General features: G+C 41.2%; 47 protein-coding genes and 1 pseudogene. 29 read left to right on the top strand and 19 right to left on the bottom strand.

Translation table 11 applies throughout. From position 1 onward, the window contains the following. From VB836_RS27055 to VB836_RS27030, 6 genes are all read right to left on the bottom strand, one after another. A partial coding sequence (locus tag VB836_RS27055) for an RNA-guided endonuclease InsQ/TnpB family protein (protein WP_323224203.1) occupies nt 1-579 on the bottom strand: 579 nt, incomplete at its 3' end. Between the two features lie 197 nt (nt 580-776). After that, nucleotides 777-1397, bottom strand: coding sequence for a ParA family protein (locus VB836_RS27050; RefSeq protein WP_323224201.1), 621 nt, complete (start codon nt 1395-1397; stop codon nt 777-779). Between the two features lie 301 nt (nt 1398-1698). Further along, nucleotides 1699-1899: a 30S ribosomal protein S21 gene (gene rpsU, locus VB836_RS27045; protein WP_046282221.1), complete on the bottom strand. Its 201-nt coding sequence runs from the start codon at nt 1897-1899 to the stop codon at nt 1699-1701. Between the two features lie 120 nt (nt 1900-2019). Further along, complete coding sequence (locus VB836_RS27040; protein WP_323224199.1) at nt 2020-2322, bottom strand: RNA recognition motif domain-containing protein; 303 nt, start codon at nt 2320-2322, stop codon at nt 2020-2022. 299 nt (nt 2323-2621) lie between these two features. Continuing rightward, nucleotides 2622-3953: a tetratricopeptide repeat protein gene (locus tag VB836_RS27035; protein ID WP_323224197.1), complete on the bottom strand. Its 1332-nt coding sequence runs from the start codon at nt 3951-3953 to the stop codon at nt 2622-2624. A 631-nt stretch (nt 3954-4584) separates the two neighbouring features. Beyond that, nucleotides 4585-5229 (bottom strand): histidine phosphatase family protein, encoded by a 645-nt coding sequence (locus VB836_RS27030; protein WP_323224195.1) that lies wholly within the window; start codon nt 5227-5229, stop codon nt 4585-4587. A 175-nt stretch (nt 5230-5404) separates the two neighbouring features. On the opposite strand from VB836_RS27030, the gene VB836_RS27025 reads away from it, so the two are divergent. Both VB836_RS27025 and VB836_RS27020 read left to right on the top strand, forming a co-directional pair. Further along, nucleotides 5405-5767 carry a DUF4864 domain-containing protein gene (locus tag VB836_RS27025; protein ID WP_323224193.1) on the top strand — a complete coding sequence of 121 codons (363 nt, stop codon included), beginning with the start codon at nt 5405-5407 and terminating at the stop codon, nt 5765-5767. 66 nt (nt 5768-5833) lie between these two features. Then, on the top strand, nt 5834-7549 hold the full coding sequence (locus VB836_RS27020; protein WP_323224192.1) for a mechanosensitive ion channel family protein: 1716 nt from the start codon (nt 5834-5836) through the stop codon (nt 7547-7549). A 57-nt stretch (nt 7550-7606) separates the two neighbouring features. On the opposite strand, the gene VB836_RS27015 is transcribed toward VB836_RS27020, so the two are convergent. Then, nucleotides 7607-8386: a DUF4079 domain-containing protein gene (locus VB836_RS27015; protein ID WP_323224190.1), complete on the bottom strand. Its 780-nt coding sequence runs from the start codon at nt 8384-8386 to the stop codon at nt 7607-7609. Between the two features lie 185 nt (nt 8387-8571). On the opposite strand from VB836_RS27015, the gene VB836_RS27010 reads away from it, so the two are divergent. Both VB836_RS27010 and VB836_RS27005 read left to right on the top strand, forming a co-directional pair. After that, nucleotides 8572-9906, top strand: a complete 1335-nt coding sequence (locus VB836_RS27010) for an FAD-binding oxidoreductase (protein ID WP_323224188.1) — start codon at nt 8572-8574, stop codon at nt 9904-9906. 67 nt (nt 9907-9973) lie between these two features. Continuing rightward, on the top strand, nt 9974-11380 hold the full coding sequence (locus VB836_RS27005; protein WP_323224186.1) for a (Fe-S)-binding protein: 1407 nt from the start codon (nt 9974-9976) through the stop codon (nt 11378-11380). 128 nt (nt 11381-11508) lie between these two features. Here the strand turns inward: VB836_RS27005 and VB836_RS27000 are convergent, their stop codons facing one another. Next, entirely contained in the window at nt 11509-12117 is a 609-nt protein-coding gene (locus VB836_RS27000) for a PEP-CTERM sorting domain-containing protein (RefSeq protein WP_323224184.1), read from the bottom strand. Nucleotides 12118-12751: 634 nt separating this feature from the next. Between VB836_RS27000 and VB836_RS26995 the strand changes: the two genes are divergently transcribed. From VB836_RS26995 to VB836_RS26975, 5 genes are all read left to right on the top strand, one after another. Next, entirely contained in the window at nt 12752-14095 is a 1344-nt protein-coding gene (locus tag VB836_RS26995) for an NAD(P)/FAD-dependent oxidoreductase (RefSeq protein ID WP_046278285.1), read from the top strand. Nucleotides 14096-14257: 162 nt separating this feature from the next. After that, nucleotides 14258-16687, top strand: a complete 2430-nt coding sequence (locus VB836_RS26990; protein ID WP_323224181.1) for a protein kinase domain-containing protein — start codon at nt 14258-14260, stop codon at nt 16685-16687. Nucleotides 16688-16741: 54 nt separating this feature from the next. Next, nucleotides 16742-17458: a Uma2 family endonuclease gene (locus tag VB836_RS26985; protein WP_323224205.1), complete on the top strand. Its 717-nt coding sequence runs from the start codon at nt 16742-16744 to the stop codon at nt 17456-17458. A gap of 261 nt (nt 17459-17719) precedes the next feature. Continuing rightward, nucleotides 17720-18508, top strand: coding sequence for a DUF928 domain-containing protein (locus VB836_RS26980; RefSeq protein ID WP_323224179.1), 789 nt, complete (start codon nt 17720-17722; stop codon nt 18506-18508). Between the two features lie 15 nt (nt 18509-18523). After that, nucleotides 18524-20758 (top strand): CHASE2 domain-containing protein, encoded by a 2235-nt coding sequence (locus tag VB836_RS26975; RefSeq protein ID WP_046278283.1) that lies wholly within the window; start codon nt 18524-18526, stop codon nt 20756-20758. Nucleotides 20759-20911: 153 nt separating this feature from the next. Here VB836_RS26975 and VB836_RS26970 read toward each other — a convergent pair whose 3' ends face one another. Then, the gene (locus VB836_RS26970) at nt 20912-21442 is read right to left on the bottom strand and encodes a lecithin retinol acyltransferase family protein (RefSeq protein ID WP_323224177.1); all 531 of its coding nucleotides are present in this window, start codon (nt 21440-21442) and stop codon (nt 20912-20914) included. Nucleotides 21443-21742: 300 nt separating this feature from the next. On the opposite strand from VB836_RS26970, the gene VB836_RS26965 reads away from it, so the two are divergent. The 6 genes and pseudogenes from VB836_RS26965 to VB836_RS26940 all read left to right on the top strand — a co-directional run bounded on the left by VB836_RS26965 (nt 21743) and on the right by VB836_RS26940 (nt 24729). Next, complete coding sequence (locus tag VB836_RS26965) at nt 21743-22933, top strand: hypothetical protein (protein ID WP_323224175.1); 1191 nt, start codon at nt 21743-21745, stop codon at nt 22931-22933. Between the two features lie 205 nt (nt 22934-23138). Then, nucleotides 23139-23447 carry a type II toxin-antitoxin system HigB family toxin gene (locus tag VB836_RS26960; RefSeq protein WP_046282418.1) on the top strand — a complete coding sequence of 103 codons (309 nt, stop codon included), beginning with the start codon at nt 23139-23141 and terminating at the stop codon, nt 23445-23447. After that, nucleotides 23422-23637 carry a transcriptional regulator gene (locus tag VB836_RS26955; protein WP_323224173.1) on the top strand — a complete coding sequence of 72 codons (216 nt, stop codon included), beginning with the start codon at nt 23422-23424 and terminating at the stop codon, nt 23635-23637. The genes VB836_RS26960 and VB836_RS26955 overlap by 26 nt, the downstream gene beginning before the upstream one ends. A 124-nt stretch (nt 23638-23761) precedes the next feature. Further along, nucleotides 23762-23983 carry a type II toxin-antitoxin system HicB family antitoxin gene (locus VB836_RS26950; protein WP_046282416.1) on the top strand — a complete coding sequence of 74 codons (222 nt, stop codon included), beginning with the start codon at nt 23762-23764 and terminating at the stop codon, nt 23981-23983. Nucleotides 23984-24042: 59 nt separating this feature from the next. Beyond that, nucleotides 24043-24201 (top strand): annotated as a pseudogene (locus tag VB836_RS26945) (type II toxin-antitoxin system HicA family toxin); the annotation flags it as partial. 78 nt (nt 24202-24279) lie between these two features. Then, the gene (locus VB836_RS26940; RefSeq protein WP_323224171.1) at nt 24280-24729 is read left to right on the top strand and encodes an NUDIX hydrolase; all 450 of its coding nucleotides are present in this window, start codon (nt 24280-24282) and stop codon (nt 24727-24729) included. A 199-nt stretch (nt 24730-24928) separates the two neighbouring features. Here VB836_RS26940 and VB836_RS26935 read toward each other — a convergent pair whose 3' ends face one another. The 3 genes from VB836_RS26935 to VB836_RS26925 form a co-directional block, all read right to left on the bottom strand. Beyond that, nucleotides 24929-26452, bottom strand: coding sequence for a hypothetical protein (locus VB836_RS26935; RefSeq protein ID WP_323224169.1), 1524 nt, complete (start codon nt 26450-26452; stop codon nt 24929-24931). A 104-nt stretch (nt 26453-26556) separates the two neighbouring features. Then, the gene (locus VB836_RS26930; protein WP_046282414.1) at nt 26557-27213 is read right to left on the bottom strand and encodes a nitroreductase family protein; all 657 of its coding nucleotides are present in this window, start codon (nt 27211-27213) and stop codon (nt 26557-26559) included. A gap of 104 nt (nt 27214-27317) precedes the next feature. Further along, complete coding sequence (locus tag VB836_RS26925; RefSeq protein ID WP_323224168.1) at nt 27318-28301, bottom strand: GntR family transcriptional regulator; 984 nt, start codon at nt 28299-28301, stop codon at nt 27318-27320. Nucleotides 28302-28481: 180 nt separating this feature from the next. On the opposite strand from VB836_RS26925, the gene VB836_RS26920 reads away from it, so the two are divergent. The 5 genes from VB836_RS26920 (at nt 28482) to VB836_RS26900 (ending at nt 34446) form a co-directional block, all read left to right on the top strand. Beyond that, entirely contained in the window at nt 28482-29228 is a 747-nt protein-coding gene (locus tag VB836_RS26920) for a dienelactone hydrolase family protein (RefSeq protein WP_046282412.1), read from the top strand. Nucleotides 29229-29413: 185 nt separating this feature from the next. Beyond that, on the top strand, nt 29414-30301 hold the full coding sequence (locus VB836_RS26915; protein ID WP_049560832.1) for a S1 RNA-binding domain-containing protein: 888 nt from the start codon (nt 29414-29416) through the stop codon (nt 30299-30301). A gap of 313 nt (nt 30302-30614) precedes the next feature. Then, nucleotides 30615-31592 carry an N-acetylglucosamine kinase gene (locus VB836_RS26910; protein ID WP_323224165.1) on the top strand — a complete coding sequence of 326 codons (978 nt, stop codon included), beginning with the start codon at nt 30615-30617 and terminating at the stop codon, nt 31590-31592. Nucleotides 31593-31795: 203 nt separating this feature from the next. Further along, entirely contained in the window at nt 31796-33121 is a 1326-nt protein-coding gene (locus VB836_RS26905) for a cytochrome P450 (protein ID WP_323224163.1), read from the top strand. A gap of 497 nt (nt 33122-33618) precedes the next feature. Further along, complete coding sequence (locus VB836_RS26900; RefSeq protein WP_323224161.1) at nt 33619-34446, top strand: nucleotidyltransferase; 828 nt, start codon at nt 33619-33621, stop codon at nt 34444-34446. Nucleotides 34447-34491: 45 nt separating this feature from the next. On the opposite strand, the gene VB836_RS26895 is transcribed toward VB836_RS26900, so the two are convergent. The 6 genes from VB836_RS26895 to VB836_RS26870 all read right to left on the bottom strand — a co-directional run bounded on the left by VB836_RS26895 (nt 34492) and on the right by VB836_RS26870 (nt 39901). After that, complete coding sequence (locus VB836_RS26895; RefSeq protein ID WP_323224158.1) at nt 34492-36312, bottom strand: ABC transporter ATP-binding protein; 1821 nt, start codon at nt 36310-36312, stop codon at nt 34492-34494. A 366-nt stretch (nt 36313-36678) separates the two neighbouring features. Beyond that, nucleotides 36679-37839: a cupin domain-containing protein gene (locus tag VB836_RS26890; RefSeq protein WP_323224157.1), complete on the bottom strand. Its 1161-nt coding sequence runs from the start codon at nt 37837-37839 to the stop codon at nt 36679-36681. Between the two features lie 5 nt (nt 37840-37844). Then, nucleotides 37845-38267, bottom strand: a complete 423-nt coding sequence (locus VB836_RS26885) for a DNA-binding protein (RefSeq protein ID WP_323224155.1) — start codon at nt 38265-38267, stop codon at nt 37845-37847. A 31-nt stretch (nt 38268-38298) separates the two neighbouring features. Continuing rightward, on the bottom strand, nt 38299-38511 hold the full coding sequence (locus VB836_RS26880; protein WP_323224153.1) for a hypothetical protein: 213 nt from the start codon (nt 38509-38511) through the stop codon (nt 38299-38301). 240 nt (nt 38512-38751) lie between these two features. Further along, nucleotides 38752-39084, bottom strand: coding sequence for an RNA recognition motif domain-containing protein (locus VB836_RS26875; protein WP_046282077.1), 333 nt, complete (start codon nt 39082-39084; stop codon nt 38752-38754). Nucleotides 39085-39310: 226 nt separating this feature from the next. After that, nucleotides 39311-39901, bottom strand: coding sequence for a phosphate-starvation-inducible PsiE family protein (locus tag VB836_RS26870; protein WP_323224151.1), 591 nt, complete (start codon nt 39899-39901; stop codon nt 39311-39313). 467 nt (nt 39902-40368) lie between these two features. On the opposite strand from VB836_RS26870, the gene VB836_RS26865 reads away from it, so the two are divergent. The 3 genes from VB836_RS26865 to VB836_RS26855 all read left to right on the top strand — a co-directional run bounded on the left by VB836_RS26865 (nt 40369) and on the right by VB836_RS26855 (nt 42354). After that, entirely contained in the window at nt 40369-40602 is a 234-nt protein-coding gene (locus VB836_RS26865) for a hypothetical protein (RefSeq protein WP_323224149.1), read from the top strand. 138 nt (nt 40603-40740) lie between these two features. Further along, on the top strand, nt 40741-41124 hold the full coding sequence (locus VB836_RS26860) for a DUF2358 domain-containing protein (protein ID WP_046281611.1): 384 nt from the start codon (nt 40741-40743) through the stop codon (nt 41122-41124). A 42-nt stretch (nt 41125-41166) separates the two neighbouring features. Then, a complete protein-coding gene (locus VB836_RS26855) occupies nt 41167-42354 on the top strand; it encodes a TRC40/GET3/ArsA family transport-energizing ATPase (RefSeq protein ID WP_046281610.1) in 1188 nt (395 codons plus the stop codon). 180 nt (nt 42355-42534) lie between these two features. Here VB836_RS26855 and VB836_RS26850 read toward each other — a convergent pair whose 3' ends face one another. Next, nucleotides 42535-43338, bottom strand: coding sequence for an inositol monophosphatase family protein (locus tag VB836_RS26850; protein ID WP_046280890.1), 804 nt, complete (start codon nt 43336-43338; stop codon nt 42535-42537). Between the two features lie 155 nt (nt 43339-43493). On the opposite strand from VB836_RS26850, the gene ndhM reads away from it, so the two are divergent. The 6 genes from ndhM (at nt 43494) to VB836_RS26820 (ending at nt 50191) form a co-directional block, all read left to right on the top strand. Beyond that, nucleotides 43494-43829 (top strand): NAD(P)H-quinone oxidoreductase subunit M, encoded by a 336-nt coding sequence (ndhM, locus tag VB836_RS26845; protein WP_046280889.1) that lies wholly within the window; start codon nt 43494-43496, stop codon nt 43827-43829. A 266-nt stretch (nt 43830-44095) separates the two neighbouring features. After that, nucleotides 44096-45277, top strand: a complete 1182-nt coding sequence (locus VB836_RS26840; protein WP_323224146.1) for an RNA-guided endonuclease InsQ/TnpB family protein — start codon at nt 44096-44098, stop codon at nt 45275-45277. Between the two features lie 219 nt (nt 45278-45496). After that, on the top strand, nt 45497-47776 hold the full coding sequence (locus VB836_RS26835; RefSeq protein ID WP_323224145.1) for a PP2C family protein-serine/threonine phosphatase: 2280 nt from the start codon (nt 45497-45499) through the stop codon (nt 47774-47776). Nucleotides 47777-47885: 109 nt separating this feature from the next. Next, on the top strand, nt 47886-48410 hold the full coding sequence (locus VB836_RS26830; protein WP_323224143.1) for a hypothetical protein: 525 nt from the start codon (nt 47886-47888) through the stop codon (nt 48408-48410). 70 nt (nt 48411-48480) lie between these two features. Next, on the top strand, nt 48481-49365 hold the full coding sequence (locus tag VB836_RS26825; protein WP_323224141.1) for a GUN4 domain-containing protein: 885 nt from the start codon (nt 48481-48483) through the stop codon (nt 49363-49365). A 97-nt stretch (nt 49366-49462) separates the two neighbouring features. Next, the gene (locus tag VB836_RS26820) at nt 49463-50191 is read left to right on the top strand and encodes a glycosyltransferase family protein (protein ID WP_323224139.1); all 729 of its coding nucleotides are present in this window, start codon (nt 49463-49465) and stop codon (nt 50189-50191) included. The last annotated feature ends 56 nt before the right edge of the window (nt 50192-50247 follow it).

Raw genomic sequence — 50247 nt, 5'->3', positions numbered from 1 at the left:
CTCTTTTAATCCTAAATCGATTCCTACTACATTACCTTGATAATTGTGCTGTTCTTGTCTATCCCATTTGATTAGAAACTGACAATAATAACCATCAGCCCTACGAACAACTCTAACTCGTTGAATTGGTTTTTCAGAATAATATACTAAGTCTCGACTAGACCACAACTGAAATGTACCTGCTTTAAATCCATCTTTAAAGAGAATTTCACGTCGGTCAGCCGATAACTTCCATCCTGTCGTTTTATATTCAACAGAGCGATTAAACTTTTTGTATTTGGGATATCCTTTTTTACCTGATTTGTTTGAAGAGCAGTTAGTATAGAAGCGAGATATTGCTTGCCAAGTTCTATCAGCAGCAGACTGACGAGCTTGTGAATTGAGCTTATTAACCCAATGAAACTCTTTGTTATCAGCAAGTACAGCACAATATTTTTGCAAATCGTTACGACTTACATTTTTATTTTCTTCCCAATAACGTAGACATTTATTCCGGACAAACTGTGCTGTACGAATAGCTTCATCTAGTTTTGAGTATTGCGCTTGTGTCCCTTTGAGTTGGGCTTCTATTACTAACACTTGATCACCTCCTTGTCGAAAATTATAGCAAACTTTATAAAGAGATGATAGGGTAAGCAAATCGGTTGACCGCAATTCATCTCATCGTCAAATCAAAGATTATGACGGGAGCCTTCTTGCGGATGATAGGTAAATTTTAGTGGAGCGGCATTCCTCCCCACACCAACGTAAACTTATGGCGGGGGTCTCCTGCCGATTTAAAGATGACTTAAGAGTTCAGAGGCGACACGGCGATAATCAGAAGCGGCTTCTCTGGCGTTTTTGCTTTTGGCGTCGGTAATTGCTACCCCTTCAAGCGGACAACGTTCATGGGCTTTGTAGGAACGAATGAAATTCCTAAATACGGGAATTCCGGTTTCTTGCAGGGATTTTTGGGCTTCGATCGCATCTCCCAAGCTACGCGGATCAACTTTTGTCAGGAGAACCCGATGAGGTACTTGTGCAGGAGCGATAGTCTGTCTGACGGTTTCAATTAAAGCCACTAAATCCATCGGTGCAACTTGACTGGGGAGAACCAGAAAATCAGCAATGGCGATCGCACTGAGTAGAGAAGTTGATTGTAAAGCAGGTGGGGTATCGATCACAACCAAATCAAAGTTTTTGGCTTGTTTGAGTTGTTGTAAGAGTTGGGGACTGGTTTCGCAAGACAAATCAAAAGGCATTTCACCCCGTTCTACCCACCAACCCGCAGAATTTTGCGGATCAGCATCGACGAGAAGCGTTGAGAAGCGTTTGGAGAGGATGGCGGCTAAGTTGACTGCGGTTGTCGTTTTACCCACGCCACCTTTACCGTTAGTAATGACTAGAATTTTTGGCATAGTCTGTCTGTAAGAAGGTGGGGGAATAGAAGACCCTTGATTATGTTCTTCTCAAAATAGTGGAGAAGTGGGTCAACCCCTGAACAGACTTAGTATATATTGAGAAAGACAACCTGACTCAAGACTTCTCGTTGAGTTTCGCTTTTCCCCATCTATTTTTTCAATCAAAAACTAACTCCCAAAGAAATCAACTACTGAATTCTTCGGGAGTGATAAGTTTGAGGAGAGTTATCGTGATTTGCTAGACAATAACCCTTCCCCATTAATAAATTGTGAGCATTCCACATAAAGAAAGATTACTCTAAAACCGTTTGCGAGAGTTGCGGAGCCTTCGGCGTTCCCGATGTCTGGCAATTTCTTTACGCTTGTGTTTTTGGGCGAGTGTTTCAAAGTGACGGTTCTTTTTCATGTCTGCAAAAATACCCGCCCTAGAGACTTTTTGCTTGAAGCGACGTAGGGCTGATTCTAACTGCTCGCTTTCACCGACGATAACTTGAGCCATTCGATCTCCTCTCGTATAAATTTCTGCCGATCTCGCTCAACAGATCGTCTTTCTTCTCATAGGAGTGAGACGGGGTTTACCCCGTCCCTCACTGAGCCAATTTGATCCTGATCTCAGAGCTTAATAGCGGCTAGAGAAACGATCTCTTCTGTTTCCTTTATTGAAGGAGGAACCCCGATCTTCTCGAGGTTTGGCTTTGTTAACCTTGAGGTCACGTCCCATCCATTCGGCGCCATCGAGCTTCTCAATTGCGGCTTCCTCCTGGGCTTCGGCATCCATTTCTACGAATGCAAAGCCCCGAGGACGACCTGTTTCGCGATCAGAGGGGATGCTGATTTGCTTAACAGTGCCATATTCAGCAAACACAGACCTTAATTCTTCCTCCGTTACCTGGTAAGAAAGATTACCCACATAAATAGACATACAATTGACCTCCCAAATCGGATGAATGTAGAGACGGAGATTTCGGAAGGTGAGCAATGCCATGTAAAACAGACAAACTGTCAGCACTGAAAGCAACAACTGCAACCGAATACCTAATTCTCAGCTCTAATTGTAGCACGGCTCGTTCAGGCATCAATCACAGTCCCCGAAAATTTACTACACAGGGGGTAAGAGGCGCTCATGCAAGAGGGTAAATCGTTTTAGAGTTTTTATTCAGCGTTTGGATTGTTTACAAATCATTTGCGATTGCTATAGTTTTTTTTGGGGTTAGGTCAAGGTTATTCTTCTTTCATAATTGATGTTGTATCGACTTGTTCGGCTAAATTACTCGGTCCGTTCTCAATCAGCCATTTGTATTCATCTACTGTTTCTGGACGGGCGTATTTCTGACACAGTTGGAACTGCTCTTGGGCTGCTTGCAGATTATTTTGGGCTTCTAGAGTTTTCCCGAGTAGACAATAAGCCATTCCTCCACCAATTTCTTGTTCGGGAATTTGTTGATCTAACTGAATGGCTGCCTTGAGTTTTTGTTCAGCTTCTTTGTATTTTTCCTGCTGCAAAAATGCCCATCCTAAATTTTTATTGAGTTCATATTCTAAGTCCGGGTTTGACTTAGACAGGTTTTTCACCTGTTGTAAACCAATCTGTAGTAAGGCTTCTGCCCCGACTAAGTTATTTTCATAAATTGCTATTCTTCCCCGATCATTTAATGCTTTGACTGAACCTTTTCTGATTGCTCTTTCATACTGTTCTTTAGCTTCTTCTATATTTCCACTAGATTCATATACTTCTCCAAGGGCTACATTAATTTCTGGATTTTCGGGAGCAATCTTGAGAGCTTGTTGATATTGGGTTTCCGCTTTGATCAAAAGACCTTTTTGATAAGCCTCTTCGCCTTCCTGTAAATACAATTTACCCAATTTAGGCAACAAGTTGTAAATCGATAGAGACGTCAAAAATAGTAAAGCTGAAACTCCAAAAGTAACTTGACTATGAAATTTGCGAGGAATTCCTTTTTTTTGCAGAAAATTTTGAATGATTTCTTTTCCTTTTCCTTTAAAAGCTCCAATTGCAGCTATCAGTAATCCTCCTTGACCCATTAACCCAAAGCTTTCTAATACGGATAATCCCCCAGTCACAAATAGATTCGAGAAGGTAATTAAAAAAGAGGTTGTCCCCGTTAAGCTCACAAGGGTTAGTATATCAAAAATTACATCGATAGAACCGTCAGTTTCTTCTGGTTTTTGGACTTCTAGAAACCACCACCAAGCTTCTTTAGGGGGATGAAAACTGGCTTGCCAATCTTTTAATTTTCCGGTTTCTACAATCAGCTTACTCAGGGATTTTAAGCTCTGATCTAACTGAATTATTTTTAGGAGATCTTGAGGTGAGGTTGTCGTTTGCTCTAATAATACTTTTGACACATAATCCCGATCAATGAGAACAGTTAAAACATCCGATTCTGAGGCTTTCTCTGGGTTAGCAATCAAGTTATTTAATTGTAATTCATAGGCTTGTATTTTTTCTTGTAATTGTTGATAGGTCTCTGATTTTAAGGTTGATTGCGTTTGAGTAATGGATTTATTGTTTTGATAAGTTTCTGGACTCATTTTATTATCCTCTTATAAAGAAAAGTTTGTGCTTAAATACTGTATCTTTTTTGAGTGATTCATCTAGACTGGTTGATCACCTTTCAAGGGAGTGATTGGCACCCCTTCAACATTGAACGAAACTAACAGCCATTAAACTCTTGAGTAGAGTTGATGCGTCGAATTTTATAGAAAGAAGACTCAGAGCTATGAATCGGGCTTGGGCCGTTTATTTAGACAATAGATGTATTTAAACGAAAGCAATCAAATCAACATCAGTTGCAGGTCTGAGTTCAATTCTTTGCATTAAAGGCAATTCGCAGTACCTCTTTAATCAAGATAGAGCTTTTTCAGAAAAGCTACATCCGGGGAAATACGGATCTTTAAAACGGTAGATTGATATGAGCCAAAACCCTGAAACGCTTTATAGGTTTAGTTTGTCGCGATCATCTTCGAGAAAAACGTTTCAGTATAATTACGGAAATATCAATAATTTTTATACAGTAGAAATATTGATGAGGTGAGATCATCTAAACTGGGTCTTTGCTGCAACTGTTATTTGAGCTGAGAAGGCCAACATATTTGTAAAGAAAGATGTCAATTTCTGTTCAAATAATGATGGGTTACGCAAGGTTCACCCATCTAACAATTTCTAATTAAATCTAATCACTGTTTCTGTATTATTGAGATGGGAAATATCGCCATTGAGTTCAACTTTCCATTGATTGTCATCCCGAACTAATTTCACTAAACAACACAGGGAAGCATGAATGTCTGTTTCTGCTAAAGTGGGAACTAAACCCATCGCCGTACCGACAACAGACGCCCCATGTCCGACAAATAACAGATCCTGATCTCGAAACGCTGCAACGATATTTTGAGCCGTTTTTGCAGTACGATCTAGACAATCTTCCCAGGTTTCTGGATAACGAGCTTCACCGATGGGGTAAGAGAGGTCAATTCTCGGAAATTGCTGTGCTAAGATTTGGGGGGTTAGCGTTTCTGGATAGGTGGACATCCATTCAGGATTTAACCATTCACCCAAACCCCAATTGAGTTTTAAGGGTAGATCAAGAGTTTCCGCAATAACATTGGCGGTTTGTACAGTTCGGAGGAAGGGAGAGGAGAAAATATGAGTGATTCCTTCTCCGACTAAGCGGTTCGCCAATTGCTGGGCTTGAACAAAACCATCATCTGACAAATGGGGATCATAGCGTCGAGCGGAGGTGTTGAACCAGGCGGGGTTCACGAAATCAATGCGGTTTCCGTGTCTGGCTATCCAAACAGTTTGAGTCATAGGTGAGCAGTATGATTAAAGTTCCCCTCATTTAAGATAAACGGTTTTTGCTCAAAATGCTCGGGTAATATTTGCGGGGTTCTCTCTATAATTTGATAGGAGGGAAATCTTTTGTCTACTCGGTCATCCCCTTTTTTGTTTCTTTCTTGTTCCTGTATCAATTAACACGTAAGTTATGCAAATTACTGATCGCGATCGCACCGAGATCCGTTCTGTGATTGAACGCCAAATCCAAGCTTTTCAACGAGATGATGCTGTTTCTGTTTTTAGTTTTGCTAGTCCCGAAATTCAGGCTAAATTTGGCACCCCAGAACAGTTTATACAGATGGTGAAAATAGGATATCCTGCTGTTTACCGTCCTCGTTCCGTGATTTTTGAAGATGCTGTTGTTGTTCAAGGTGTTCCCAGTCAACCTGTGCTTTTTCTTTCCCCAAATGGAAAACCAGTGAAAGCCATTTATCTAATGAAACTCGATGAAAAAGGAAGTTGGCGGATTGATGGATGTTATCTGGTTTCGGTGGAGAACAAACTCATGTAGATTGATGATCCGATTTTAAAAAAGCAGAACATTATTTGATGAAATACCTGAACTAAAACCAGAAACATGATGAAAATTTTTGACATGAACTTGAAAATATTTAAGCAAAATTTTCTGCGTCTACCTGCTCATTTCCGGGATTTTAAAGTCGGGGTGTTGATCGGAATAATTTTAGCTTTAAGTAGCTTCCTGTTTTTTCATCCCGTTTCCGCTCAGGAAAAGACGATTGAAGGATTTAAGCAGAATACGGCACCTGTCACCCTAGACGGCAGACGATTATTTAAGGTGAGCTATTCAGAAGATTTTACCGCTCAAGAACGAGCCGAGATCATTAATTCAAAATTACAAAGTGCAACTTCTCCACAAGAGCCTATTAATATAGAGATTAGACCCAGCAATGAATCCCCCACAATTTGGCTTAATAATCGCTATTTGCTGACGGTAACAGGACGGGATTCTCAAGCCGGAAATACTCAGCAAGAACAAGCAGAAATTTGGAGAATAGAGCTTCAAAATTCTTTAGCTCAAGCTCAGAAAGAACGCAGCATGAAATTTTTGCAAGTCGCTTTTATTCGCTCCCTATTTATTTTAGTTTTTGCGCTCTTCTGTCACTGGGTTTTAGGAAGATTTTGGCAATCTACTTTGCGAATATTCTTGTTAAGATTTATCCCGGAAAAGCCCAGTGATGGAGATGAAAACCCCAGGCATCAACGCAGTCTTGATTTGTTTCTCTCTCTGACTCTTGCGAGTGTTAGAGTCGGAATTTGGGCGGCTACAATTCTCTATATTGCCAATCAATTTCCCTTCACAAGACGATTAAGCTATCAAATTACGGGCGCTCTGATTTCAACCTTTACTGCGGGAATTCTAACCCTGGATAAGAAATCTTATTCAATTCCAGATATTTTATTTTTGGTTAGCTTACTTTGGGTTTTGATTGTTTCTGCAAAAGTTTTTACTGATTTATTACAATCGCGGATTTTGAACGTAACTGGAATTAATCGAGGCGCTCAAGAACTTATTGCTGTTATTGTTCGGTATTGTTTAATTTTTATTGGTGGAATTGTTCTCTTGCAAGTGTGGGGGCTTGATCTCAGTTCTCTGACTATTCTTGCTAGTGCATTAGGTGTAGGGATTGGGTTTGGTTTTCAAGATATTGCTAAGAATTTCGGGAGTGGAATTGTACTATTATTTGAGCGCCCCATTCAAGTCGGAGATTTCATTGAAATTGGTGAATATCAAGGGATTGTTGAACGGGTAGGCGCTCGTAGTACCGTGATAAAAACCCTCGATATGATTTCAATTATTGTCCCCAATTCTCGTTTTTTAGAAAGAGAATTGATTAACTGGGATTATGATCATCCTGTTTCCGGCGTGCGTCTTCCTGTCGGTGTTGCTTATGGTTCTAATATTGATGCGGTTAAACAGTCTTTATTAGATGTCGCCAAAGTTAATCCTGATATTTTAGCGATGCCTTCTCCTCAAGTTTTATTTAAAGGCTTTGGGGATAGTTCACTCGATTTTGAACTGCGAGTTTGGATTTCTCAACCCAGTCGCAATTTAATTATTCGCAGTAATTTATATTATCAAATTGAGGCGATATTTCGACAAAGAAATATTGAGATTCCTTTTCCTAAACGAGATTTACACGTTCGTGGTAGTCTTCCTATAGAGTTATCTTCTGAATTAAAAGACTTGCTGATCAGACTCTCTCAATCGCCAAATAATGGGAGTAGTAACCTCGATTCTCAAACCCCAAATTTAGACTCTCAGAAACAATAATTTTCACAAAATTAAGAAGAAAACGACAGGGCGCAAACCGAGTGCGCCCCGGCAAAATTACTGAGGACGAATATCTCTTTCTTCTTGACTTAAGTTGACAAGTTGAGTTGGAAATACTTCTAAAATTTGTGACTGTTGAGAAGGACAGGTTTTATTATTCCAATCACACTGATAGAGATGCTGTTGCTGCCAACTCAGAGGAATTTCTAACAAATCTCGCGCCCCGGTAATTCCTTGACCAAAAAACAACAACAATGCGATACAATTTAACGCTGTGTGTGCAATGCGCCATTTTTTGTTTTTATAAATCTCGGGTACAATAGCGAGAGAAATCACCATCAACAACGCCGCAATCATGCCAAAATAGTAGTGAGAAACATACCATTCATAACCCCGTCTAAACACACCATCTTGGGAACCTAAAATCACTAATCCTATTCCGGTTAAAGTCGCAAAAACTCCTCGCCATAAAGGTTGACTGGGTTTGGCTTTATACAGGAAAACTAAAGAGGCAATTGTTACAGCAAAAATCAAGATAATCAAAATCGCTTGAGGGGTTTTTTCCGGTGTTAATTCCTTAAAAACCCCCTTAAAATAAATAGAATAGGCGATCGCAATTAACGTCACTCCGACAACACTACTGGTTAACCAACGCCCCACTTCTAAATGTTCACGCCCAACCGTCGGTGGAATTTTACTTTTTTGCTTGTTTTCTTGGGTTTCGATGCGTCGTTGACGAGTTTGCCAAGCCCGACTCACGACTATGCCAATTATCGGAAAAACAATGCCCACAGCAAGCGCTGGATGCAGTAATGCCATAATATCTATTGTGTTCATTGAGATCTCCCCAACATGATGTTTACTCAATAGTTTAAATAAAATGAGACCCGATAAAATTATTTTTTGCTGAGAAATTGGACAAGTTAAACTGAGATTAACTAAATTTTGTTTCGATGCGATCGCAGTCGTTCTAAAATAAGAATATCTCAATTTTCGCTTAGTGTGATGGATTACCGCTTTAAATGAACCTAATTTCAACTCCTAATCACAACCCAACCTCACCCTTGAGTCCCAATCATCATCGCGAATTAGAAGCCATTGTCGGCGAGTCTGGAATTTATGCCTGTCGTGATATTGATCCGATTGATCAAAACCGCATTTTCCAAAGTATTACTGCCGAAACTCCAGTCAATTCTATCATTTATCCGAACAATCAAGCTGAACTCGCCGCCGTTATTGCTTACGCCAAACAGCATCAACTCGGTATTCTCCCCTGTGGAAATCGGAGTAAATTGCGTTGGGGAGGGTTAGTCAAAAATGTTAATTTAGTCGTCAGTACCCAACGTTTAAATCAACTGATTGAACACGCTGTTGGTGATTTAACCGTTACCATTGAAGCGGGAATGTCTTTTACTCAACTCCAACAAATATTAGCAGAAACCGGGCAATTTTTAGCCCTCGATCCAGCTTATTCTGAAAACGCTACTATCGGCGGAATCATTGCAACTGGTGATACAGGTTCACTGCGACAACGCTATCGAGGAGTTCGCGATCAACTCTTAGGAGTTTCTTTTGTCCGTTCTGATGGTAAAATTGCCAAAGCAGGCGGACGAGTGGTTAAAAATGTTGCCGGATATGATTTGATGAAATTATTAACCGGATCTTACGGAACTTTAGGAATCATTTCTCAAATTACCTTACGAGTTTATCCGGTTTCTCCCGCTTCACAAACAGTCCTTTTAACCGGAAACAGTACAGAAATTGCCACAGCAACACAAACGCTATTATCCTCTGCTTTAACCCCAGTTGCTGTTGATTTACTCTCGCCTCAACTGATGGAAAAACTCAACCAAAGCAGCGAAATGGGGTTAATCGTTCGTTTTCAAAGTTTACCTGAAAGTGTCGAACAACAAGCCAGTCGTTTATTAGAAGTGGGTGAAAAGTTGGGCTTGAAAGGTGAGCGTTATACTCAAGATGATGATCGCTTATGGCAACAATTAAAACAACTGATTTGGCAACCGGATGAAAGCCCCAAAATCATCTGTAAAATCGGAGTTACCCCGACAGAAGCTGTTGCGACACTCAACGAATGTCAAGCTTTGGGTTTCATTCATGCAGGAGTCGGTTTAGGGGTGTTACGCTGGGAAACCGTTAATCCTGAACACCTGTTAAAACTGCGAAATTGGTGTAATAATAAAGGAGGTTTTCTTTCTATTTTAGACGCGCCTCCTGATTTTAAACAACAGTTAGAGGTTTGGGGATACAACGGAAACGCCCTAGATTTAATGCGTCGAATAAAACAGCAATTTGATCCACAAAATCTATTCAGTCCTCATCGCTTTGTTGGAGATATTTAAAACAGTCTTAGGTTTTACTTCCCATTGATTGAAACTTTTTTGAGTAACAAACCCCTTTTAATTCACCATGCAAACCTCAGAACAACCTTTAGAACAAATCACACGCATTCCGGCAAAAGAAAGTAACTTCCTAGCCCAAAATCCTCATCTAAACTCCCCCGAAGAATTCCCGGGTTTTGATGCTAAAAATCCACCCGATCCTAATTTAATCAATACCTGTGTTCACTGCGGATTTTGTTTAGCAACTTGTCCGAGTTATCGCGTTATTGGGAAAGAAATGGATTCTCCCCGAGGGCGAATTTATCTGATGGATGCGATCAACAATTCAGAAGCCTCCTTAAACACAACAACCGCCCAACATTTTGATAGTTGTTTGGGATGTTTGGCTTGTGTTTCTACTTGTCCGTCAGGCGTTCAATATGATAAACTCATAGCAGCCACACGCCCCCAAGTAGAACGGAATGTTCCTCGAAATTTAGGCGATTCTATATTACGGTTGCTGATTTTTAATCTGTTTCCCTATCCGAAGCGTTTGCGTCTGTTTTTAGTTCCCCTGTTTATTTATCAACAACTCGGTATTCAAAAGTTAGTTCGTTCAACAGGTTTACTCCCCAAAATTCTCCCCCGTTTAGGGGCGATGGAATCGATTTTACCTGAAATTACCGTTAAATCTTTTCAGGACAATTTACCAACGGTTATCCCCGCAAAAGGCGAAAAACGCTATCGAGTCGGTATGATATTAGGTTGTGTACAACGGTTATTTTTCTCCAGTGTTAATGAAGCCACCGTGCGCGTTTTAACCGCCAATGGTTGCGAAGTAATTATCCCAAAAAGTCAAGGCTGTTGTGCGGCGTTACCGGAACATCAAGGACAAACAAACCAAGCCCACACCCTCGCGAAACAAATGATAGATAGCTTTGCAGAAACAGGCGTTGATGCTATTATTATTAATGCCGCAGGTTGTGGTCATACGTTAAAAGAATATGGTCATATGTTGAAAGATGATCCCGAATATGCGGAAACAGCAAAAGCCTTTGCAGCAAAAGTCAAAGATGTGCAGGAATTTTTAGCCGAAGTCGGGTTAACCGCGTCATTATCTCCGTTAACCGATGGAGAATTAACCCTTGTTTATCAAGATGCTTGTCATCTGTTACACGGACAAAAAATTAGCCAACAACCCCGTCAACTGTTACAACAAATTCCCGGTGTGAAATTACGAGAACCCATTGATGCGGCGTTGTGTTGTGGGAGTGCAGGCGTTTATAATATGTTGCAACCCGAAGTCGCCGATGAACTCGGACAACAAAAAGCAGAGAATTTGTTGAATACCGGGGCGCAACTGATCGCGTCTGCAAACCCTGGATGTTCGCTACAAATTCTCAAACATTTAAAATTAAAAGGGGAATCTATTGCGTTAAAGCATCCGATGGAATTGTTAGATTATTCAATTCGCGGCGAAAAGCTTAACGGTTAATTTCACTAGAGACGTTCCCTGAAACGTCTCTCTACAATATAGCAATCAGCAGGGAACGTGTTTACAACTTCTTTGTGGTAAAATTAGGCTTGATCCTTGTCAAGATACCAGAACTTACTGCTATAGCTTTAGGACTTGCGTTTGAGGGCGAGAGAACCTAAACCCCCAACAGCCATTAAAGCGAAAACAGTAGTCGGTTCAGGAACCGTTGCAACAGTAATGCTTTGAAGCGAATAGTCACTTCTTAGGTTAGCAGTAAAACTAAAGGTTTGAGCGCTTATTTGCTTCGAGTCAAAGCTGCTAAAGTCAAAAACATTGCTATCAGGAATATCCATCCCAACCAGTAGGGGATTATTTTCTACAAACAAATTAAAGGTGTCATTGCTGTCAACGAAACCGAAGGTTGCAGAAACCAGACTCACTTTCTCACCAAAATCTAAAAATAGAGTCTCAATTCCGCCTGCGGCATCAATTTCTCGCCCCCGACCTCTACCATCAAAAACGCCTAATCCCCCGGAGGTTCTTCGTACTTGACCAGTACCATCTTCTGCATTAGCAGTAACATTGACAGTGAGATCATCAACGGTAAAGTCAAAAGAGGGTGCTGTTTTGAATAATCCTGAGAAATCGAACTTTCTTAAATTAGCTGCTTCTACAGGACTGACATCAACTGCACCGCAAGCAAATACAGCACTAAGGGCGACAACAGCATAACGTGTGACAACGCGAACGTTCATATTTTGAATTCCTCAATATTATAACGTAGAGTCAAAGGGAATTTCTACGAACCTACTGCCCATGCACCTCTGGCATGATCCGTGTTTTCTCTGAAACGGTTATGTAATATAGACTGCTGATCTCAGTACACCTACTTACTAGCTTGTCTCATCCCCCATCGTTTTGTCCAGGGTTTTACAGAGTCTTTACTTAAGGCTTTACAAATGGGGGGGTTAATTCTACCGCGTTTTTACGGAGACGGACTGTAAAAGGATACCTCTGGGCAAAAGTTGCTGTCTTTTTCTCCATTTTTAGAAAAAAATTTAGGTATTTTCGCTCAAGAAATCGAGTTTTTCAGAGCAAAATGGGCCGGGATAAAATTCTCTATAAGAATAAAAAAACAGGGTTAAATCTGTCAATCAAAAGCAGTTCAATGTTCCTAGCTTTTGGCAAATTTCCTCCTATCAGAGAACCATATTTTGACAATAAAATCTGTATTTTTTATCACCAAAAAAATCAGTATCCTACAATACTAGAAATAAACGAATTAAATTATAAAATAAACGTAAACGCGCACAAAATTGATTGTTAGAATTTCCAACCCAACCCTTTTCTCAAACGATTTACTCTGTCAACTCATAGGAGAGGATTTTCATGTCTTTAGACAGTATTACAACCCAGTCTCCTCATCATGTAGTCATTATCGGTGGTGGCTTTGCTGGACTACACGCCGCCCGTGAACTCGGACGTGCTGCTGCGGTGAAAGTCACACTCATTGACAAGCGGAATTATCACTTATTCCAACCCTTACTCTATCAAGTTGCAACCGGAAATCTATCCCCCGGTGATATCGCCTCTCCCATTCGGAGTGTCATCGGTCAAAACAAAAATACTCAGGTCTTAATGGGGGAAGTCGTCGATCTAGATCCGGCAGAAAATAAGCTGTATCTCAAAGACGGTGAACTCAGCTACGATACCCTCGTTGTCGCCACGGGAGTGACACACCACTACTTTGGAAATGACAATTGGGCACCGGTCGCCCCTGGACTGAAAACCATTGAAGAGGCTTTAGAAATTCGCCGGAGAATCTTTTCAGCTTTTGAAAAAGCCGAGAAAGAACCCGATCTCGAAAAACGCAAAGCGTTGTTAACCTTTATCGTTATCGGAGCCGGCCCAACCGGGGTAGAACTCGCCGGAGCGTTAGCAGAAATGGCGCATCACGGCTTGAAAGATTGTTTCCACAATATTGATCCCTCTGAAGCGACGGTTCTCCTGTTACAAGGGGCTGATCGCATCCTCCCAACCTTCCCAGAGGATCTCTCCAAAAAAGCCACTGAAGAACTTGAGGGCTTAGGTGTTACCGTCAGAACCAACGCCCGCGCCATGAATATCGATCCAAATGGCGTAACGATCAAGTGCAAGGTGGATAATCACGTTGAATACATTGGTGCAACGACTATTCTCTGGGCAGCAGGCGTGAAAGCCTCCCCGATGGCGCAAGTGATCGCCAACCGCACAGGCGCGAACCTCGACAACTCTGGACGAGTCCTGATTGAACCCAACCTCACGGTTCCCAATCATCCGAATATTTTTGTGATTGGAGATGTGGCGAACTTCTCCCATCAAGGCTCGGAACCCTTACCCGGATTAGCTCCTGTCGCCCAACAACAAGGCGTTTATGTTGCTAAACTGATTCAGCAACGTCTAAAAGCTCGGATATTAGCTCCCTTCCACTACGCTGATAATGGCACCTTAGCCATGATTGGGCGAAATCAAGCCGTTGCTAACTTGACCTTTGGTAAATTCTCCGGTTTTACCGCCTGGATGATGTGGGTGTTTGTTCACATCCTCTTCCTGATTGAGTTTGATAACCAACTGTTGGTGATGATTCAGTGGGGATGGAGTTATTTCACTCGCCAAGGTGGAGCGAGATTAATTACAAACCGCACTTCTCCTGAAGAGACTTCTGTTGAACACGAATCTGCCGTTCAAGTCTAAAACATAACGATCATCGGGTGTAATCTAGAGGTGTTGTTGTATTCAACCTCTCTAACAGATAATTACTAATTGTCAATGACGTGCTGTGTACAGAAGTATCATGGCACGTCTGTACCTGTTTAATGGCATAATCAATCAGTACAGGGTCAAGGACTTTTTTCCATGATTGGCCAGCTTCTAGACGGGCGCTATCAAATTCTCAAAGTTATTGAGTCAACCGAGTTAGGAAAAACCTATCTCGCCAAAGATACTCGTCGTCCGGGTGAGTCGTTGTGCTTTGTCAAGCATTTACATTTAGTCGCGGAAGATCCTGACTTTGTGAAAATCGCCCGCCGTCGTTTTCAACAAGAAGCCCAAACCCTAGAAAAGCTTTCTCAACACGATCGCATTCCTCAACTCTTAGCGTATTTTGAGGAAAGCAAAGAATTTTTTCTCGTTGAGTCCTATATTTCCGGTCAATCTCTCGCCCATGAAATTCTACCCGGTCATCCTTTACCGGAAGAATCAGTTATTCAAATTTTAATTGAAGTTTTAGAGATTTTACTCTTTGTTCACGGACATGGTGTGATTCATCGAGATCTCAAACCGACTAATTTAATCCGCCGCGACTCCGACAGAAAAATCGTTTTAATTGATTTTGGTGCCGTTAAAGAAATCAATATTAATCAAAATCATAATCCCCCCACCGCTCGGATTGGTACAATTGAATATATGCCCGTTGAACAGTTTGAAGGGAATCCCCATTTAAACAGTGATATTTATGCTTTGGGGATGATTGGAATTCAAGCATTAACGGGGGTTCCAATTTTTGAACTTCGCAGATTACGAGAAAATAATCTATCTAATAATTATGAATTAGTCTGGAGACATCTAGCAATTGTCAGCCCGGAATTGGGTGATATTCTCGATAGAATGATCCGCCATGATTACCACAAGCGTTTTCAGTCAGCCGGAGAAGTTTTAGCGGCCTTAAGAAGACTAGATGAAGACTCTCAAACTCTAGTGGCTCGGCTCGATCTCTATCGCGAAGAAGTCAAACAACGATCAGATCATCGAGGTGATATTTCGATTGTTGGGCGAAAGATTTTAGATGAACTTCGCCTGAGTTTAGAATTAACAAAAGATGAAGCTGAAAGTGTTGAAGATGAGATTTTAAACCCCTATCGAAAATACCGCGAAAAAGGCGAACGTTACGAACAAGCCTTAATCGAATCAATGCAGCAAGAGTATCCGTTTACCCCTGAAACCCGTGAAGAACTGCAACGGTTACAACAAATTTTAGGAATTAGTGATGAAGATGTTGCTTTCATTGAAAAACACATTCTTCCTCGTTCAACTCGAGAGCAAATTCTGAACCTATTTTCTCGTTTTAACTCTCCCCAGCCAGAAGGAAGAAGTTATAATAATCGTCGCCGAAATCGCCCGAGAGTCAGCCGAAGATTGTCCGGTTTCTGGGTATTGCTGGGGGCAATCATAGCGGCTATAACTGCTATTGCTTTTGCCTTTTTTGAATATCAAAGAGTGCAGCAAAATCGAGCATCTCAAGCACAGCAAAGAGTGTTGGATCAGCAACAAATTACTCGAATTCAGAATATTTTAGAACAGGGAAACTACGAACTCTGTATTAATGAAGCCGCCAAAATTCCTGAACGTTCAACCCAGTATCTCGAAGTTCAAAGAATTCAGCAACAGTGCAACGATGCCTTAAACTGGAGACAGGTTAAAGTTCGAGATTTTGCTCAACATTTAGGGTCAGTCAGTGCAGTGGCTTTTAGTCCTGATGGTCGAACCATTGCCAGTGGTAGCCGTGATCAAACCGTTAAAGTTTGGGATACAAAAACAGGGGCTTTATTACAAAACTTTGCTGGAGATTTATCTCAAATTACTTCCGTTGATTTTAGTCCCGATGGCGGAGAAATAGCCGCAGGAAGTTTTTATTGGCGAGTCCTAGAATGGAGTCTAGAAACGGCTGAACTCTTTCTTCCCCTCGAACATCAAGGCACCGTTTGGTCAGTCGCTTTTAGTCCTGATGAACAAACGATAGCCAGTGCAAGTGGCGATCGCAGCGTGCGAGTTTGGGATAGACAAACCGGGGCTATTTTATATAACTTTATCGATCATGCTGATATTGTTTACTCCGTTGTTTTCAGTCCTGATGGAACAAAATTAATTAGCGGTTCTAAAGATAAAACCGTTAAAATTCTGGACTTAACAACGGGAACTGTTCAGAATAGTTTAGAAGGACATACCGATGAAGTCCGAACAGTTGCGATTACTTCCGATGGTCAAATTATTGTCAGTGGTGGCTATGATGATACTGTCAGAATTTGGGATGCAAACACCGGACAATTATTAAAGACTCTCACAGGTCATACAGGCGATATTTTGGCGGTTGCTATTAGTCCAGATGGTCAAATTATTGCCAGTGCAAGTAAAGATCGTACCCTAAAAATTTGGAATTTAGCAACAGGAGAATTACTCAACACCTTAAGCGGACACACCGACGAAGTTTATACCGTTACCTTTAGTCCAGACAGTAAAATGATTGTCAGTGGGAGTAAAGATCGCACTATTAAACTTTGGCAAAAATAGAAATTTAAATATGTTAAAGTAAATTGATATAGTCCTATGAGCGAGGTTTTATCGATGGTTGCACCCGTTCAATCCTCAACTAAATCTAAAATTTATTACCCAGAAGATGACGGTTTACCGATGTCTGATAATACTCTACAATTTCGCTGGATTACGGTTATTCAATATAACCTAGATTGGTTATTTGCGGATAACCCTCAAGTGTTTGTCGCAGGGAATTTATTATGGTATCCCGTTGAAGGTTATCCGCAAATTTGTCAAGCACCCGATATTATGGTTGCATTTGGAGTGGAAAAAGGAGAACGAGGATCTTACAAACAATGGGAAGAACATAATACTGCACCACAAGTTGCTTTTGAAATTCTCTCTCCCAGTAACACGTTAAAAGAAATGAACAAAAAACTGTTATTTTATGCGCGTTATGGAGTGGAAGAATATTACATTTATGATCCGCAAAAAAATGACTTAAGCGGTTGGATACGTTCAGATAATGACAATGAAAACTTTTCCCTTTCAGTCATCGAAGAAATGGAAAACTGGGTGAGTCCCCGCTTGCAAATTCGCTTTGTTCCGGCTGAGGAAGAATTACAAATTTATCTCCCCAACGGAGAAGCCTTTGCAACCTATTCAGAAGTGAGAAATCAACTCGAACAAGCCCAAGTTCGTGCTGAACAAGCCCAAATTCGTGCTGAACAAGCTGAACAACGATTGAAAGAAATGGAAGAACTCTTAAACCGATATCGAAATGAATTTGGAGACTTATCAGAATAAAAAGATCCGCGTCACCCATCTGACTCATCGTTGGATGGGTCAGTGTAGGAACCTAACACCCCAAAAATAACGCCTCAGATGAAAAAAGATTAATCAAAGTCTTATAATCAATGCTATTAGGGCTTTTCAGGGAAACCTGGACCAATCTCAGATAGCCGATATGCAACTTTCGTCCGCCAATATTAATCATACACAACAAAAGAATCCGTAATCTTGATTGAAGAGATTGAAATTAATACAAGGTGATACAGAGGAGAAAAGATGGTTATGACGATGAAAGCACTTCCCCTATTCGGTCTTGTAGTAGGACTATTATCCCCAACTGCGGTTAGTCTGGCAAAAGTTCCTTTAGCATCTTCTCCCAACTTACAACCCCAGATGCAAATTAGCTTAGAATTTCCTCCCGCACCGACTCGCAGTGGGGCGCAAAGTTCAGCAGGAGGCGGTACCCGGGGAAACGATGAGGAGGGCAAAATCTGCACAAAAGGAGAAATACCCCTAACGGCTTTAAGACCCCTAGAAAGTGAAACAGAAGTCACGATTTCAGCTCATCCAGATTTGTTTATATTCGTCCCGGAAAACACGGCTAAACAAGGACAATTTATCATGGTCAGCGAAGCCGGAGACGATGTATATAGCGAGACTTTTGACTTACCAAATCAAGCAGAAATTGTACAAGTCAGTTTACCCGAAACCGTTTCATTAGAAGTCGGCAAAACCTACCAGTGGCAATTTATTGTCTTGTGTAGTGCGACTGACCCCAAAAAAGTTGAATTTGTTGAAGGGAAAATCACCCGAACTGAACTCAGCGAAGACCTGAAAACCAAAATAGAAGCAGCCTCTGAACCCCTCGAACAAGCGCAACTCTACGCTAAGGAACGAATTTGGCAAGATACACTAATGATATTAGCCAAGTTGCGCCAATCAAACCAAGCTGAATGGGAACAACTCCTAAAATCCGTTGGACTCGATGCGATCATTGCTTCAGCCCCCCTCACCCCTTGTTGTGTCGAAGACTCAGAAGCAACCCCCAGCCCAGCCGAACAATAATTGAGGGATGGCAGAATGTGGGCTACCTATAAGCGTCTTTTGTGGGACTGGCGGGGAGTTTGGATCACAACCCCATCAATGGCAGTGGTCGTCATTCTCCTGCGTTTGACAGGGATATTAGAACCTTTAGAATGGTCTGTTTATGACCAATATATGCGACTTCGCCCCCCTGAACCCCCAGATGAACGCATTGTGATTGTGGGTTTAGATGAAGCTGATATGAAATATATCGGTCAGGGATACGTTCCCGATGGCGTTTATGCGGACTTATTACAGAAATTAATCGCCATGCAACCAAGGGCGATTGGATTAGATATTTATCGGGATTTACCCTATGAACCGGGTCACAAAGAATTAGTCGAAATTTTTAAATCTACCCCGAATTTAGTGGGTGTAGAAAAAGTGATTGGGGATGAATTACGCCAACGAGTTGCACCGCCCCCCACACTCAAAGAAAAAGGACAAGCAGGTGCGAATGATCTGATTCTGGATAAAGATAATACCGTTCGACGGGCGTTATTAGTTCAAAACAATCAAGATGGAAACACTTATTACAGTTTTTCGTTGTATGTGGCGATGCTGTATTTACAAGCCGATGGTATTTCTCCTCAAGTCGTAGACGGGACAGATAATTGGTGGAAATTTGGCAATATTATATTTACGCCTTTTGAAGCGAATGATGGTGGTTATGTGAGGGCGGATGCGGGAGGATATCAGGTTTTTATTAACTATCGGGGGCCAATACGAACCTTTGAAACGGTTCCCTATCGTGATATTTTAGAAGGGAAAGTTGCGCCGGATTGGGGACGGGATCGGATTATTTTAATCGGATCAGTCGGTGAAAGTTTTCAGGATTTATTCGCCGCGCCCTACACACAAGCCGCAGATCAACGCATTCCCGGTGTGGAAATTCATGCCAATATTACTAGCCAAATTATTAGTGCAGCCTTAGACAATCGCCCTTTAATTAAAACTTGGTCTGAACTGATAGAATGGCAATGGATTTTAATCTGGTCGGCTATTGGGGCGAGTTTAACCTGGAAATTGCGTTCATCCCGTGATGTCAAGCGGTTTTTATTCCGAGAAATCGGCTTTTTTATCCTCGCTACCGGAGTCTTATTTTCAAGCAGTTATCTGGGTTTTTTACAAGGGTGGTGGATTCCGGTAATTCCGCCTTTTTTAGCTTTGTCGGGTTCGGCGATCGCTATTACCGCTTATGTCGCCCGCAGCGCGGCAGAAATTCGGAAAACCTTTGGGCGTTATCTCAGTGATGAAATTGTTTCTACGTTATTAGAAAGTCCGACGGGATTACAGTTAGGTGGTGAACGTCGCAAAATTACAATTTTAACCTCGGATTTAAGAGGATTTACAGCTCTTTCTGAACGGTTATCTCCTGAAGAAGTGATCAAAGTTCTCAATTTTTATTTATCAAAAATGGCAGATGTGATTACTGATTATCAGGGAACGATTGATGAATTTATGGGAGATGGAATATTAGTGTTATTTGGCGCACCGACTCAACGTCCAGATGATGCAAAACGAGCAATCGCTTGTGCAGTAGCGATGCAATTAGCAATGGTTGAAGTCAATAAACAAATCGAAGCTTGGGATTTGAATGCGTTAGAAATGGGAATTGGAATTAATACCGGGGAAGTGGTTGTCGGGAATTTAGGTTCAGAAAAACGTACAAAATATGGTGTTGTTGGAAGTCAAGTTAATCTCGCCTATCGAATAGAATCTTATACCACTGGCGGACAAATTATTATTTCAGAAACAACGTTAAAAGAAGCGGGAGAAGATTTGATAGAAATCGAAAATCAGAAGTTAGTTCAACCGAAAGGTGTTAAACGTCCAATTAACATTTATGAGGTGGGTGGAATTCGCGACAAATACAATCTCTTTGTTCATAAAGAAGAAGAAATCTTTTATCCTTTGTCTGAATCTATTTTCCTCTACTACACGATTTTAGAAGGAAAACACGTTGGTGAAAATTTGTTTCCCGGTGAAATTTTAGCACTGTCTAATAAAGGTGCGTTAATTCTCGCCATAACAGGGAGTGAATCTTTACCGACAATGTTAACCAATATTAAACTGAATTTAAAATCAGAATTACCCGAAATGCGAGAAGATATTTATGCTAAAGTCTTAGAAAAACCTGCGGAAAGTGGAAAGTTTTATATTCGTTTTACCTCAAAACCTCCCGCCGTTGAAGCAAAACTCGATGAAGTTTATCAGTCAATTCAAGTTTAGAGTCTGTAGATAAAAATCACCAACAACAGTTTTTATGGTCATCAATCAAAAAATACTAACTATAAAACCATAAAAAAAACACATCCCTAGTGCCAAAAATAGGGATATATTAAAATCATAAAGTTTAAATTTTAATTGTTGATACGTTGATAGTTAATCGTATTTGTAATCTTCAGAGTCCATAAAGATTCCTTTAATTAATGCTCCCCCAATATAACCCACTACTCCGCCAATTGCCATTGCACCCAGTGCAGGAACGGAAAGAGGTAATAATCCTGCTGTTGCACCAGCAATTATATAACCTGTTGCTTGTTCAACATAATTATTGACTTGACTTGAAATTTTTTTACCTGTTTTACACCAGTGAGCAAAGTGTTCACAATTATTCCAAAAAAGGTCATAATCGGTTTCACCTAATTTATTAATAGATCTGTGAACTACTGTCTCAGACTTAAGACAAACTTCATCTTTGTAAAGCAAATAATACACATCTTGATTTCTTGCAAATTTTTCAAAAGAAAGTCCCTTGATCTTTCTCTTGTTGTCGTAATGAATAACCACATCTTTATAATGTCTGTTGTTATAAGTGATGTCACCACAGTAAATACCATGATGAGAATAGCCTTCATGCAACCGATAAATATGATCTCCAGGCTGAATAATATATGTAGATGTATCTGTCATAAGTTAGTATTTCTCCTGTGTTAATGTCTGGATTTTGTTTCTAATATGAGTTTAGCTTTAAAAGCCCTTAAAAACCATACCGGAGTTTACGGAATTCTGCTATCGGCTTGTTGTTATAACAATAAAAAATTTCATTCGTAAAAATACGGAGTTGAAATGCTAAAGCACTTGTTTGTTATAAGGTGGTAATTTTACAAAGTGTTAAATTTTGATCTGTCTGCCCCATAAACAGATAAAATGAAAAGAAGGTTAGGAAGATTTTAGTCAGTTTATCACCGGGGATTTATACAAAAAAAGAGTATGAATAATTATTTTCATAGTATCATAGATATTATTCCGGAAATTGTAGGTTTTGTTTTAGGACTAAGTGTATTAGTTTACTTTATTTACGATAGAAATATAAGGGGAATGTTGTACGCAAGCTCAATATTTATAGGGTCTGGTTTTATCGCTCAGATTTTGTGGAGTAATTTGCAATCAATTAAAAACTTTATTGTTGAAAACAAAGATATTTTAAATTTTCCCATTTTATCTACAGTTATCGGTATTTTTGGAGCTAATCAAATTTTAAGATATTTGACAGCGAGAAAAGAAAAAAGAGAAATATCAATTCTTTTTGAGAATGCCATAAATTCTCAATTTCGTTTTTTGGAATTGATAGAAAAATATTTATTTTTAAAATATGAAAATATCAATAAAAGTAAAGGTGATATTGATATGTATCTGGAAAAGCTAAAGGATAACAAATATTTTATCACCGCTTTCAACAAGATTGGTATTTATGATTATTTTACAATAGATTTAATATCAAAATACGCTGTCAAGCTTGAAGAAACTTTGACCTATATTGAAAAATATTATCAATATTTTAATAATGTAAATAAGGAAATAAAATCGTTATCTATACAAGGAGACAAATACAACGAACCCATATTTCAATATGAACGAAGTTTTGTTCCGACATACATATCAATTATTACAACTTCAGTTTATGGTGTTTTGTGTATTTATTTTTTGGAGATAAACTATAAAAGCAAAAGTATAAATGAAGCTCACAACAAATTTATAACTAGCTTTAACGAAAAAATTAAGCATTTAAAAGACAACTTTGATTTTACGATGTTTTTTAAAATTTCTAAAAAAGAGAGTAGTGGTTTGATTGATGATCTGAGGGATATTAGAGAAAAATATAGAAAAATTACTAATAATACTTATATTACTAACCCAGTTGATGAAGATCCGATTTATATAAGCCAAATATTATTTAGTGATGTTCTTTTACAAAGAGCATCTCCTGTTGTAAAAACTATTTATACCAATAAGGAAGCGATTGTAGCATTTGGAAACTCCGAAGTTGAGGCAATCAATAATAGCAAAAGCATTTTGAAGCATTACCTGGAAAAATATTGCTGTGATTTTGATGAACATAAATTTAATAATATTATTAAATCTTCTGATATCAAACCTTATCTCATTTCGCCTTGGGGTTAATTATTACAAAATTATAGACACATGGTATAATGTTGCAGGTTAGTGAGTAAAAAGGAGGGTTACAAGTCTTTTTAAGAATCATTCGTGAATGATGAATGCTGAATTATGAATGATGAAAGGGGGTTAATTCTGGCAGAGCAGAGATCTTTTAAATAATGGTGAGCAAGGTGGTAGCTGGAAGATTCGAGAAATCGTGGTTTAATCAATGAGAGTCATTAGTCGTAAAGCATTGCGGAAATTCTGGGAAAAACACGCTGATGCCCAGTCTCCTCTGTTGCTTTGGTATCAACGTATTACCGCCGATCAATTTGCCTCATTGAATGAACTACAGCAAATTTTCCCCTCCGCAGATATTGTTGAGAACTTTACAGTCTTCAATATTGCTGGCAACCGCTATCGTCTCATCGCATACATTGATTATGAGTATAGAATGGTGTTTATTCGCTCAGTTCTGACCCACGCAGAATATAGCAAGGAGAAATGGAAAAATGACGAGTGGTTTAAAGACTCCTAGCCCTTATTATTTAGAACTCATTACCGCATTTCCCCCTCGCCCGATAACCAATGAACTTGAATACCAAGCCACGCAAGCACAAATTAACAAAATTTTAGACAAGCCCCAATTAAACTCCGATGATCGCGCCTATCTAAAAATTCTCGGTCTGACCATCTACGACTATGAAGAAGAAACCGAATCCTTTTGAAATAGCCATCAGTAAGCCTACTTTGTATAGAGATCGAGAGTCAGCGATTTAAATGGAATAATTTTGAAACTAGATGTCAAGAAAATCGGCTATTATTGGTAATAAACAATCACGATTCACATCAATGGTAAATTCTATCGTTAACTCACGCACCGTTCTGCTTTATAGGGATGAAGACGGCTACTTCATTGCAGAAGTCCCCAGTTTACCGGGTTGCATTAGCCAAGGCGAAAACCGCACTGATGCTCTCAACAATATTAAAGAAGCAATTGATCTGCATATCGAAGTATTGCGCGATCGCGGTGAACCCATTCCACCAGATACTATCGAAGTTGTGCGGGTATGAGTAAACTTCCCATTGTTTCCGGTAAGCAGTGCGTTAAAGCCTTGTAAAAAGTTGGTTTTGTTCTCTATCGACAACGGGGTAGTCATATCACCTTGGTTCGGGATAATCCTAAAACACAACTCACAGTACCCAACCACAAAACTGTTGCCAAAGGTACACTTCATGCAATTCTACGTCAAGCCGATCTCACCATAGACGAGTTTAACAACCTACTTTAGAAGTCACGCAGAATAACTATCCCCAAATTATCAAAACTATCTTCGTTATATTGTCTTTTGTTCAATAAAATCAATACAATGACTCGTCAAAAACCCTTTTCTTACGAAGAATTTAAAGCCATTTATTCCCAGGTTCCGCGACTGGTTGTAGAAGTTGTTGTACAAACAGAAAACGGAATTGTTCTCACCTTGAGAAAAGATGCGTCTTGGAATAATCTTTGGCATCTTCCGGGGGGTACGGTTTTTTATAAAGAATATATTGAGGATGCTATTCAACGCATCGCCCGGGAAGAATTAAGCATTGAAGTGACAAAACAAAAATTTATTGATTATCTCGAATATCCGAGTGAAGAAAAAGAACGAGGGTTTGGTTGGTCGGTGGGATTAGTGTTTTTATGTACGCCTAATTCTCCCCTGCCTGAGTCTAACCAAGAAGGGGAAAAAATACAAGTTTTTGATTCCATTCCCGATAATATTGTTGAGGAACATAAAAGGCTTTTAACAGGCATTTTCTCTCAAAAACAATGATTTTTGATTAAAATGTAATTCCTGTAGGGGCGGGTTCTGTAAGATATCTGATACCAGTCAGGGATTGAACTAAACCCGGCCCTGCCGAATATTAGGGATAATCAACCGGACTCGATATGATCGCAAAACAAACCACGAAGACACAAAGACACGAAGTATTTTAATGGGCGCAAATCGCAGCGCCCCTACAATGTGTTAATTATTGTGGAAGGTGAACGCCAATTTTTTTTCCATCTGGCTTGTAAACTTCAAGGGGAATTTTCGCATTATCACTAATTGCTTCGAGGGCAATTTTTAACGTTTGAACGTGTTTTTCAGCTTCATTGCGTTTTTGGGGATTTCCACTGCGATCGCCTGTAATTGCAGTGTCTTCTATCTTGCCGACATAATCCGGTGCTAATCGAACGGTAATTAAATCAGGATTGACACTATAACTACAAATGGTAGGTGAACCTGTACAAGCGGTTTTCAAATCTTGACGGGCTTTATTGACTCGAGAAGCCACTTTATTTTCAGCTTCGGCTTGTTTCCAAGATTCTGTATAAGATGTGAGCAACGGCTGCATTTCGACATGGTAGGAACTGCTCACCGGAACTCGTTTGGCATAAGTCATCGCCTGAGACCAGTATTTTACCGCTTCTGACCAGGCCCCTCGCTCTGCAAAGATTTGGGCTTGATCGGCGTTATTCACCGCACGAGTGAAAGCATCCTGTCCGACTTGTTCAATGGTTTTGCGATCGCGAGCATCTTCTAATTTAGGCTGATAGCGAGCGAGTAAAAGTTGCGCCTCTTGATGAGCTGTTGTTCCCGGTACAATAGAAGCCAGAGTATTCGTTGCATTTTGCCAGGTATCATAAACCAATTGCCAACTTTCCACGCCTCTAGCGACTCCCTGACGGGCTTGAGCGACTTGAGCGGCTTTTTTGGCTTCAGCGAGGGTGAGACGGCTTTGGCGCTCTAGAGCGAGGCGTCCTCTCACTTCAGCTAAGTTCGCCCGATATTGTTGAAGTCGATCAGTCGCAAAAGGATAAATCGTATTTTCTGGGGGAACTTGTTCGAGTTGAGCGATGGCTTGTTCCCATCTCGACTTAATTTTGTCCCAATCTTCTACCCCATAGGGAGGGTTTTGAGCTTCTTGTGAGGCTAACCCCGCTATCCACAACGCTTTGACGACCGATTCTAACTCTTTAGATTGGGGTTGGTAAACCGATAAAAGCGCTCTGGCTTGGCGATGATAGGGCGACCAAAAGGGAATTCTGTTGAGTTGTTTGATGGCTGTATCTAACTGTTCTTTAGCAATTCCTGGGGCTTTAGAAGTCGTCACTGTTTCAATCGTTTCTTCAGACTTTTGACCGAGTTGTTTAGCGGTGTCAATCACCTGACATTCCCCAATCACACAAGGACGGGTCAGAACATAAACACAACCAAAGATCGCCAATAAACTAATCCCCACTTGAGGGGTCAGTAAATAATTTTTGGGGGGAGGTTCAACAGAATTTTCGGTTAAATCTTCGTCCTTTTCCTGCTCTTGAGGGGTTGAATTGATTTCCTCTAAATCTTTGGGGTCAAAGGGATTATCTTCCCAATCTGAAAACGGATTTAGACTGGCTAATTCATCCAGGGGTTGTTGAGTTTCGACCGATGAATTCTTCGGGTTATGAAGATGAGTTTTTGATTGAGCTTTTTGCTGTTTTTCAGGTCGGGCTTTCAGTGCTGTTTTCATAGGTTATCCTCGGATGCTACAATCGGGCATTGGGTCTGATCAAACGGTTTTATCGTGAGAAATTTTATTCATCCTTAAAGCTTCTCTTGGTAGAAATCATCACTTTAAATTTCTAAAACTTCACCATAGGTTTCTCCATAACAAACCTGTTGTAAGCTAAAGCGTCCGCCATACTGTTTAAAAGGTTCGGCTGCATATCCCATCGCTAAGATACAACAAACATCCACCTCCTCTGGAATTTTAAACGCTTCTTTAACTTGAGTTGTAACAAATCCTTCCATCGGACAACTGTCAACCCCGTAACTTTGAGCGACCATCATCAGATAAGCAACTGCTAACATCGTCTGGCGGTTGATCCAAGCTTCGAGAGATTCAAAACTGGTATGCTTTTCAAACAACGCCGGAATACTGGATCGGATAAAATCAGCATAGGCATCATTGATCGCGGATTCGCTTTTACCCAGTTCAATCACCGATTCGATATAATCCGATTGATTCACACGCCGATCGCCACAGCAAATTAACACGACGGGCGCTTCCTCCACCTGGCGCTGATTCGATGCACAAGCCCTCAGCTTTTGTTTGTTTTCCAGACTGCGAACAACAATAAACCGCCAGGGCTGAAGGTTGTATCCCGAAGGGGCTTGTAAGCCTAATCTGAGGATTTCCTGTAGAATGACGCTGGGAATCAGATCGCGTTTAAAAGCCCGAGCCGCCCGCCGTTGTTCGATCGCTTGTCTGAGATTGATAGAAGGTTGCATAACGTTAGTTTGAGGTTGACCTGGGGAAATTCATCGCAGAAGATAGCCTAAAGGCGTCTAACACCAGTTGCAGTTTATTCTAAAGGAGTAGTTGTCAATTTCTATTATTTCAACCCCAACTCCCGTTTTAGTAAATTGATCGACTCAGCACCAATATAATTTTCACAGCAGAGCAGTTGAGGAGGGCGGATAATTTCGTCTCTGTTGGCTTGAACCGAAACTTTCACCGTCTCAAAACTGGCTTGATCGCAGATAATCACCCGAGCGCTACGAACAATCGCGTTAATCTTGTAAGCATCCGTCAGTTGAGCCGTCATCACCAACACTTGTTCACCCCGTAGACTGTGAATAATCACCTCAGTCGCTCGCAGTAACCCGGAACTGAGACTGACAATCCCCAAATAGGTTCCTTTGGGTAAATCTTGTACCAGTTCAATTTCACGAGCATAATCATAGATATCGATAGGAATCACCCGCACCGATTTCGGCGCCGCGATCGCTTCCGCTTGGCCGATAAAATAGCGACTGGTGACAATCGTTCCCGATGGCACCTGCTCAATGGTTGCTGCTAATTGTTCAATCGGGACTAACTGCACCGGAATTCGTAACGCTTGTTCGAGTTCTTGGGCCATTAATTGTCCAATGCCAATATCTTGCATCGGGGCGGTGACTAAAACTCTCGCACTGCATCGCAGTCGCCAGTCAATCTCGGCTAAAAACAGTTCTCTGGCTTCATTGAGGGTACACCCTTGGGAGAGGAGTTCATCTAAACCCCGTTGAATGACTTTGTTGGCTTCGGGATAATGTTCGAGAATGGGCGAATTCAGCCGAGAACCTCCTTCGTGACCCAAAGCCCGCACATAAATCCCTGATCCGGCTTGAGCTTCGACTAAACCACTATCTTCAAGCTGGCGGTAGACTTTGCTAATGGTATTACGGTGCAGCCCAGTTTGCATCGCGAGTTGACGGGTACTCGGTAAGCGATGTCCCGGTGGAAACTGCCGAGAGGCGATCGCAAAGCGAATTTGGTTAAATAACTGGTTAGAGGCAGGAATGTCACTATCTGGCTGAATATAGAACTGAACCATACGAATCTCCTAAAGTCAGCCTCAGACGTCGCCAACTGGCCATCTGTGCTGTCATGGGTCTGTGTCGGAATATGAGTAACTTGTCGATTTAGGGGCAATGACCTGTACTATAGAGTAGTTTACTCAAGATTCATCTTAGGCAAAAATATTTTGATGTAGAAGCTCCACCTATTGAGAATTATGTCAGATTTAGAAATTCGCACGGCTAATGTTATGGTGGCTAACGGGGACTTAGAGATCGCCGCTTATTTAGCTGAACCTGTTGGCGAGGGAAGATTTCCAGGCGTTGTTGTGATTCAAGAGATCTTTGGGGTCAATGATCACATTCGCTCTGTTACCCAACGAATTGCGAAAGAAGGTTATGTGGCGATCGCTCCGGCCATCTATCAACGTCAAGCTCCTGGTTTTGAGGTCGGTTACAGCAATCAAGATCTAGAATTGGGTCGCAAATACAAGGAACAAACCAAAGCCTCAGAACTCAAGAGCGATGTTCAAGCAACGATTAACTATCTGAAAACGTTAGAATCAGTTCAAGCCGATGGCTTCGGTTCGATTGGATTTTGTTTTGGAGGTCATGTTGTTTACCTAGCAGCCACCTTACCTGATATTAAGGCAACGGCTTCGTTTTATGGCGGGGGAATTGTCACGGGAACCCCAGGCGGTGGTGAACCGACGGTTAGCCGGACATCGGAAATTCCCGGAGTCATTTATGGTTTTTTTGGGACAGAAGATCCCCTCATTCCCAACGAACAAGTCGATCAAATTGAAGCTGCGTTGAAACAGCATCAAATTCGTCATCAAATTTTTCGCTACCCAGCGACTCATGGGTTCTTCTGCGATCAACGCGATAGCTATAACCCTGACGCCGCAGAAGACGCTTGGAAACAGGTTCAACAGCTTTTTAGCCAGGAACTCAAGGCTGCCTAAATCCTCGTCAGTTGAGTTTGACACTGATTAACTTTATCCGACAATGGCGACCTGTTGGTGACAGAATTAGCTATATTGGAATATCCAGACACTTTAATCGCAGGAGTTGGGCGGAGTTGGAAAGGGGGGTAGGAATAAAAAAAAGTAGCCCAATTGATAGATTCTTTGTTTTCTTGTGAACTCCTATGAATACGAAAAATACATCTTTCTCACTTGATGATTTCGCAAAAGCCCTAGAACAGCATGACTATGACCTACGAAAAGGCCAGGTTGTACGGGGCCAGATATTTGAATATGCTAGCGATGGAGTCTATGTTGACATTATTGGTGGCAAATCTCCCGGTTTTTTACCCCGTCGAGAAGCATCTTTAGCCGATGTAGAAGATTTATCTGAAATTCTACCGCTTAGAGAAGAACGAGAGTTTTTAGTCATTCGTGAACAAAATGCAGAAGGTCAAGTTCTCCTCTCCATTCGACAGCTAGAACTCGATCAAGTTTGGGATAGACTGAGTGAATCTCAAACGCACAATCAAAGCTTTCAAGTCCGAGTAACCGGGATGAACCGAGGCGGCGTAACGGTAGAATTTGACTCCCTACGTGGATTTATTCCCCGCTCCCATTTGATAGAAAAGGATGACTTAAATAGTTTAATCGATCAATTGCTCACCGTTAATATTTTAGAGCTAGATCGCGATCGCAATAAACTGGTTTTTTCTCAACGCATGGCGTCTGAATCTGTCAGTTTTGGTCAACTTCAAGTCGGTCAACTCATTGAAGGGAAAGTCAGCAGCGTTAAACCGTTTGGTGTGTTTGTCGATTTAGATGGCGTGACGGGATTGATTCATATTAAAGAAGTCAGCCAAAAATATATCGACTCTCTCCCGAATTTATTCCCTGTTGGTCAACTCGTAAAAGCGATGATTATTGACCTCGAAGAAGGGCGGCGTCGGGTTTCTTTATCGACTCGACTGTTAGAAAATTATCCAGGGGAAATTGTTGATAAATTCCCCGAAGTGATGGACTCAGCAGAAGCCAGGGCTGAACGAGCGAAAAAACTGATTATTGCTTCCTAAATTCACCCAAAAAACCCTTGATTCATGGATCAATTCACCACTAAGACACAAAGACAGGAAGATTCATTCTTGGTGTTCCTTGTGTCTTGGTGTTTTTTTCCTCAGCTTTTGGGAGTCTGGAGAAATTTACCACTAAGACACAAAGACAGGAAGATTCTTTCTTGCTGTTTTTTTCCTCAGCTTTTGGGAGTCTGGAGAAATTTACCACTAAGACACAAAGACAGGAAGATTCTTTCTTGGTGTTCCTTGTGTCTTGGTGTTTTTTTATCTTGAGAATTGGGCTTGATTCTGTCTTCTGAATTGCTTATTTTATATGGTTTATGTGTTGGGTATTGATGGCGGGGGTACGAAAACGGTTTGTTTATTAATGGATGAAACTGGAAATGTTCTCAGTCGTGGAAAATCTGGCTCATCCAATTATCAAACCATTGGGATTGATGCTACAAAAATAGCAATTCAAACCGCTATTAATAAAGCAATTTATAGTTTTTTAGATGACAAAAATTATAATAAGATTTTAATTCAAGGATTAGGAATTGGACTCGCTGGCGTTGGTCGTCAAGAGGATTTTAACGTTATTAATAACCTAGTTGAACAAGTAAAAATAAACTTAAAATCATCAATAAATTGGGAATTAACTGCAAATTCGACTAGGATTAAAAGTGATAGTATTATTGCTTTAGTTGGGGGTTTAGGTCATTCAGTTGGAATTGTTGTAATCGCTGGAACAGGTTCGCAAATATTCGGACAAAACAGCCAAGGAAAAACGAAACGGGTTGGGGGTTGGGGTTATCTATTAGGGGATGAAGGAAGCGGGTATTTTATCGCGATTTCGGGGTTAAAAGCCGCCTTAAAATCCCATGATGGGCGCTTAGGTTCAACTCAGTTAATCTCAGCCTTTAAACACCATTTAAACCTCACCAATATTGAATCTTTAATCGAAGTTGTGTATAGACGAGGATGGACGGTTCAACAAATCGCAAGTTTAGCTAAAATTGTTGATCAAGTTGCGAGAGATGGAGATGAAATCGCCAATCATATTATTAATACAGCGATAGAAGAATTAGTTTTTGCAACAAAAATAGCCATCCACAGTTTATTTGAACCCGATGAAACTGTCGAAATTGTCACTATCGGCGGAGTCTTTCAAGGAATGAACCATTTTCACTCAAAATACATTGAATCTTTAAACCGTGTCGCCCCGACTGCTAAGGTTATTTTACCGCGTTATGAACCTGCTTATGGGGCGGGAATATTGGCGTTAAATGGGTTGGGGTATTTTCCCCACTAACTAGGGTGGGTGACATCAAAACATTGGTAATTCCACCAGTAGGGGGATGACATCAAAGAGTTATTAAATATAACAGTTAACCTATCAGTTGTCACCCACCCAACAACTTTTCCCCAAGAACCCGGTTTCTTGGAGAAACGGGGTTTTTAAAACCTAACCAATTTGTTAAACTAACTTATAGTAGAACTTGACACTCAAGCATAATGACAACAACACCAGAAAAACAAACTCATCCAACTCCCCCTGGTAATTTTGGTTTACCGCTCATTGGAGAAACCCTTAGTTTTCTGCGAGATGCAGATTTTGCTGATAAACGACATAAAAAATATGGGTCAGTCTTCAAAACAAATATATTTGGTCGCCCCACGATAGTAATGATAGGAAGTGAGGCAAATCGGTTTCTTTTTACCAATGAAAAAAAATATTTTGAAAGTAATTGGCCGCCCAGTACAAAAACACTTTTAGGGCCAGCTGCTCTGTCAATTCAAACCGGAGATATTCATAAATCTCGCCGCAAATTATTAGCCCAAGCCTTTCAACCGAGGGCGTTAGCGGGGTATGTTCCGACAATGGAAAAACTGACTCGCCGTTACTTGCAAAACTGGGAACAGCAGAAAACTTTTGCTTGGTATCCGCAACTGCGAAAATATACTTTTGATGTGGCGTGTAAATTGTTAATTGGAGAAGAAAGTGCTTCAGAAACCTCAATGGCTGAATGGTTTGAAATCTGGGGAGAGGGATTATTTACACTTCCCTTGCGTCTACCGGGAACGAAATTTAATCAAGCCTTAAATTGTCGGACAAAATTATTGAATAAAATTGAAAGTATTATTCGTCAACGTCAACAACAAACTGAGCCTAGAGAAGATGCGTTAGGGCTATTACTACAAGCAAAAGATGATGATGGAAAGAGTTTGAGTGTAGAAGAACTCAAAGACCAAATTTTAACACTATTATTTGCAGGACATGAAACTTTAACCTCTAGTATTACGGCTTTTTGTTATCTTCTCGCCCAACATCCTGATGTTTTAACCAAAGCCAAATTAGAACAACAGCAAATTCAACTAACAGAACCTATCACCTTTGAACAGTTAAAATCAATGCAATATTTAGATCAAGTCATCAAAGAAGTATTGCGGTTTATTCCATCTGTGGGAGGTGCATTTCGAGAAGTTATAGAAACTTGTGAATTCAACGGTTATACCCTTCCGAAAGGTTGGTCTGTTCTTTATCAAGTGGGACGAACTCATCAAGATCAGACCCTTTACAATGAACCTGAAAAATTTAACCCTGATCGATTTTCTCCTGAAAACACCCAAGAACAACCCTATGGTTATATTCCATTTGGGGGTGGAATGCGAGAATGTTTGGGGAAAGAGTTTGCTAAATTAGAAATGAAAATATTAGCTACAATGTTGTTGCGGGAATACGAGTGGGAATTGCTTCCGAATCAAGATTTAGAGATGACCGTTACACCGACTCCTCATCCAAAAGATGGGCTTTTAGTGAATTTTAAACGTTCACTCTGAGGTCTATTAACCTCATTCTAACCGTCTCCTGAAAACCCATAGCCTCCTCTTTTTAGGGGGAGTATGAGAAACTGATATCATGTCCGGTTAATCAATCATCTCAAGCGTAGGGGCGGGTTTTTACAGTTTACAGTTATACAGTTATCAGTTACCCTCCGGGTTCGCCAGTCGCTCATGGGGGAAACCCCCAAGACCGCGCTGACTCACCAGTTTTTACAGTTATCAGTTATCAGTTTTTACAGTTATCACGGGTTACTGGTCACTGTTGAGGGCGGGTTTATGTCTATTATTTCTAGGAAAACATAGATTGACTCGCAACCCGCCCCTACTGGTCACTGTTTACTGTTCACTGGTCACTGTTTAAACCCGCCCCGCCCCCATAACACGCATTAATCAACCGGAGATGACTGAGTTTTTGATAGGGGTTATCTTGATGTCAATTTTTGAGGTTAATCTAATTAATATGAGTTAAACTATAAGATTAAGAAGTTGGTAAAATGGGAGAAATTTTAGCAATTGGTAAAATATTGGCTGTTGATGAAGCGGGGTTTATTATCCGTGAAGCCAGTATCAACAAAATTACTCCTGAATGGCGCTTACTGGTTGATCAGGTAATATTAGCCTATCAAAATTATTGGCATCATGCCATTGATAGTATTTATATCAGGGGTTCAGTCGCTGTCGGAAAAGCGATTTCGGGGGTTTCTGATCTTGACAGTTTTGCAGTTGTTAATACAGAAAAATCACAACTGGATGATTCTTGGTTTGACAGCTTTCAAGAACAGCTAAAATTCCAGTATCCTTTTTGTACTGGGGTAGAATTAAAAGCGTTAGAATCTGACTGCTTGTTAAACCTGAATTTAGACAGTTATCACAACCTCAGAATGTTACTCAAAACTCAAGCGGCTTGTGTTTGGGGCGAAGATATTAGTTTACAGTTTCCCCCCTGTAAACCGGATATAAATGCTGTTAGTCATGCGTTTGATTTAGAACAAGATTTACAACGAGTAATAATCGATTTACAACAGTTAGATGAAACTCAATCTGGAACTGTAGAAAAAATCTGTCAATGGATCATGAAGCGAATGGTTCGATCTGGGTTTGAAATTGTTATGGAAACGGCTCAATGTTATACTCGGGATTTGTATCCTTGCTATGAACTATTTTCGCGTTATTTTCCTCAACAAAAATCTCAAATGTATCAAGCATTAACTTGGGCGATAAACCCCATTGATGAGCGAGTAAAAATTAGCGAATTTCTCAACAGTTTTGGAGGTTGGTTAGTGAGTGAGATTGATTTATGTTACCCGCCTTTAGATGAGTGATCAGGTAGTATCGACATTTTTTGTGCTAAAGCACAACAACAAAATCTAACTTTGAATATGGGTTTGTTCTTGATAGAGACGACTGTAATATCCTTGTTGTAGAATTAAGTCTGAATGAGTTCCGCATTCAACAATTTTACCTTGATGTAAAACCGCAATTTGATCGGCATTTTGGATCGTTGAAAGGCGGTGAGCAATAATAAAACGAGTACAAGATAAACGGTTGAAAGCTTGCTGAACTTGTTGTTCACTGAGACTATCTAAGGCACTGGTGGCTTCATCTAATATCAAAATATCTGGTTTTTGTAATAACGCCCGAGCGATCGCTAACCGTTGTCGTTGTCCTCCCGAAAGCCGCACTCCGCGATCGCCAATTCGAGTCTCAAGCTGTTCAGGAAATTGACTGATAAATTCTTCCGCATAAGCCTGTTTAACTGCTTGCCAAATTTCCGTTTCTGTTGCACAATTACAAGCATAAGTCAGATTATAACGAATAGTATGATTAAATAAAAAAACATCCTGACTCACCACTGCGATCGCTGAACGGAGGCTACTGAGATCATAGTTTCGTAAGTCTTCTCCATCTAGGGTAATCGATCCGCTATCAGGATCATAGAGACGACACAACAAATCTGCTAAAGTTGATTTTCCCGCACCAGAAGCTCCAACAACCGCTAATGTGCTACCTTGAGGAATTGAGAATTCAATATGAGTTAAAATCGGCTTCATTTCAGGGAGTGAGTCCTTCTCTCTTTGTGATATTATTGGATAGGAGAAACTGACTTGATTAAACCGAATCTCTTTTTTTAAAGGACTATAAACTAAACTGCCATTAACCATAAACGGTTTGTTGTCTCGTCGCAGAAAATTCTGCACAATCTCAACACTCGAAGCGCGATGAGCAAGCCGTGAACGATAAGTATCGAGGGCTGATAATTGCGGTAAAAGCCGAAATAATACCAAAATATAGGTTAAAATTAACGTCGCCCCTGTAGAAGTATTCAGCCCGAACAAAGGCACCACACAGACGAGCAATAATACCCCTAAAACACCGAATAATTGTCCGAGAGGGGTAATGGCTTCTGTCATGGCTTGCGCCGCAAAATCAGCCGTTTCACAGTCTAGCATCAACTGTTGTAAACGAGTATATTCTCGCCGTTCGTTAGCCGTTGTTTTCACTAACCGAATACCCGATAATAATTCTAACAGGCTAACCGCATAATCTTTTGATAAATTTGAGACTTTTTTACCATAAAATCGAGACTGAGCAATTGCTATTTGGTTAATTCGGACTACTCCGAGTAAAAAGATACCTGTTACCAGCGTTAACAGCCAGGATAACATGATCAAAATTCCTACAAATACAGTGATTGTAATCGTAAGAATCGCAATTCTCAGCAAATTTCGCAGACAACTAACCGTGCGTTGGGTTTCGGTATCTACAATATGTTTAAGATCGCCTAACTGTCGATCAGTGTAAAAAGCAATATCGACTGCTAATAATAGCTGAAGTTGTTCATCCCGTAAATGAGTTGTTAACCGTCTAGTTAGGTATCCAGACAGCAAAATATTCAGATAACTAACGCCACTTTGTAGAATAATTGCCCCAACTGCTACTGTAGTTAAAAGCGTTAAATGTAACGAGGGTGGTAGATTTTCAAACCCAGTTAAAACCGGATATAAAATTGAGGGGAATTCTTCTGGGGAAAGTCGTAACCCGAGAAATTCCATCACCACAGGTACAACCAATGTTAACCCGATTCCGCCCAGAAGTCCATTGAGCAACCCCAACCCAAAACTCAAACCCATCCACAGTCGATAAGGACAGATCAAATTCCACAGTAATTCCCATTGTTTGCGGTTCATGGTTATATAAAATACTGAAATTTTAGCGACAGATGATCGATAAAGAATACTATAGGGGCGGGTTCAGAATAAATGTAGATTTCCCAAAAACAATCTTAATAAACCCACCCCTCTGGCTTTCATCTGATTAAATTTTAGGCTGTTAACGAGTTGAAGGGCGGGTTCATCTAAATTGTTGATCACAGACACAGATCTGAGCGGAACCCGCCCCTCTGGCTTTCATCTGATTAAATTTTAGGCTGTTAACGAGTTGAAGGGCGGGTTCATCTAAATTGTTGATCACAGACACAGATCTGAGCGGAACCCGCCCCTACAAAAAACTGATTTTATTTTCCTTTGCGATTGGATTATTTTTAAGATTTCATATTATAATTTAGGTGGATCGACTAGGAGAACGCCAGATTTAATTAATTCTGTGATCATTGGGCAAATATCAGCTTCCCAATCAAACTCCGGTAACCAGTTACAAAGGTCTATACCGGAAAACTTTGTGCTTTGAAATAGACGTTCGAGAACTTCTCGGCTAATTCCTTTGAGGGTAATGCGTTTATTAGCAGTACAAATTTCAATTCGATCTTCAGATAAATTCGTAATTTTTACAGGTTGGGGAGGGCGATAAAAGTGAGTTTGTTGTCCTTCAGGAAATAGATGAAACCCAACTTGTGCAGGAAAACCAAATTGAGTCGAGGGTTGTCCCTGCATTAATTGTTCATCGAGATAGCGATCAATTAACTCATCCGTTTGTAACTGTTTAACCCATTCTTTGAATAAATCACGAAGTTGTTGATGACAAGCTAGACGATGAGTTGAAGTTAACAGAGGTAAACTTTTGCGCCAAAGAGGATTTTGCTGGAGTTCTTCCGTCAACCATTCAGCAAAGTCTATTCCCGTTTGACAGTCTACTCCTAATGTTAAATGGAGAGAAGGTTGATCAACTGCGATCGCATAATGCCAATGTCCACGCGGAATATATAATAAATCCCCCGGTTTTAACACCTGATCAACATAAGGTTCGGTTGTTGGAGGATCGAATAAACTTGAACGATGTTTGGAGAGGGGAAACTCAAAAGTTGAAGAAAATACCCGCCAATGTTTGTGACCTGAAATTTGCAGAATAAAGACTTCATGGGCATCATAATGACAAGCAAAGCCTTGATGTCCCGGAAAAGAACAATAAGCATTAACTTGAGTTCGATGTCCGAGTTCCTTGCGTAAATTAGCGGAAAATTCAGCAATAGCCGGGAGTCGAGTATGCAAACAATCTACAATTAAAGTCGCGCCTTCTTGACACTGTTTGATCAGATCATCACCAGCATTTTCGGGTAAGGTTTGACCGCCTTTCGCTAACCGAATTTCGGGATAAATGAGATGATGAAAATTGAGTAGAGTATTGAGATCTTGCCAGGAAAATAAGTGACTGAATTTGTTAGGGTGACTGGCGGGGATGATCACGGCTTGTTTCAGCCAATAGTTTTGCAGAAAAGACTCCCCAGAATGAGGAGCCAAAAGAGTAGCAAAGGTTTGCATGAGGACTATCTGGAAACGCTATTAATCGGTGGAAAATCCCCTTGACGATTGGCTCGACGCTCAGGGCCACCCGCCCAAGGTGGAGGGCCAGAAGCCGGACGAATATTCAGTACCGTTCCGTCTTGGCGAGTGATCGTAAAAGCGTCGAAGTCATTATCGTCGTATTCCCCGATGACTGTGACCGCCTCTCCTTGATTAATCTGAATTTGATGATACCAGGGCGGGCCAGTTTCTACGAGAATTTGTCCCGTACCATCATCAATCACAAATTTATTGCCAAAGACGGCGGTAACGACTCCAGAAATGGTTAAACCTTGGGTTTGTTGGATCTCTCGAATGGGGACTTGGGCAAAGCTAGGCTTGATGGGGGTGATCAGGCTTGTGAGAACGAGAGTTAAAGCAGTTGCGAGTTTTAAATGAAGTTTCATGGTAGATGCTTTATATTATTTGCGATGGGTTTTAACGGGTTGAGCGAAAACTGGGCCTATATTGACCGCGATGGCGACTTTGAGGCTGACCTTGATCAACGTCGTAGGTATAATCTTGATCGTTGTCAGAATTTAAACGAGTCGGTTGAATTTTCACAGTACCCGGAGTTTTTGTCGAAATATCTTCAATTGAAATTTCAATCCGGCTAGCGGTTAATGGTTTTTCTAAAGTGGTTGTAGACATAAAATAATCTTTTGTTTTTTCAACTTGGTCTTGTATGTTTGTAGATTAGCGACCAATGATGACAAGAAAATGACAAACTGAATTTTTTGTGAGTTGGCAAGCTGGAAACTGTTGTTGAGTCTGGTGTTCAATGATAGATCATGTTCTTCCACAAAGAAAAATCTCCCCGATGGCTCAGGGAGAACAGTGAATGTTAATGATAATTTCAGCTTACTAAGTTGGGCTGATAATTTCCTAGAATTAGTAGCCGCCGCCACCGCCGAAGCGGTCTTTTCCGCCTCTACCGCCTCTGCCACCGCCGCCACCGCCACCGCCACCTCGGTTGTTGTTTTCGCGAGGTTTGGCTTTGTTCACTTTGAGATCACGCCCCATCCACTCAGCACCATCAAGCTGCTCGATAGCAGCATCTTCTTCGGCGTCGTTGTCCATTTCTACAAATGCAAATCCACGAGGACGACCGGTTTCCCGGTCAGTCGGGATTTGAACGCGGCGGACAGTGCCGTATTCAGCAAAAACAGACTTTAGATCTTCCTCAGAAACATCGTAGGATAGATTTCCGATATAGACAGACATGATTAACCTCCCAAATCAAATTGATGTAGAGAGAGATTTCGGAAGGCGAGCCACGCCTGATGAAACAGAACACACTAGCTCCACACTTAAAGCAAAAACTGCAACCGATACCTGTTCTCGGATTTTATTGTATCACAGCTAGCTTGGCTATCCAATCACACAACGATCATAATTTGTAAAATTATCGAAGTTGGGGTTATGCTTTGGTGTGATTTTGGTCTTCTGTTTAGGCTTCTGGTAAGGTTTCGTGACCATTAGCAGAATAAATCTGCGCCTCCCGGGAAATTCCCGAATTCACCAAAGGTTTTGAGAAGGTCACTTCATTTTCAGGGTTTTCTTTGACCATGCGGCTTTTCTGTAGGTGTGAAATTTGTTGTTCTGGGTCTATCCTCTCGAAGGTCGGGGGTAGCCATACCCTCGCCACCAGTAAGACGGTGAGTACCAGTAAAAAAGCACAGGTAGCGAGGGTCTGAGTCCAAGGGGTCTCCAGCACACCCCGGACAATGATTTCTCGCAAAACGGACACAATGGAAACTTCGACGGCGACTCCAATGGAAACTCGATGTTCTTGGAGGTAAATAATCAGAAGGCGAAATAATTCAACCAGAATTAATAAATATAAGATGTCCGAGGTGACTCGTTGAAAATCTACAGGTGGAAGCAATGAGAGTACCATTTCTCGCAGTTGCATCACCATGAAGCTAAATAAACCAATACACAATGAGATGATAATCAAATCCTGAACCGTTTCGAGAATCCGAATAATTCGACCACTATTCAGCCAGTTCACAGGTGAAGCTTGAGAGGTTTTAGACATCTTCTTTTTTTACTCAGTTCATTATGATCTTAGCAATTGAACTCAAAAATAAATCAAAATTTACATAATTAATTTAAGAGATCTGTAGCATGATATCAATCGTTTGTAAGTATAGAAAATTACCATTAAAATTATTTGTTGAGAGTTTAAAACTCTAATTCTAGCGATCGCTCTGTTTTCAAATAGAGTTCAATCTTTCAATAAAAGTTATCAAAAAACTCCCAATACTCAATAAAAATTATTCTAATTGATGAATTCTACCTTCTGGCTTTTGCTGGAAAGGCTAACTATCAGGAAAAATTTTAATTGCATCGGGTAAAATAAGATCATTGATAGACTCAAACAAAATTACCGGGGTTATGTCCTGGGGGCTGTTCATCAAAAAACTTAAGATTCCTTGTGTTGCAAATCTTTCTTTAATCTGAGAATATAGTGTGTTCAATGTCGTTAATAAAGGAGTATTAGAAATGTCAATTCCCATCAAACTCTCAGACTATCAACGTTTGGCACAGAACCAACCCACAGTCATTATTTATAGTAACCTGGAAGGAATGGAACCCGGTCAAGAAATGGATGTCAGCTTCAGAGGTTCTGTAATTGGAGTCAGAATTGTTGACCTATGGCAAGATTGTCAAATGTCAATGTGGTGTTTGAAACTCATTCCGACGTTCCGGTTGAAGACTCAATTATCAGACGGTTAAGCGAGTTTCCCGGCTAAAATAGGAGCCAATTCCCATTGGTTTTTCATCAAAATCTGGAAATACGGCTCCTGAATACAAGCGTTTTTGTCATTCATCAAGCGTTTAAATTAATCAAAACATAAGTTTTTCTCTGAAAAAATGAGTATTCTTGATCAAATCAAAGAAGATTATCAGCGATTTCCCCAAGATCAAACCTACAGTCTGTATGCCCAAGATGTCTATTTTGAAGACCCTCTCAATAAATTTCGCGGTGTCGAACGCTACAAACAAATGATTGGGTTTATTCGTCAGTGGTTTATGGATGTTCAGCTTGACTTACACGAAATTTCCCAAACTGATAATCTGATTAAAACCCGTTGGACCCTCAGTTGGACAACTCCGCTACCTTGGAAACCGCGTATTTCTATCCCTGGATGGAGTGAACTCAAACTGAATACCGATGGACTCATTAGCAGTCATATCGACTATTGGGACTGTTCTCGCCTAGATGTCGTCAAGCAATTATTCCCGAAAACCCGCTAAAGTTAAAATAATATGAACAAATTTTAAGCAGGACTTGACGAAATGCGTTTGATTTTAATGACCGGTAAAGGTGGCGTGGGTAAAACCTCAGTCGCCGCAGCGACAGGCTTACGTTGTGCGGAATTAGGTTATAGAACCCTCGTCCTCAGCACCGACCCCGCCCATTCTTTAGCAGATAGCTTCGATATGGAACTCGGTCACGAACCTCGGCTAGTGCAACCGAACCTCTGGGGGGCCGAACTCGATGCGTTGATGGAACTAGAAGGGAACTGGGGCGCCGTTAAACGTTATATTACGCAAGTCCTGCAAGCGCGAGGCTTAGATGGAATTCAAGCCCAAGAATTAGCCATTTTACCGGGAATGGATGAAATTTTTGGCTTGGTACGGATGAAGCGTCATTACGACGAGGGCGAATATGATGTGTTAATTATCGACTCCGCGCCGACGGGGACAGCATTACGGTTACTCAGCTTACCGGAAGTCGGCGGTTGGTATATGAGAAAATTTTACAAACCGTTTCAGGGAATGTCAGCCGCTTTACGTCCCATTGTTGAACCGATTTTTCGACCCATTGCAGGATTTTCTTTACCCGACAAAGAAGTGATGGATGCGCCCTATGAGTTTTATGAACAAATTGAAGCCTTAGAAAAGGTATTAACCGATAATAAACAAACCTCTGTGCGGTTAGTCACAAACCCTGAAAAAATGGTGATTAAAGAATCACTTCGCGCCCATGCTTATTTGAGTTTGTATAATGTAGCAACCGATTTAGTTGTGGCAAATCGGATTATTCCCGCAGAAGTCACTGATCCCTTCTTTAAGCGCTGGAAAGAAAATCAACAACAATATCGCCAGGAAATTCACGATAACTTCAAGCCGTTACCTGTAAAAGAAGTGCCGCTCTATACTGAAGAAATGTGTGGATTAGAGGCCTTACATAGACTCAAAGAAACCTTGTATAAAGACGAAGATCCCTCTCAAGTTTACTATGCAGAAAACACCGTCAGAATTATTCAGGAAAAAGATTATTACAGTTTAGAACTGTATTTACCGGGAATTCCAAAAGAGCAAATTCAACTCAATAAAAGCGGCGATGAGTTAAATATTCGCATTGGAAATCATCGCCGAAATTTAGTCTTACCTCAAGCGTTAGCCGCGTTGCAACCCTCGGGCGCAAAAATGGAGGAAGATTATCTGAAAATTCGCTTTGCAGAAGCCGCAAAAGTGTAAAAATCAGTGAACAGTGACCAGTAATCAGTGACCAGTAATCAGTGACCAGTGACCAGTTATCAGTGAACAGTTTACAGTTATCAGTAATCAGTGACCAGTAATCAGTGATAACTAATAACTAATAACTAATAACTGTAAACTGTAAACTGTAAAAACTGGTCACTGGTCACTGTTCACTGTTCACTGTAAACCCTGGACTAAGGGTTGAAACTGGGAAACCCACTGTTTTTGACTCATCACTAATATCGGATAGGAACGATGACCATAATCTTGTCCGGGTTGGAGGGGAAAAATCGGTTCAGGGTTCAACGGAGTCCAAACAACACCTGCCGCCTTAAGAATTGGCCAAAGGGGGGCGATATCCCAAACTTTCGGTGTTGCTTCTACCCCGCCAATAGCAGCACCGGAAGCCACCATTAAAAAGTTGTAACCCGCCATACCCATCAGGCGAATTTTACAAGGAATATTGGGGATAATGGCCGTACTGCGAGTGCAAACATTAAAAAAATGCTGAGAACTGGGAGCGTCTAAACTAGGGTGAATGGGTTGTTGGTTGCGAAAAGCCCCCGTCGGGCCAGTTAGCCCCGTATTTTCCAGCCAGAAGCCATGAAAAGACTGATTGAGAGGGGGGAGATGAACATAGCCAAATACAGGCATTCCTCGGTAAAGCAGACCCATTAAAATGCCCCAAATGGGAACTCCCCGAGTGAAGTTGGTGGTTCCATCAATCGGATCAATAATCCAACACCAGTCTGTAGCGGGGAATAGATGTTCACCTTCTTCTGAAAGCAGACCATGTTCGGGGAAACTGTTGTTAATCCGATGACGAATTTCTTCGTCAGCCCACTGGTCAGATTGAGTCACCAAACTCCCATCAGACTTTTCCGAGGCTTGTGCGGAACCAAAATCAAGCATTAACTGCTGTCCGACTTCCTGGGTGGTGGTTTGGGCAAAATTGAGGAGAGTCTGCCAAAAGTTTGTCATAGGATGAGGATGATCTAGAGATTGATTACAAGCTAGATCTAGAATAGGGGCTAGCGTATGCTGCTAGAGAGGGATGATAGAAAAACGCCTCGCGGTTGGGATGTCCTAGTTTACAATGAAAGTGCAAAGATTAAAGACTTACAATTGCAGACGTTATGTTGCTCAAATCCACAACTCGGCATATTCATATTTACACCGCCGAAATTCAGAACGAAGAACTGGTTGACAATGACCAACGGTTAACGATAGATGTTGACCCGGATAATGAATTCAACTGGAGTGAGGCAGCTCTGAAAAAGGTTTATCAAAAATTTGACCAATTGGTTGAAGCCGCCAATGGAGAAGACTTAACCGAGTACAATCTCCGTCGCATTGGCTCGGATCTTGAACATTTTGTGCGATCGCTCTTACAATCCGGTGAGATTAGCTACAATCTCAACAGTCGAGTTCTCAACTACAGTATGGGATTACCTCGGGTTGCCTCTGAGTGAGTTGAGCTGTTGATTCAGTCTCAAATCTAGCAGCCCTATCTAAATTGCTTCTCTTTGTCTTTGTTCTGGGGCTGCTGTATCTCAGGTTTTTTCCCGATAGCACTCACTGAATGGGTTAAAAAGGAATTGAGGGAGGGAAACTTTTGACCGATCGCGCAGTGCGAATCTCATAACTGATAACCTGTGGTCAACAAACATGGAGCAGTAACTTAGTAGACGATTTATGGTACAACACGGTACTATCTGTAAGATCAGATAATATATCTATGCAACGAGCCTATCATACCAAACTCAAACTTAACAACCGTCAAAGAACCTTAAGGGCTGCGACCGAGGGATATTCTAGGTGGGTTTGGAACTGGGCGTTATCTATGTGGAATGAAGCTTACAAACAGGGTTTAAAACCTTCAACGAATAAGCTAAAAAAGTTCTACACCAATCACATTAAACCTCAATACTCCTGGCAGTCAACGCTAAGTTCTAGAGTTTATCAATTTGCCTTCATGCACTTGGGAGAAGCATTTAGCCGATTCTTTCAAGGCATTGCCAAACATCCTAAGTTCAAGAAAAAAGGCAGAAATGATAGCTTTACTTTAGATAATTGTGGCAAAGTAATGAGGTTTTCAGGGAGGAGATTGAAGCTTCCTTTTATTGGATGGGTATTCACTTATGAACCCCTCCCGGAAATTCAGACTAAACGAGTCACAATTAGTCGAGTCGCTGATTCTTTGTATTTGTCTGTAGCCTACGAATTTGAACCAGAACAGACTGTTAAATCAAGAGTTAATCTGGGTGTTGATGTTGGGGTTAAGGTCTTAGCGACCTGTTCAGATGGTACTGTTTTTGACAACCCAGCAGCTCACAAAAAAGCTCAAAAAAATCTGGCAAAACTTCAGCGCGAACTCTCGAGAAAACAGAAGGGTTCAAATAACAGGAATAAAGCTAGACTTAAACTGGCAAAAGCACATCAAAGAGTGGCTAACATCCGAAAAGATGCAATTCATAAACTTACCTCATGGCTATGCAAAAATCACGCGGTCATCGGGTTAGAAGACTTGAATGTTTCTGGGATGTTGAAAAATCACAAGTTAGCGGGTGCTATTGCTGATTCTGATCTTTATGAAATTCGCCGCCAAGTTGAGTATAAATCTTCGTGGTACGGCTCAGTTGTAGTTTTTGCTGATAGATTCTATCCGTCAACTAAGACCTGTTCAAGTTGCGGTCACGTTCAAAAAATAGCACTGAAAGAACGAGTTTTCAACTGTCAGGCTTGCGGTGAAGTCAAAGATCGTGACTATAATGCGAGTCTGAATTTATTACATTATGCCGAGGGCTTCTCGGTAAAAAGCCTGTCTGACCGGGTGCTGCCGACAGTCCGGGGTGATGCAGCGCAAAGTCCGATCTCGGCGGAAACCGCTCGAGAAGGAACTTTGCAAGACAGGAAGTAAACATTAACACGGTTTGTACCGCGTTATATCAGTTTTATAAAGCAGATGACAATTGAAACAGATACCTGCACCGAAGAGCGGATGGGCGTTGATTGGGGGAAAGCATAGGTTTATTCGTCCCAGTATTTAAGTTAATCCGTTTTTTCGCCAAGGCAATCGGTTTTCAATCTCAATGATCAACTCTAAACTTGAGCGGCAACAGAGGCGTGAGAGACCTCTATGCAAAATCATATGCCAAAACACTATTTGTGGGCGTTAGGTGAAGGGATTGATGCTTTACCTGCGGGAACGCTAATCGCCGACCGCTACTTATTAAAACACAATCAGATTGTGGTCGATACTCGACCCGAGCTTTTTCCTGAAATTCCGGACGGCATTTCTGAGGAAATAGCGCCTTATCTGAGGCTATTTCCCTATCGACTGCATCTTCCCCTGGTATACGGATTTGTCCCTCCTGCCCATAATGAACTCGGAATCGCGATTTGGCTCTTAGAACAGGGGCCAATTGATCGCACACGGGAAATCCTCATGCCCAGTTTATTGGAGTTGTGGCCGGGTACTGAGGCTTTGCGACAGCTTAACTGGTTATGGCAAATCGCTCAACTGTGGCATCCCTTCCAACATCAAGAGGTAGCCTCGAGTTTGCTGAACCCGAAATTGCTGCGAATCGAAGGGCCATTAGTGCGATTAGCGCAGTTAGAGGAGGACTGGAAAAAGGCAACTCTCGCTCAACTGGGACTACTTTGGCAACAATGGCTCGAAGATGCTCACCCGAAAATTCAAAAGTTTCTCGGCCAGTTGACTCACCAAATGATCAACAAAGAAATCCACAAGCCGGAACAATTGATCTATCAACTCGACCAAGCAATGGCGATTTGTGGGCGATCGCTGTCTCGTCGGGTGGAAATTATGACAGCGACAGATACAGGGCCGACTCGTTCTCACAATGAAGATGCTTGTTATCCTGACCGTGATACCCTCGTTCAAGTTCCCGCGAATACTCCGGCTTTGACGATTGTTTGCGATGGAATTGGCGGACAGGAAGGGGGAGAAGTTGCTTCACACCTCGCTATTGATGTTCTACGCGGCGAATTAGAAAATATCCGTTCTCATCCGGCGAGTTGGGATGCGCCTTCGTTGATCACTCAGTTAAAACGGGCGACTAATCTGGCCAATGATGTCATCTGTCAGCGCAACGACAGCGAACATCGTCAGGGACGGGAACGCATGGGGACCACGTTGGTCATGGCTCTGACCCGTGAGCATGAAGTTTATATTACTCATATCGGTGACAGTCGCGCCTACTGGATTACTCGCACAGGCTGTTATCAGGTGACGCTGGATGATGATGTCGCTTCTCGTGAAGTCCGTCTGGGTTATGCACTCTATCGAGATGCGATTCAACCCCGAGCCTCGGGTGCTTTGATTCAAGCTTTGGGTATTACCTCCTCATCAACCCTTTACCCGACGGTGCAACGGTTCCCAATTGATGAGGATTGTATCTTTTTACTCTGTTCTGATGGGCTGAGTGATAAAGATCGTATTGAGGATTATTGGGAAAGTGAAATTCTACCGATTTTGAACGCGGAAACTGATCTAGCAACGGCGAAAAATCGATTAATTGAAATCGCTAATACCCTCAATGGTCACGATAATGTAACGATTTCAATCCTTCACTTTCGTGTTTCGACTAAATCGGGAATTTACGCTCTGCCTGAAGTCAAAGTTTCGCCGATTGATCCGAATTTAGACGGGGATTCTCAAGACGATTCCGATGGTATTCCAACGGATGACTCTCAATTCCCTAATACCGTATTTGTCGATATACCTTCCTCGAAGTTTTCTAAAATTTGGCCGTTGTCTTTGGGGATTGCCTTTTTATTAGGTTTGGCAGGGGTTTTAGTTTACTTTTCCGGTATCTTAAATTCAGATAAACGGAATCAGCAAGCCGCTCCTGTTGTGACTCAGACGAACACCCCCCCTCCGGCTGTGCCAAAATTACCTTTGCCTCCGACTCCGACAGTCAGTTTAAAATCTTTCATTCAACTTGGTGGCAAAAATACCGCAGTTGATGCTGAAACTTCAGGAGGTTATATTCAACTTTTGAAAGAATTTGGTAAACCTTGGATTAAGGGTAATGTTCCTTCGGGAACGGTTTTTCAAGTCATTGAAAAACAATCCACTCCTCAAGCAGGATCTTGGCTAGAGTTAAAAGTTTGTAATTTGCCCAATTCTCAAAGTTTAGCACTAACAAAGACGGCAAAAGATGAACAGGGGATCGAACAAAATCCTGACTTTGTAAATCCATCTATTGGGGAAAATGAACAACTCTATCCGCAAGCTGAAGCCTCTGAAGATTTAGCAGAAAATAGTGAACTGATTCCGCCTCTGGAAGCTGGAGATACAGGCTGGATGCGATCCAAAGATGTTTCAGCCTTAATGGTTAATACTCCCCTATTTAAGCCTCAACAAAAAGGAGTTTGTCAAAATGTCCCTTGATCAGCCTGAGTTGAACGGATGTTAACCATTTTTTCCCTTTAAATCTCTTTAAAATCATCCGTTAATCTGCTACGATCAATCTCAAAATCAGATCAATGTGGGGAGATTGATGATGAACAAAAATCAAATCTGGGCTGTGGTTATCTCGATAGCGGCGATCTCATCGGGGATTTTCCCGAGTCCTGCTAAAGCGGATGGTTTTCCGGGTGGTAAGATCCCTCGTCAACCTCCGAGTCATCAACCTTCCTGCGGCGAAGTTGTCGAGGACTGCAAATCTCCGAAGCCCAGATCTTTATATGACGAGATTTATTCTAAACATAAACCCTATTGTGGGTATTTGCGTCGGCATCGTCTCCGCTCTCGTCATTGGAGTGAAGACCATCAACCCGTAGCGACTTTAGAAGACTCCTCATCTGATGAAACAGCCTACGAGTGGGAATCGGAAACACAAGAAGATTTAATGGCTTCTACAGGGGATTATTCGGGTCTCAGTACATCTCAACCAACGAGTTCTCGTAATCAATATTATCAGAGCAGTGCGATGGGTGGAGAAAATGCCCTAGTATTATTTATTGCGATCGGACTGTGGTTTGGATTGCCTTCTTTATTTTCTCCTAAAGATTCCAAAAAGTAGGAGTGAAATCTTAAATTCTTCTCTAATTTTTTGAGAGAGAAAGCTGGAATTTTAACCGATCTGATTGCTTATGTTTCAATGCCCAGTCTGTCAACAGGAATATCCGCAATCGGTTCCAGAATTTTGTTGGGTTTGTCATTGGTGTCTACAATCGCCAACCCAAAACTCAACAGAAATACATCTAGAATCCGTTAGGTTAGAATGGGCAAAACACAAGTGGCAAGAGTTAAAATTCCTGAAACAATATCTTGAAAAAATGCCTTCAGCCGGAGAAAATTTTTCTCAAAATTCATTGAATCTTGCTGATTTATCGATGAGGCTAGAGACTATTGAAGCCAAACTTCAACAAGCGACTGTTGAGCGCCAAAACTTACACAATCAACTGGAATGGGTTTTACATTATCTAGAATTACTCAACCCTGAACGTGTTTTTAATACAATATCCCGTCTAGAAAATTGGCTAGAAGGTGGCGTAGAAGAAACGTCTTTGATGTCTGAAGTGGGGATGGATTATTTACCCCTGAGTGAGTTGTTGGCGGCGGGAGAGTGGAAAAGTTCCGATGAATATACTTGGCAAATTGTTCTATATTTAGCGAGACGAGAACCCGAAGGTTGGCTGAGAATAGAAGATATTGAAAACTTTCCTTGTGTTGACTTACAAACGATAGATTATCTCTGGAATTATTATAGTAATGGTTTGTTTGGTTTAGGGGTTCAGCAGCAAATTTTAGAAGGTTTAGCAGGAGATTATCCAACGTTTTGTGATGCAGTCGGATGGCGACAAGGGGAAAATTGGAAATATTACAATGAACTCACATTCAACCCCAATGCACCCGCAGGACATCTCCCGGTGATTGTTTGGCGAAAACGCGCTTGTTATGGAATGGGTTCAGCAACCGCCGCCGAAAATCTTTCTTTATTTATTAGTCGATTGGTTAACTGTCAAAATCATTGACAAATTTAATGATCTATTATATCGTTTTTAAAATAGAGTTGACTGAAAAAAATTGAGCAAGTTTATAGCTGATTAACTTTATTAAAAATAAAACTTTATGACTCATTTTGGTATTATTTGCCCCGGTTCAACCGGCCCGTTAAATACAATGCTACCCTTGGGCCAAGAACTTCAACGTCGGGGTCATCGCGTTACATTGTTTGGATTACCTGACACCGAGAAAAAAACCCTAACAGCAGGAGTAGATTTTCAAGCGGTTGGCACGGAAGAATTTCCGGTGGGGTGGGCGGAGAAATCCTTTACCGAGTTAGGAAAGCTCGAAGGATTAGCCGCATTGCGATATACAATTGACTTATTGAAGCGGGGGGCTGCCGTTACGTTACGAGATGCGCCAACAGCGATGAAAAAAGCGGGAGTAGAAGCTGTATTGGTTAACCAAGGAGCGGTTGAAGGTGGAACGGTTGCGGATATTTTAAATCTTCCTTATGTAACTGTATGTAGTGCGGTGGTTTTAAATCGGGAGCCGAGTGTTCCCCCTTTTAACACCTGTTGGAATTACAGCCCATCCATTTGGGCCGAACTCAGAAACCGGATGGGTTACGCAATATTAAATCGCGTTTCTCAACCCATTCGAGACGTGATTAATGAAGTCCGCAAGCAACAAAATTTACCGCTTTACACGCACCCGAATGAGGCCTATTCAAAACTGGCTCAAATTAGTCAAGCCCCGGCCGACTTTGAATTTCCCAGAAAAAAGTTACCAAAAATTGCCGCACACGCCCCTACCTTCAGGTATGGGGATATAAGGCTCTTTCTAATGCTATAATAACTCTACTGGCAGGGTATTCAACCAGTTGAAAAACCCAGCATCTAATCGATGCA

This window comes from Limnoraphis robusta BA-68 BA1 (genome assembly GCF_034932365.1).
Lineage (GTDB): Bacteria > Cyanobacteriota > Cyanobacteriia > Cyanobacteriales > Microcoleaceae > Capilliphycus > Capilliphycus robustus.
This window is presented reverse-complemented; position numbering and strand designations above follow the sequence as displayed.

Bases quoted from the DNA above. Each gene is read 5' to 3' on its own strand.
- VB836_RS27050 (WP_323224201.1), bottom strand. From the start codon at position 1,397: ATGCCAAAAATTCTAGTCATTACTAACGGTAAAGGTGGCGTGGGTAAA.
- rpsU (WP_046282221.1), bottom strand. From the start codon at position 1,899: ATGGCTCAAGTTATCGTCGGTGAAAGCGAGCAGTTAGAATCAGCCCTA.
- VB836_RS27040 (WP_323224199.1), bottom strand. From the start codon at position 2,322: ATGTCTATTTATGTGGGTAATCTTTCTTACCAGGTAACGGAGGAAGAA.
- VB836_RS27035 (WP_323224197.1), bottom strand. From the start codon at position 3,953: ATGAGTCCAGAAACTTATCAAAACAATAAATCCATTACTCAAACGCAA.
- VB836_RS27030 (WP_323224195.1), bottom strand. From the start codon at position 5,229: ATGACTCAAACTGTTTGGATAGCCAGACACGGAAACCGCATTGATTTC.
- VB836_RS27025 (WP_323224193.1), top strand. From the start codon at position 5,405: ATGCAAATTACTGATCGCGATCGCACCGAGATCCGTTCTGTGATTGAA.
- VB836_RS27020 (WP_323224192.1), top strand. From the start codon at position 5,834: ATGATGAAAATTTTTGACATGAACTTGAAAATATTTAAGCAAAATTTT.
- VB836_RS27015 (WP_323224190.1), bottom strand. From the start codon at position 8,386: ATGAACACAATAGATATTATGGCATTACTGCATCCAGCGCTTGCTGTG.
- VB836_RS27010 (WP_323224188.1), top strand. From the start codon at position 8,572: ATGAACCTAATTTCAACTCCTAATCACAACCCAACCTCACCCTTGAGT.
- VB836_RS27005 (WP_323224186.1), top strand. From the start codon at position 9,974: ATGCAAACCTCAGAACAACCTTTAGAACAAATCACACGCATTCCGGCA.
- VB836_RS27000 (WP_323224184.1), bottom strand. From the start codon at position 12,117: ATGAACGTTCGCGTTGTCACACGTTATGCTGTTGTCGCCCTTAGTGCT.
- VB836_RS26995 (WP_046278285.1), top strand. From the start codon at position 12,752: ATGTCTTTAGACAGTATTACAACCCAGTCTCCTCATCATGTAGTCATT.
- VB836_RS26990 (WP_323224181.1), top strand. From the start codon at position 14,258: ATGATTGGCCAGCTTCTAGACGGGCGCTATCAAATTCTCAAAGTTATT.
- VB836_RS26985 (WP_323224205.1), top strand. From the start codon at position 16,742: ATGGTTGCACCCGTTCAATCCTCAACTAAATCTAAAATTTATTACCCA.
- VB836_RS26980 (WP_323224179.1), top strand. From the start codon at position 17,720: ATGGTTATGACGATGAAAGCACTTCCCCTATTCGGTCTTGTAGTAGGA.
- VB836_RS26975 (WP_046278283.1), top strand. From the start codon at position 18,524: ATGTGGGCTACCTATAAGCGTCTTTTGTGGGACTGGCGGGGAGTTTGG.
- VB836_RS26970 (WP_323224177.1), bottom strand. From the start codon at position 21,442: ATGACAGATACATCTACATATATTATTCAGCCTGGAGATCATATTTAT.
- VB836_RS26965 (WP_323224175.1), top strand. From the start codon at position 21,743: ATGAATAATTATTTTCATAGTATCATAGATATTATTCCGGAAATTGTA.
- VB836_RS26960 (WP_046282418.1), top strand. From the start codon at position 23,139: ATGAGAGTCATTAGTCGTAAAGCATTGCGGAAATTCTGGGAAAAACAC.
- VB836_RS26955 (WP_323224173.1), top strand. From the start codon at position 23,422: ATGACGAGTGGTTTAAAGACTCCTAGCCCTTATTATTTAGAACTCATT.
- VB836_RS26950 (WP_046282416.1), top strand. From the start codon at position 23,762: ATGGTAAATTCTATCGTTAACTCACGCACCGTTCTGCTTTATAGGGAT.
- VB836_RS26940 (WP_323224171.1), top strand. From the start codon at position 24,280: ATGACTCGTCAAAAACCCTTTTCTTACGAAGAATTTAAAGCCATTTAT.
- VB836_RS26935 (WP_323224169.1), bottom strand. From the start codon at position 26,452: ATGAAAACAGCACTGAAAGCCCGACCTGAAAAACAGCAAAAAGCTCAA.
- VB836_RS26930 (WP_046282414.1), bottom strand. From the start codon at position 27,213: ATGCAACCTTCTATCAATCTCAGACAAGCGATCGAACAACGGCGGGCG.
- VB836_RS26925 (WP_323224168.1), bottom strand. From the start codon at position 28,301: ATGGTTCAGTTCTATATTCAGCCAGATAGTGACATTCCTGCCTCTAAC.
- VB836_RS26920 (WP_046282412.1), top strand. From the start codon at position 28,482: ATGTCAGATTTAGAAATTCGCACGGCTAATGTTATGGTGGCTAACGGG.
- VB836_RS26915 (WP_049560832.1), top strand. From the start codon at position 29,414: ATGAATACGAAAAATACATCTTTCTCACTTGATGATTTCGCAAAAGCC.
- VB836_RS26910 (WP_323224165.1), top strand. From the start codon at position 30,615: ATGGTTTATGTGTTGGGTATTGATGGCGGGGGTACGAAAACGGTTTGT.
- VB836_RS26905 (WP_323224163.1), top strand. From the start codon at position 31,796: ATGACAACAACACCAGAAAAACAAACTCATCCAACTCCCCCTGGTAAT.
- VB836_RS26900 (WP_323224161.1), top strand. From the start codon at position 33,619: ATGGGAGAAATTTTAGCAATTGGTAAAATATTGGCTGTTGATGAAGCG.
- VB836_RS26895 (WP_323224158.1), bottom strand. From the start codon at position 36,312: ATGAACCGCAAACAATGGGAATTACTGTGGAATTTGATCTGTCCTTAT.
- VB836_RS26890 (WP_323224157.1), bottom strand. From the start codon at position 37,839: ATGCAAACCTTTGCTACTCTTTTGGCTCCTCATTCTGGGGAGTCTTTT.
- VB836_RS26885 (WP_323224155.1), bottom strand. From the start codon at position 38,267: ATGAAACTTCATTTAAAACTCGCAACTGCTTTAACTCTCGTTCTCACA.
- VB836_RS26880 (WP_323224153.1), bottom strand. From the start codon at position 38,511: ATGTCTACAACCACTTTAGAAAAACCATTAACCGCTAGCCGGATTGAA.
- VB836_RS26875 (WP_046282077.1), bottom strand. From the start codon at position 39,084: ATGTCTGTCTATATCGGAAATCTATCCTACGATGTTTCTGAGGAAGAT.
- VB836_RS26870 (WP_323224151.1), bottom strand. From the start codon at position 39,901: ATGTCTAAAACCTCTCAAGCTTCACCTGTGAACTGGCTGAATAGTGGT.
- VB836_RS26865 (WP_323224149.1), top strand. From the start codon at position 40,369: ATGTCAATTCCCATCAAACTCTCAGACTATCAACGTTTGGCACAGAAC.
- VB836_RS26860 (WP_046281611.1), top strand. From the start codon at position 40,741: ATGAGTATTCTTGATCAAATCAAAGAAGATTATCAGCGATTTCCCCAA.
- VB836_RS26855 (WP_046281610.1), top strand. From the start codon at position 41,167: ATGCGTTTGATTTTAATGACCGGTAAAGGTGGCGTGGGTAAAACCTCA.
- VB836_RS26850 (WP_046280890.1), bottom strand. From the start codon at position 43,338: ATGACAAACTTTTGGCAGACTCTCCTCAATTTTGCCCAAACCACCACC.
- ndhM (WP_046280889.1), top strand. From the start codon at position 43,494: ATGTTGCTCAAATCCACAACTCGGCATATTCATATTTACACCGCCGAA.
- VB836_RS26840 (WP_323224146.1), top strand. From the start codon at position 44,096: ATGCAACGAGCCTATCATACCAAACTCAAACTTAACAACCGTCAAAGA.
- VB836_RS26835 (WP_323224145.1), top strand. From the start codon at position 45,497: ATGCAAAATCATATGCCAAAACACTATTTGTGGGCGTTAGGTGAAGGG.
- VB836_RS26830 (WP_323224143.1), top strand. From the start codon at position 47,886: ATGATGAACAAAAATCAAATCTGGGCTGTGGTTATCTCGATAGCGGCG.
- VB836_RS26825 (WP_323224141.1), top strand. From the start codon at position 48,481: ATGTTTCAATGCCCAGTCTGTCAACAGGAATATCCGCAATCGGTTCCA.
- VB836_RS26820 (WP_323224139.1), top strand. From the start codon at position 49,463: ATGACTCATTTTGGTATTATTTGCCCCGGTTCAACCGGCCCGTTAAAT.